This is a genomic window from Paraburkholderia ribeironis (assembly GCF_900019265.1).
Lineage (GTDB): Bacteria > Pseudomonadota > Gammaproteobacteria > Burkholderiales > Burkholderiaceae > Paraburkholderia > Paraburkholderia ribeironis.
The window spans coordinates 1-57,671 of the sequence record NZ_CYGX02000044.1 but is presented as its reverse complement, the minus strand read 5'-3'; the positions used below and the strand labels follow the sequence as shown (position 1 = coordinate 57,671).

Genomic DNA, 57,671 nt, shown 5'->3' with positions numbered 1-57,671 from the left:
ACTCGGGAAACATTCTGGATCTCAAAGTGTGCGTGAGGCCTACGACGCTTTGGGCGTGAGAGTGTCGCAGCGGCTCGTCCCGCTGCTGCTTGCACGCATCCGCTCTTTCGCCACGCGGTACAAGCAGGCACCTAATGCAAGCGATTTGCGCCGCTTCCTGAACGAAGCCCGCGTCACGCGAGTGAAGGTGTCGTGAGTGTGGTTATCGCGGCCAAACTTGTCCAATAGGAGCAACGGCATGCAAGGAGTCATCGAACAAGTGCGTCACCTGTCGTCGGCCGAGGATTTTCTGCGATTCTTTGACATCTCCTTCGACGAGAGGGTGGTGAACGTGAGCCGCCTGCACATTCTGAAGCGCTTCTTCCAGTACACCAGGCAGCAGGAAGAACTGCCGCGTGACAACGTGACGGCCATGCTCGCCATCTATCGAGGCTTACTGCAGAAGGCCTACAACGACTTCGTTGTGTCCACGCCCGCGGAGCAAAAGGTATTCAAAGTTTTTCAGGAAGCGGACGGACGGCGGCTAGTCTCTCTTGACAACCTGCGCGCGTCGCTGCCGGCACGCGGCGGCGCCTGACCTGGAGTACCTCAATGCATATTGTCGTCTGCATCAAGCAAGTCCCGGATTCCGCGCAGATCCGGGTTCACCCTGTCACCAACACCATCATGCGCCAAGGTGTCCCGGCGATCGTGAACCCGTACGACCTGTTCTCGCTCGAGGAAGCGTTGCGGCTAAAGGACCGCTTCGGCGGCACGGTCACGATACTCTCCATGGGACCGCCTCAGGCCGAGGACGCGCTGCGCAAATGCATCAGCTACGGCGCTGACGACGCCGTGCTCGTCACCGATCGCGCCTTCGCTGGCGCCGACACGCTCGCGACATCGTATGCGCTCGCGACCGCGATCCGACAGATCGAGAAGGAACAGGCGGTGGACATGATCTTCACCGGCAAGCAGACGATCGACGGCGACACGGCCCAAGTCGGCCCCGGCATCGCGACGCGCATGGCCGTCCAGTTACTCACTTACGTATCGAGGATCGTCGAAATCGACCTCGCCGCGCGCACGATCGTCGTCGAGCGCCGCGCCGAAGGCGGCGTGCAAGTGCTCAAGACTGGACTGCCATGCCTCGTGACGATGCTCGAGAACACGAACCAACTGCGCTTCGCAACAATGCCCGCAATGATCCACGCGGCCGGCTTCCCAGTGCGCAAATGGAACCGCGAGCAGGCCGGCATTGAGGACGTGAGCAAGATCGGGCTGAAAGGCTCACATACCGTGGTCAGCAAAGTGTTCGGCCCGACGCCGCGTGATGAAAATGCCGAGATGCTCGAACTCGATGGGTCTAGCCTGCGCGACGCGGCGCTGAAACTGGTGCATAAGATATTCACTCGCCATCCGACACTGGAGGCGGACCTCATGATGAAGAGGGCCTCATGAACTCGCTCGCTGCCTCAGACAAAAAGCCGGTCGCGCCGGCGAAACCGGCCGGCGGCCGTAGCCTTGCACTGCCCGAACACCTGAAAGCCTACCAGGGTCTCTGGGTCTTTCTTGAGCACGAACGCGGCCACGTGCATAGCGTGTCGTGGGAGCTGCTCGGTGAGGCTCGCAAGCTCGCCGACAAACTCGGCAGTCACGTCGCTGTGGTGGCGCTCGGCGGTACGGACGAGCCGCTTGAGCAATTTGCCACTGAGGCGTTCAGTTTGGGCGCGGACAAGGCGTATGTGATTCACGACCCAGTGTTGCTCGGCTATCGCAACGAGCCGTTCACGAAGGGGCTGACCGATCTGGTCAACAAGTATCGCCCTGAGATTCTGCTGCTCGGTGCGACCTCGATGGGTCGGGATCTCGCCGGCTCCGTGGCGACAACGCTCTTGACCGGCCTCACTGCAGACTGCACTGAATTGAGCATCGATCCGACCTCGCGCGCGCTGGCGGCCACGCGGCCGACTTTCGGCGGCTCGCTGCTCTGTACGATCATGACGCTCGCATATCGCCCGCAGATGGCGACGGTGCGCCCACGGGTCATGGCGATGCCGCAGGCCCAGAAAGGCCGCAGCGGCGAGATCGTGCAGGAGGCGCTCGGGTTCATCGAGGCCGACATTGTGACAAAGTTGCTCGACTTCATCGCCGATGCGAAAAGCAGTCAGATCAACCTTCCCTACGCGGACGTGATTGTGAGCGGCGGCAAGGGACTAAAGAACCCGGAAAACTTTCAGCTCGTGTTCGATCTGGCGCGGGTACTCCGTGGCGAAGTTGGCGCAACTCGCCCGTGCGTACAGGCGGGGTGGGTCGAGGCCGACCGGCAGGTCGGACAGACTGGCAAAACCGTGCGGCCCAAACTCTATATCGCAGCCGGCATCTCCGGCGCGATCCAGCATCGCGTCGGCATGGAAAGCTCGGACGTAATTGTCGCAATCAATACCGACCCGAACGCACCGATTTTCGACTACGCGCACTACGGCATCGTCGGGGACGCGCTGCAACTGCTGCCGGCGCTGACGCACGCCTTCAAAGACCACGCGGCACCGCGGCAAATCGGACACGTAAGGAGAGTCAGATGAGAGAACCACCGCAATTCGATGCGATCGTCGTGGGCGCCGGACCGTCCGGCAACGCCGCAGCCTACGTTATGGCCAAGGGCGGACTAAAGGTGCTTCAGATCGAGCGCGGCGAATATCCCGGAAGCAAGAACGTTCAAGGCGCGATCCTTTACGCCAACGCGCTGGAACAGATCATCCCAGACTTTCGTGATCACGCGCCACTCGAGCGCCACATCATCGAGCAGCGCATGTGGATGCTCGACGATACTTCGTTCGTGGGCACACACGTGCGCAGCGACGACTACAACAAGCCGCCGTATAACCGCTACACGATCATCCGCGCGCAGTTCGACAAGTGGTTCTCATCGAAGGTACGCGAAGCCGGTGCATTGCTGATCTGCGAGACCACGGTGAATCATCTGATTATGGACGGTGACCAGGTCGTCGGCGTGCAATGCGACCGCGAACACGGTGAGGTCTATGCAAACATCGTGATTCTCGCGGACGGCGTCAACTCAACGTTGGCACGCAAGGCGCGCTTTCATGGCGAAATTAAGGCGGGCAACGTCGCGCTAGCTGTGAAGGAGATTCTCTTCATGCCCGAGGAGACAATTCGCCAGCGCTTTAACGTTGCCGATGACGAAGGCGTCGTGATAGAAATGGTCGGCCGCATCACCGAAGGCATGGCAGGTACGGGGTTCCTCTACACGAACAAGGAGTCGCTGACCATTGGCGTCGGCTGCATGTTGAGCGACTTCAAAAAGAACTCGAACCGCATGAGCCCGTACGTGCTACTCGAAAAAATGAAACATCATCCGTCGATCGCGCCACTCATCGCGGGCGGCGAGATGAAGGAGTACTGCGCGCACCTGATCCCCGAAGGGGGCTTCAATGCGATTCCTAAAGTGTACGGCAATGGCTGGATGATCGTCGGTGACTCAGGCGGCTTCGTCAACGCCGCGCATCGCGAAGGTTCCAACCTCGCCATGACGACTGGACGCCTCGCCGCCGAGACCGCGATAGCCGCAAAAGCTGCCGGCTGCCACGGCTACCGCGCTAGCGCGCTGTCGGCGTACAAGACCGCGCTCGACAAGAGCTTCGTGATGAAGGATTTGCACAAGTACCGCGACATGCCAAAAGTCCTGCACCGCAATCCGCAGTTCTTTACAACATACCCTGATCTCGTAGCTAAAGCGGCTCGCACAATAATTACTGTTGATGGCGTCGACAAGAAGACCAAGAAACACGAGATCATGGCCAGTTTCCGCGAAAGTCGCTCGCTGACAGGGTTGGTCGGCGACGCATACAAATTCTGGAGGGCCTTCCGATGAAAACGGTCACTGTCAATATCGAGGAGAAGCTGTTTCAAAACCGCTACCGCGTGGACGTCGGGCGGCCGCACGTCCACATAAAAAACGTTGACGTCTGCACCAACGACTGTACAGACAAGAGTTGCACGTTCGTGTGTCCCGCCTCGTGTTATCGCAGCGAGAGCAACGGCTCGGTCACGCTGATTACCGACGGCTGCCTGGAATGCGGCAGTTGCCGCATTCTGTGCACGGACCACCACAACCTCGAATGGGAGTATCCGCGCGGCGGCCATGGCATCCAGTTCAAGTTCGGGTAGACAAACATATCCATTATCACATCGGCTTCCGGCCGCGGCAAAAGCGGTCGGGAGCCTCATCCATATCAGAGCAACTTAATGAACCTCCTTACCGGTATCGAATCGACCGACCTCTTCGGCGGCGACGTCCCACCCGCCGTGCTACAGCTGATCGACCGAACCCGCGGCCGCGGCAAAGACGAGGTGGCCGCCGTATTGTGGACCACGGTTCTGTCGTATCCGCGCTGCCTGCCACCCTACTATCTGCTGTATAAGTTCCATGCGAACCGGGGTGAACTTGGCGAGGCGCAGGGGGTCGCCACCAAGGCTTTGGCGGTCGCCGCCCGGCAAGCGTCGCTCGACAGCGACTGGTGTGCGGTACAGCCGGGCGACGCCGACTTCACCATTCCTGGGCCGGGCCGCTTCTGGCTCTTCACGCTAAAGGCGCTCGCGTTCATCAGCGTGCGGCGTGGTGAACGCGCCGTTGCACTGAAGCTGATCGCCAAGCTGCGCAGGCTGGATCCGATCGATTGCGTAGGCCTGGACGTCGTAGAAGCCTTGCTCGCTCAGTCCGGGTCCCGATAATCGCCAGGGCAGATCAACAATCTGGCAGATTGCCAACCAACGTGTCCCCAGCGCGGCTATGGCAGAACTCCATGCAAGTTCTTGGCGATCATTTCAGTATCGCTTGAACGTAAGCGTGGCTTCATGACCGTCTTGTATTAGCATGGCGGCTTTCGAATCTGAAACAGCGAGGTGCGAGTGGACCCACGTTTAGTCATGAACCGAGTAGTCGCCATCGTGGTGCCGAAGGCTCCGTTCGTTGACTGGATCAACGGCGTTGATTCCGCGCCGGGCATGGCATTGACGCTGGAGCAAGTCGGCGAGGACACCAACGCTTTTCTGGTTCCCGCATCGGATGCTTATCCGGAGGTCACGGCCGGACACTGGCTTCAGAAGCACTGGCAGACCATCTTCGAGCGCATGCTGGCGGACTGGTGTGTCGACGAGCATCTCTGGCCGCGAAGCCGGACGCCAAAGATGTTCAAGGCCTGGTGCGAGATCCGCATGCACTCGATTGTCCTGGATTGCGCAGACGAACCAATCGACTACGTGGCTTGACTCAGCGCCCCGGCAGCTCGCCGGGGTAACAGTCCGTTGATCCGGTTGATCGGATGATCGGCGATGCGTGCAAGCACATGGCGCAGATACGCCTCCGGCGTCGATGCCATCAAGCTTTGCAGTTCATGCCGAATCCCGCGCTATGTCGAAGCAAATCGTATCATTCACTCTTGGTCATGCGATGCGGTTTGCGCATTCGGCATAGTCTGACGCTCTCTTCAATCATTTCGACGGGAAGGAGTAGACTTCGTGTGGCTTGCGAATTCAGTCACCGGCTCGCACGCAAACGGTGCGCGCGGGCCTGCAGGTTAGCTATCTGGACAGCCAGATCTTCATTCCGGCCCGAAGCAATCCGCGAAATCGGCACAATCTGCGCAGTTTGAAGCCTTGCAGATAATCAACGCCTCGCGCTCGCACAGTTGCTTGTAGAGGAATTTTTTCCACTTCATGCCGTGGACGTTTTTTTCAGCGAGCCGTGGAAACCAGTAGCCCAGCAGCGCCGACAATTCGCTCCGAGAAGGAAGCCGCAAGTCCTGCCACAGGTGTTTTTTCCCCACACAGGCGCAGGCCAGCGCATGGGAAATGCAATGGACCTCGCTGGTTGTGCCTGCGCACGGTTCAGCATGCGCCTTGAACAAGGCTACGATTTCTTCGACGTCGTCGTAACGCGATCCTCGTCGCCACGCCACAGTCGATGCGCCCAGTTGCAAGGATAGTGCACTGTCGACGCCGGGAAACCAGCGCGCAAGCAGCCACCGGGTCTCGTCCGCGTCCAGTCCGCGGATGGGCAATGTGTGCACGCCGGCTTCGTCGAACGCCGCTGAGAGAACGCCAGCGAGCGCAAGGACCGTGGAGTCGTTAGCGTCTATCGCGTGGCGCATCAACGTCGCGTGGAAATCCGTGGCCATCTTCTCTCGCTCAGACCTGAACTGCCGCGTGTCTGTAACACTTTTTCGGGCAGATCTGCGCGCATGCAGTGCAGCCGATGCACAACTCCCGGTGCGCGATAGTCATGACTTTCTTTTCGTACTCTTCGTCATCGTCATCGAGCGGAATAAGGTCGCCACCCTCGCTCACACCAACGAGCTGGAGGACACCACGAGAACACACCCGAAAGCACCGTCCGCAGCCGATGCATTTCTGCTCATCGAGTGTGGAGACAAAGGTCGGTGTCCACATCTCGCCGCCAGGTAGCTTCACGCTGAAGGTATCGCTCATATCAGGCTCCCGGGCGGTTCACCAAGAAGCCGCCGCTGCAGCCTTGCGCGCGTCCATTAGCGCGGCGTGCGCGTCGTGACAGCGCTGGGCAACGATCAGTATGCGTTCCCAATTGGTCGGCAGCTCTTCCGACAGGTCGTGCAAATCCATCTTGGTCTGTATGGCCCGCGTATTGAGTTTTTTCAGGCGCGCCTTCAGTTCTTGCGAGTCATTCATCATGTCCTCCCTGTCAAACGCTGCACCGCGGGCGTCGCTGTCCGCAAGCGCGGCGATCTTGTCGACAACGGCTTTAGCCATGAGATGCCTCGTCATCCTCTGCAAAATCGTATGATCTGGCAGCATTTTTGGTGAGCGCCTTGCGCAACCACGGCGGTGGGGTGCCTCTCAAGACCTCCCTCAGCTTGATCAGGATGTCTTCGATCGGCTCTGGCTGTGACACCTTGACTGGATGGACCTTGAGCGCCACCACGCGCGCCGCGCCCGAACCACCGATAGCGGCAACGTACAGGATCGCGCAGCCGTGGATCGCTTCGAGCTTCGGCGCGAGCTTGTCCTCGTCGCCGTCGTCCTCCAGCTTGCCATCAAAATCAAAGGCCTCGACGAACGTGTGGCCCTCTGCTGTCACGTCGAAGATGACAATGCTTTTCGCCCAGCCGAAGTGCGCGTCGACATGCACCTTATCCTGCGTGGCAAATGCGATTTTCATGCGATGATTTCCTCATGACGTTCATGTGGTGGCCGCGACGCCCGGATTTTTCACTTCACGCGCGGGATTGCCGCAGCAAGATCGACCGACGCTTGCGGAAGCGCCCAGTCGCCCGGATGGTGGTGCGTAATCTGCTCGATCATCAGATTTGCGACCTCGAGGATGAGATTCATCGTGCCTCGATAGCCGATCTGGCAACGATGTGCGTTGCCGAGGCGGTCGAACACGGGAAAGCCTACGCGCATGAGTGGCTTGCCGAGGCGCGCGGCCATCTGCCGGCCGTGCGAATGCGTGACGAGCAGATCGCAACCGCTCGCACCTCGAGCCATGTCTTCCAGATCACCGAGCATCACCTCGCTCGCCGGCAGTAGCGCATGCGACGCCGATGTGGTCGTGCTGACGCAGACCGACAGTTCGGCGCCCATTTCTTGCAGCAGCGAACCGATTGCAAGCAGCAAGTCCGGTTCCGCGCCGAGGGCCACCTTGATGCCGCCGGTGTAAAAGTGGCCGTCCAGCATCGCATCGAGCAGTTGGCTGCGCTGCCGGCGGTACTTCGCCGGAACCGTCCGGCCCGACAGTTGCGCGAGGCGCTGCAAGAGCCGGTCGTTGGGCTCCAGTCCTGTAAGCCGCTCAAAAATTTCGAACGGCGTGCCAGCTAGCGTCTCCAGCGCCTGCGCAGCCTCGCGCGTTTGCTCGCCCACGCCGATTGTGAAGGCCGAAGCACCCGCCGCACGGATCTGATCAAGCGTAGTTCCGCCCAGCGTGGTCCCGCGCCAGTCAGGAGCAACGTGGCCATCGAGCGAACCCGAGACGTCCGGCAGTACGATCGGGTCTAGCCCAAATGCACCGACGATTTCGCGCAGCTCGTCGATATCACCTGGCGATAGATGACTGCCGGGAAGCAGGTTGACCTGTCGGTGAACGGTCGGCAGCGGCTTAACGAGTGTCTTCACGATCGCCGTAATAGCATGCTTGTAGCCGTCCTCGAAGGCGCCAATATAGTCTGGCGTCGATACGTAGACGAGTTCGGTGTCGTTCAACTCGGGCTTGCGTTTGCGCACCATCGCGAGATGACCCACGATGTCTTCCCCGCTCGTCTCAGTCAGCCCCGTCGAGCAGAGCACGATGATTTTCGGCGCCGCACGCTTGCGAATGTTCAGCAGTGCCGTCTCGACGTTCTCATATCCGCCCAGAATGGTGGTGACCTCATTCATCGCCGTAGTCTGCAGCGGGACTGCCTCTTTGAAATGGCGCACCAGCAGCACGAGGCCGAACGACGTGCAGCCCTGCGAGCCGTGCATCACCGGCATGCATGCGTCGAGCCCCATGGCCGCATAGCTCGCGCCGAGCGGTTGGCTCATTTTGAGCGGGTTGACCGTGCAGGCTTTCTCTGATTCGACGACTATTGCCATGATGTCGGCTCTCCGCTGTACTTAGGCCGCGACGCCCGGGCGAAGGCCGATCGCGCAATCCTGCTCGCTTGCGCGCGGCGGCACCCGCGTCATGTGCTCCGGGAACTGCGCCCGCCCGGCACCGAGCCCCTCGCCGTCGTCATCCCACGGCGCCGGAATACGCACCTGCTGCCAGACCGGGTTATGGATCGCGCGGTCGATCTCGTGCACCAACTCGACAATGCCCTCATACCCCGCGTATGGATGATGGCGTTCCTGGTTGACGTCGAGCCATGGCATGCGCGCCTTAAGCGCGACAAACTGCGAGCGCCCACCTGACAGCATGATGTCGGCCTTTGCGTCGCAGAGCATCTTGTACATTTCGCGTGCCGTCATATTGTCGACCATGCGCGCGTCGTCGCCCATGATCTCCTTGATCCTCTCCTTGTCCCCCTCCGTGCTCTTCTTCACACTCGTGCCGACGATCTCGAGCCCCACCTCCTGCAACGCCGCCACAACCGACCAGGACTTCACGCCGCCTGTGATCAGCAGCACCCGCTTGCCATCGAGGCGCTCCCTGTACGGCGCAATGCGCGCCCATGCGCGCGCCTCTTCTGCCTCAATCAAGCGCTCAGTACGCGCGAGGAGGTCCTCGGGTGCACCCTGCTGCACCAGCAGCCTCGCGACGCGGCGCAGCGCGTCGCTCATGTCGCCGATTCCGTAGAACGAACCCTCAAAGTACGGAACCCCGTAGCGCTGCTGCATCTTTGTCGCGATGTTGATCATCGACTTCGAGCACACCACCATGTTGACCTTCGCGCGGTGCGCACTCGCGATCTCACTGTAGCGGCCGTCGCCGGAGATGCAAGACAGGATACGGATACCGAGCGCGTCGAAGAGCGGTTTCGTCTGCCACAACTCACCCGAGAGGTTGTATTCGCCGATGATGTTGATGTCGAAAGGCGTCGTGTGCGTCGGCTCGCGAGTGCCGATCACGTAATCGAGAATCGCCTCGCCCCCGAGTTTGTTGCCGAAGTTCTTCGATCCCGCGAAACCGGGGGCGTTCACGGGTATGACGGGCTTGCCGAACTTTTCAGACGCGTGCTTGCACACTGCCTCTATGTCGTCGCCGATCAGTGCGGTCACGCACGTCTGATAGACGAACACGGCGGGTGGATCGAATTTTTCGATGATCTCGCGCACACTCCTGAAGAGCCTCCTCTCGCCGCCATAGATCACATCCAGCTCAGTGATATCGGTCGTGAAACCCGTACGGTAGAGCGTCGGTCCCGACGAAGCCGCATGGCGGTTATCCCAGGAGTTACCTTCGCACGCAATCGGCCCGTGCACGAGATGCGCAACGTCAACCACTGGCTGGAGTGCAATCCGCGCCCCGTCGAATGCACAGCCGCCCGCCGCAGCCCCTGGCGAGAGTTGCTTCGCGCAGCCTTGCTTGCGCTCGCTCTCGCTCTTTGCCCGGTTCTTCGCACAACCGGGCTCGTCGAAAACATCTGCAGTCCTAGCCTTGAACCACATCGTAGAGTCCTGAGAATAGGAGGTCCATGACTACTGGCAAGTTGCGTACCACCGCCGCAGCCCGCATGAGTCGCCATCGCGGCACCACGCTGCTGTAGAAATTGTCGTCATTGTGACCTGCTTTGACAGAGTTGAATGGATTGCGACACAGCTCCATGATGCGACAGACGAAAGCCTGGCCAACGTCCTCATTCCATTTGGTTTTTGTGACGGTGTGGGACGAGCACACCCTGTGGGACCAGCACACCCGGCATGGGCTGCGACTTCGCATACCGCCAGTCGCAATATGGGAAGCATGCAGGCGTGGTCACAGGCCTCGCCAGGTGTCAGAAGCGACGTAGCTTGATCCCGTGCTTGCGCAGCGCATAACCAATCTGCCGCGGCGTGATGTGAAGGAGCCGTGCAGCCTTCGCCTGCACCCAGCCACAGCGCTCCATTGCCCAGACGAGCCGCTCGCGTTCGCCCTCCGGTCTGTCGCCACCCTCCGGCACATCGACCCTGCCACCGTTGCGCTCAACTGCGTCGACGCACCCAAAAGAGTTTGACGCTTCGCTGGTCGTGACGTTCGACGGGCGAGCGGGACGTACTGCGTCTACTCGCTCTATGTGATGCAGTACCTTCGTGAGACACCGGTCGGTCTCACAGAGAAATGAAAAGCGATCTATCGTGTCGTAACGCGTCATCGTGGCAGTCCGCTCAACACAGTTCTCCAGCTCACGCACGTTACCGGGCCAGTAACAGCTCGAAAGAACGCACAACGCTTCGTCGCTGAAGCGCACCGAGCGACCGTTGTCACGGTTAAAGCGATCAAGGAAGTACTGCGCCATCGCCGGAATGTCCTCTCTCCTCTCACGCAGCGGCGGCAAATGAATGCTCACGACGTTAATGCGGTAATACAGATCCGCGCGGAATTCGCCATCCTTCACCATTCGCTCCAGATTGCGGTTCGTCGCAACGATCAGCCTCACGTCGACTCGCACGGGCGTCGCGCCGCCTACCCGTTCGAACTCTCGCTCCTGCAGAACGCGCAGGAGTTTTGCTTGGAAAGACGGCGAGATATCGCCGATCTCGTCGAGGAAAAGTGTCCCGCCGTGCGCCAGTTCGAAGCGCCCCTTGCGTTGACATTGCGCACCCGTGAACGCGCCCTTCTCGTGGCCGAACAACTCACTTTCCAGCAGTGTTTCCGTGAGCGCCGCACAGTTCACCGAGACGAATGGCTGGTCCTTGCGCGGGGATAGACTACAGATCGCACGCGCGATCACCTCCTTGCCGGTGCCGGTCTCGCCGCGCAAGAGCACCGTCGTTCTCGCAGGCGCGACCTGATGAATCTGCGAGAACACATTCTGCATAGTTGCAGACCCGCCGATCGCGTTATCGAGCTGATGCAAAGGAGGAATCGCCTTTGCCCGGCGCCTGAACTCCTCCTGCGCGCCGTTGCGCATTGGGCTCGCCTCACGATCAAGCAAGAGTGCCTGCCCCATCGGCGCCGCAACGACTTTCATAAGTTGGAGGTCGCTCGCGAAAACGCGCTTCCCGTCCGGATTCTCGCAAAATGCAACAAGCACGCCGAGCGGCCGCCCTTCGTGCCGGATCGGTGTCCCAAGTAAAGCGACATGCTCACCGTCGGATCCACCGACGGCCCCCATGCGGTCCACGAAAAGCGGTTCATCATCCAACTTGGGCACGATCACGGCGGAGTCGCTCGTGTGTATGCGTCCTACGATCCCTTCACCGGCCAAAAAGCGCGCACGTTCGCGCCAGCCGTCTGACAATCCAGTGCTACATAGACCGCCGAGATGTCCGTCCGGCTCCGCGACGGCGATGAACGCGGAGCGCCAGCCGAGCGCATATGACAGATAGCGCAGGGATGTATCCAACGTCTGCTCAGCGTCCCGGGACGAGACCAGCGTCTTTACTACTTCGTATACCACATCGAAATCGCGAGGGCTCTCATTGACATGAAAATGCGGCATTAGATTTAAGCTCCGGCGATAGCTCGCCAACGCCGTCGGACACACGGCTCGACACAATGGCGACGCCACATTCGCGCTGGCCACGGCGAATTCGGACGCCATAAGTGCACGCGCGTCGACAAAACGGACAAATCGCAGCTGCGATGTAGGATAGGCGCGACAAAGACAACAACGTCCCTCTGCGCGCGCCTAGGATACTAACCGAAAAAAAACGTAGGCTTTGCGACAAATTCACGTCAGCGCCAGTGTCTATGACCAGTGCTACTCACTGACTCATACGAAGGTTCGAAGTAAACTGCAGCAGATTTTGCTCTATAGGACCGCCAAGTTGGAGTGACCCCATGATCTTCGAAGTGCGGCCCCGGTTGCATTGACGACATCGCTCATTTATCGGGCAACGAGCCATTTTCAAACGCTATGTGTAGTAGGCAGTCGGCGGAGAGCGCCCAATCCAGCCAATTGACCAGTGATTTCTGCTTTGGTGCAAGATTAATCTGCGGCGCCCGCAGTCGTGAAAGCAATGTCATTAAATTTTTGTCCGGTTTTTCAATGACATTGGTCGAAGTTCACCCGCCCGCTTCTTGATCTCGCAACAATCTCCAACTGGCTGCCTGCGCCAGGATCGAGGCTGTTCAGCGCAACCACGCTGCGGCATATGCCGCGGGCTTTGACGCGTCGAAAGATCGCACCTTCGACGCAGCCACGGCACGACGTAGATCAGTTGGGAAAACGTAGCGGCATGGCGGCGTGCTCTCTGCCGAGTGCGCCGTCTTCTGACGAACAGAGTTGCAGCGAGCGAAAGAGGAAGCGCTGCAGTGCGGTTGCTGCGGACGTGCGGTCGTTCGAACTCGCGTGACTAAATAGACCAAATTCAGCCACCGGCGGCATCGGCAGCCCGACAGCAATCGGATCGATCGCGCGCATCGTATCGCGGCGCACGTGCCAGTCGAGCAGTAAAGCGATACCGAGCCCGGCCTCAACGGCCGACTGGATCGCGGACAGACTCGTGCTTGTACAGGCGACGCGCCACGCGATGCCAGCATCAAGCAACGTCGCAAAGAAGTTTTCCTGCCATCGACATGCTCCACCGAATGCGACGATCGGCAGGGGGCCATCACGTAGGTCGGCATTGCGGGCACGTGCGGCGGCCCAGCGAAGCGGATGCCGCCAGGTAACGAGCGGCTCCGCGTGGATCAGCGCAGGATCGCCGATCGCGAAATCAAGTGTGTTGCTTGCGAGGCGCTGCGATAACACCGGGCTCGCATCAACGACAATCTCCAGCGCGACATCGGGAAACGAAGCTGAGAATTGCCGCAGTGCATGGCGGAGGTGACTCATTGCGATGTCTTCCAGAATGCCGATCCTCACCGTGCCTGAGACGTCGCCAACAGTCAGTGCGGAACGGGCCGCGAGGCCAATTTCGAGCAGCTTGTGCGCATACGGCAGTAGCACGCTGCCCGCCGAGGTCGGCTTCACGCCGCGCGGTGAACGTTCGAGCAGGCGTTGGCCGACTTCGTCTTCGAGACGTCGAAGGGCCATGCTCACGGCAGCCTGGGTGCGATGGAGTGCCATAGCAGCATTGCTCACGCTGCCGGCTTCTACCACCGTCACGAACGTACGCAGCAGCGTGCTGTCGAGATCGCGAATCATCAATTTCCCTCATGCAGACATAAAGATTATCAGCTTATACCACGCATACAGCTGCGGTTAGTATCCTTCCGTCACTCACACACGGAGCATAGAAAGGAGAATTTTACAAAAATCAAGCCGGATACGCGTTGCTGAAAGCCTTTGCACGGCACTATCGCGCCGCTGTCCGCCGTCGCATCCATATGCACAGTCCAATGAGGCGCTGTGCGGCTACCCCCGGCGATGGCGTACAGACGATTAGCACAACGTGGCTACCGCTTCGCTTGCCGCGTTAGCGCTCGAGGCCATCGTGCGGCCGCCTGTTTGGAAGGTGGAAGGAGTACCTATATGGCGGCGGTACACAAGATGCGACCAGCTCGCTTCAGTCGACAAAATCCATTCGAGGCGAGAGCGTTCCAATAAGGTTTGACACGAATCCGCTCGCAAAGGCCAGCCTGATCTGAAACGGTATGAGAGTGCCCGACAGTATCACCCTCTCACCGCACAACGACTGCAGCGCGGCTTCAAGGCCCAAGCATGGAAGTCTCGCAAGCTCCGAGGTACGCCATCGCTTATTGTAAAAGCAGTCGTGTTCCTGGTTCGTCCGGCTCACGCATAAACAGCAACCAGTTGCGCCCGGTTTTTGTTTTTTCATTCTATCTGGAGGTTACATGAATACGAGCAACGATCGGATCCGTCTTGAGCAAGTTGCTCAAGAGGCAGTTGAGCAGATGTTCGCTACTTCACCAGAGACAGCCGCGTTCCATCGTGGCGATTGGATCGACAGTGAATACTATCGCCGCCACCTCGTCGAAACCGTGTTCCGAAACCGGCTTAACAACGAAGTGGACGCGTTCGCACTGTACAAAATCGGCTTCAATGACAACACGCTCGCGCAGATTCTCGCGCAATACCTCGCAGACGGATATGGGCATGAGAAGCTATTTTTGCGTGACATCGCGAAATTTGGCCTATCTGCAGCCGACGTCGACTGCATCGCACCGCTCCATAGCACCGACAAGCTCATCGGCTATCTCTACTTGAGCATTGGCCGTGACGGTCCGCTACCGACGATGGTTTGGAACTGGTTTGTCGAATGGTATTCGGATCGCTACAACAAGGTCATTACCGAAGCGGCAGCGCGCGCGTTCGGGCACGATTTCGTGAAAGGTTCGCTCGGCCACATTCAGCACGACGAATCGCACGACCACGACGACCAGATGTGGGTGGCCCTGCAGCGGGCAATCGACGGCTGGGGCGGAATCGAAAAGGCGGAAACCTATTTGCGCCACTTCGTCGAACTGATTCACGAATACTTCGACGAGTTACTTGTGGCGACCGTGCCGCAACCCGAAACTGTTGCTGTATAAGGAGCATTTCCATGACCGCCGTCATCGCGATCGAACCGGCGTCGTCCGGCACGGCGCTTGGCGCCGCAGCTGCGCGCCTTGGTGTCGCCGCACACGTGTTTTCCGCCGAGCGCGTCGCGCCGCGCGAACTGCGGACGGCCGCCGAGTCGTTCACGGCCGCGGACACTGCTTCGCCAAGCGCCGTCGCAGCCGCCGCGTGCGCAATTAGCGCCGACGCAATCGCCGAGCCGCATTTCGTCGAGATGGGGCACATTGTTGAAGCGTCACTGGCATCAGAGCATCGAACAGCGCTGGTCGCATACGTCGAAAAGGTCGCCGCACGAATCAGCCTCAACCTCGGCGTTGTCCATCCAGAGACGCGCCTGACGCGCGACGGCGCCGTGCTCATCCAGATCGCCGCACAGCTCGGAGGTTATCGCATCTACCGGCTGGTTGACCTCAGCAAGTCAATCTCCTTGCCAGAAGTGATGATACGCAGCCAATCTCGGCGGTACCAACCCAGCGCCCCGGTACGATGCGAGGCATGCGACGTGCGTGAGCGGCGTGCGGTTCTTCGCGCCCGTAGCTGGGCTCTTTGCCCGCACCGCCGCGGTCGAACGCATGCGCGCAATGCCCGGCTTCCAGGAGGTCGAGGTCCATTCGCACATCGGCGCTACCAAGCCACAACCGACGGCCTTTAGGGGCCGTATCGAACATGTGCTGTTTACTGCCGCTGATCGCCCGACGCTCGATTTGCGCCTCGCCGAAGCGCTGAGAGTGCTGAAATTCGATCACACCCACAACAACGATATCTAAACAAATTGCCCCCACATGACAGTCAACCACCCTTCCCAGGGTAGCCGCATAGTCGTGCTCAACCGTTGGTCCGACGGCCTCGCCACCTATCATCGCTACATTGACCATGCGGTGCACAACGTCGCATACGTCTGCACACCGAACGGTGCGGCCGCGCTGCGCGCCTCGCGCATCGCGCACGTCGAACAGCTATCCGATATCCTCGATGAAGATGCGCTGCATGAAGCCGTGCTCGCCTGTCACGAGGCGCTCGGCGGCATCGACAGGCTAATCGCGTTGTCCGAATTCGACCTTATCACGGCCGCACGGCTCCGCAATTCGTTCAATATTCCCGGCGAGCTTCCCGATACAGTCGTGCGCTTTCGCGACAAGGCCGTCATGAAGTATGCCGTCGCCGCAGCCGGCCTGCGTGTGCCGCGCTTCGCAGCGCTGGAAGATCTGGCCTTTCCGAAACCGGGGGCGATCGATGTGATGCGTTTTCCGATCATCGTAAAGCCACGCAACGGTGCGGCAAGCATAGGCGTACGGCGCGTCGACACGCGTGCGCAGTTCGATGTGTTGTGGCCGACACTACCGCTGGTCGAGTATGAATGCGAGGAGTACATCGACGGGCCGGTCTATCATGTTGACGGCTTCATGCTGAACGGCGCGTTTTTGATTGCGCGCGCGTCTCGCTACGTCAACACTTGCCTCCAGTTCGAGCAAGGCAAACCGCTCGGTTCGGTGATGCTCGACCTTGGGCCGTTGAATGATGCGCTGCTCGCGTTTGCAGAGGCAAGCCTGCGTGCGCTCGCGTTGAGCAACGGGCCATTCCATCTCGAGATAATTGGAGGCGGCGACGGCCTGTATTTCCTCGAGGTCGGTACCCGCGTCGGCAGAGGAGAAATCCCCTTCCTCTTTCACGATCTGTACGGTGTTGACCTGTTCGACCTGTGGGTCGCACAGCAGTCAGGTGACGAGGCGCGTTTCGCCGCGCAGGCGCAAGCCGCAATTGCCGCGTCGGCGTCGCCCGCGCGCGGTGGATTCCTGATGTTGCCGGAGCCAGTCGGCAAGGTATTCGTCGATGCACAATTGCCACAAGGAATCCCGGCGCTTTACGGCGCCGTCTTCCCAACGCGACATCATTTCTTCGACGGCGCCGGCGGCTACGAAACTACTATCCTCGCGCGCTTCCGCTATCGTGGTGCATCAGAGGACGAAATCGCCACAGCAATCCACGCGACGCTGCGTGATTTTCGCTACACGCTCGCGGAGATCGTGACGCCCGCCCTCCCCGGCTAGCCGCAGCAGCGACTTATGGAAAGGCAGTTCGGGCCGACCTGCATTCACCGTCACCCCACCAATACTAGACAAAGCTTTGCGCCTCCTCCAGTAAGAGCTCCCGCATCCAGATACTTGCAGGGTCACCGTTATGCAGCGCAGGCCATTGGATTGTTTCAGTGAACGAGGAAAGCGGCAGCGGCACCTCGACGATCCGCAGGGGAGCCACTTCCGCGAAATACTTGGCCAACCTCAGAGGGATCGTAGCGATACGGTTGGTGCGCGACAGGACCGGTGGAATCAGATCGAAGGTCGGCACGACAACCTCTTCACGCCTCTTGAGACCAAGATCGAGTAAGAAGAACTCTTCGATCGAGGGCCTGCGCGCACGGCCGAACCTCACTGTCACGTGCCCCATAGACATGTACTTCTCCAGCACAAGCCGGCGCGATAACTGTTTGTTCGTCGGACAGCCCACACACACGAGCTTCTCGTCAAAAAGCGGCGCTTTGGGATGCGTATCCGCCAGTAACAGCCCTGGCAGAATCAGAAAATCGACGTCGCCACGCCGAAGCAGCTCACCTGGATCGTCATCAGGGAAAATCAATTCGAAACTGACCGAAGGAGCCTCGCGCGCCACGCGTTTGATGACATTCCGGAAATAGACGAGCGTCATGAAGTCGGAAAGACAGACCCTGAAGCGTCGATTAGATCTGACCGGTTGGAACACGTCCCGCGAAATGATCGACAACTGGATGTGCGATAGTGCTTCCCGAACCGGTCCGGCAAGCTCCATCGCGCGAGCTGTCGGGACGAACTCACGGCCCCTCATCACGAACAGGTCGTCGCGGAAATAATCCCGTAACCGGCCAACAGCTGCACTCATGGCAGGTTGGCTCAGATTGATGTTTTGCGCCGCGGCCGTCAGATTGTGCTGCGTCATCAGCGCATCCAGCGCAACCAGAAGATTGAGATCGAGACCTTTGAAGCGCATGTTCAAGCATCCGTTTTATGTATGAGACATATCGAAACAATCGATTGTACAAATTAATTGCAGCACTGCAAAGTTACAGAAACTGAGATTCAATACGTAAAAATTGCGAATGATGATTCTCTGTCGTACTACTGAATGACTCCGCCCGTCGACTCCCACATATTGACCGACCCCGGAATTTCGTGAGTGCGAGCAGGAGATTTTTGGCGGACTGCGATGGAGTAGTCGGTGACTCATTGGATCATGGATGACATACCAGAACAAGACGGCACAATTGTGAAGCGCCTCGATTGTTTATCGGAAGTGCACGGAGAATGTGACCATGACAGTCAACGCCGTAGGGTTTACCTTACCTTCGATGACGGGCCCAATTCAGTGTGGACACCGAAAGTACTCGACGTGTTGGCGCAACATCAGGTGCCGGCCACGTTCTGCGTCCTTGGCATGTACGCGGCGGATCATCCGAAGCTGATAGAACGGATGATCGTTGAAGGGCATGAGGTAGCCAATCACACGATGACGCATCGAGATCTGTCGAAATGCGATCCGGATCAGGTGCGATGTGAAATATTGGATGTGAACGCGACTATCAAGAGGACCTGCCCTGCGGCAGCGATGCGGTATGTGCGTGCGCCGTACGGAATATGGACGAAAGAAGTAATCGCCGAATCGGCGAAGGCAGGGCTGACGGCGCTTCACTGGTCGGTAGATCCGCGAGATTGGTCCCGTCCGGGTGTCGACGCGATTGTCGATGCTGTGCTGGCGGCCGTCTGCCCAGGCTCGATTGTGCTGCTGCATGACGGAAGCCCTCCAGGAGAGTCGGCCCCGCACGCTCACGCCGCATCGCGCGAGCAGACCGTCACGGCACTTTCGCGCCTGATTCCAGCATTGAAGGAACGCAAGTTCGTGATCAGTTCGCTTCCTCAATGTTGGCCGACAAAATGAATTAATGAGCACGGCTACCACAAGCTGCTCAGCTCAAAAATCGTTTAGGAAATTTATCTTATTACAAAACGCTTCTCCAATCAAAAATGGGAGATGGCGTAAGGATTCGACACGGAATAATCAATGTGAACATGTCAGGAAATGCTGACGCACGAAACAGGTATTACTGATCAAGTTTTCCATATCCGCCGACGGACGTGTTATTGCCGACCTCCCTACCATAGCCATGCACTGGAGGAAAATTTTCAGCGGGACGGAATCGGCCGAATTACGCGAGCTCGAAGAATGCAGCAAGATGTCACAGACACGGATCGGCTTCCAGAGACACCGGTGCCGCGGGTTCAAACTTCCTTTATACGTTGATATGCGACGCGAAACTGCCACATTGACATTGGTTCCGCTCGTCAATGCTACTGATCACGGATTCGCGAGCGAACCTTCTTGCTGCTATCCCGCCTGTTCCATCACCAGATCACGGCAGGCCTGTAATCAGATCATTTCTTAACGTAACACACTGACCTCGATGAACATACCTGCCACAATCAATACGACCTCCGTTTTATTGTACGCACTGCTTTCGACCGTTTATAAAAGCGCGCAGGTTTTGCACACTCTACCGGCCAGCGGGCCGCCTGCCAGTAACGCAACCGACTCCAACTTTCTGCCGGACGTCGACGTCATCGTGCCGTGCTTCAACGAAGAGCCCGACGCGCTCAGGGCGTGCCTCGCTTCCATCGCGACTCAGCAATACGCCGGAGCATTGAAAGTCCACGTGGTCGATGACGGGTCCGCCAACCGCGATGCGTTGACCGTCGTATACCGCGACTATGAGCACGATCCGAGGTTCAACTTTGTCCTCCTTCCTCACAACGTGGGCAAGCGCAAGGCACAGATCGCCGCGATACGTTCTTCGTCCGCCGAACTAATACTCAACGTCGATTCAGACACGGCCCTTGCGCCGGACGTCGTAAAGCAGCTCGTACTGACAATGAGCGATGCGGCGGTCGGAGCCGCCATGGGTCAATTGACGGCCAGTAATCGCAGCGATACCTGGTTGACCCAGCTGATCGATATGGAATACTGGCTCGCGTGTAACGAAGAGCGTGCCGCTCAGGCCCGTTTCGGCGCCGTTATGTGCTGCTGCGGTCCGTGCGCGATATACCGGCGCTCCGCGCTTCTTTTGCTGCTGGACCAGTACGAGACACAAATGTTCCGCGGGAAGCGGAGCGATTTCGGCGAAGATCGCCATCTGACAATTCTCATGCTCGCGGCGGGCTACCGAACGGAGTACGTTCCAGGTGCCATCGCGGCCACCGTGGTTCCAGACAGGCTGCGGCCGTACCTTCGCCAACAACTGCGCTGGGCGCGCAGCACTTATCGCGATACGCTGCTTGCCCTACGCCTGTTACCCCGCCTCGATCGCTACCTTACGCTGGATGTCATTGCGCAAAACATAGGCTCGCTATTGCTTGCCGTGTCAATGCTTGCCGGGTTCCTGCAGGTCGCGCTGACAGCCACGGCGCCTTGGCAGGCATGCTTCGTGATTGCATCAATGACTATAGTCCGCTGCTCCGTGGCGGCAATTCGGGCTCGCGAGCTTCGATTTCTCGGGTTTTCCGCGCACACACTCATCAACCTTTTGTTCTTGCTTCCCGTGAAGGCGTACGCGTTGTGTACGCTGGGCAACAGTGACTGGTTGTCCCGCGGCTCTGCCGCCGACGATCGTGGCGAACACATGGGTTCGCCGCACCACGACACCAAAACAGGCGCCACTGCATCGGCGGCCACAGTGACTCAGTGTGACAGACAGAGTCGGCAGTGAAATGTCATTCAGGAAATCTGACGATGTTCTTCGTAGCGAATGATGCTTAGGTTCTCGTGCTCATCACGAGATCTTCCTTGAAAGAAAACACATCTCGATCTTTGGCTCAATGTCCACAGCAACAATCACGTTCACCGGTGTCAGAAAGTCATATGGCGGCAAGCTCGTCGTCAACGGACTGTCGTTCCGCGTCCAGCCCGGTGAGTGCTTCGGTCTGCTAGGGCCTAACGGTGCGGGCAAGAGCACGACCGCGCGCATGGTCCTCGGTATGGCGCAGCCTGACGCAGGCGCGATCACCGTCCTGGGAGAGCCAGTGCCCTTACGCGCGCGCCTGGCACGCGCGCGTATTGGCGTAGTTCCGCAATTCGACAACCTTGAACCCGGGTTCACAGTGCGCGAGAACCTCCAGGTATTCGGACGCTACTTTGGCATGAGTGCAAGCGAAATCGAAGCGGTGATTCCGTCGCTGCTCGAATTCTCGCATCTGGAGAACAAGGCTCACGCACGCGTCACGGAATTATCGGGTGGCATGAAACGTCGGCTAACCATCGCGCGCGCGCTGATCAACGACCCGCAACTGCTGGTAATGGACGAGCCTTCGACTGGCCTCGATCCGCATGCGCGTCACCTGATCTGGGAACGTTTGCGCTCTCTGCTCGCGCGGGGCAAAACAATTCTTTTAACCACTCATTTCATGGAAGAGGCTGAGCGGTTGTGCGACCGACTTTGCGTGATTGACGAAGGACGCAGCATTGCCCAAGGCGCCCCTCACGCGCTAATAGAAGAGCAGATTGGAAGCCATGTACTGGAGATATACGGCGGCAATTCACACGAACTGCGCGTGTTGCTCGGACCCTACGCGCAGCGCACCGAGGTCAGCGGCGAATCGTTGTTTTGCTACACAGCCGATCCAGAACAGGTGCGCGTGCAATTGCAGGGACGCGTGGGTCTGCGCATTCTGCAACGCCCCGCAAACTTGGAAGACGTGTTTCTGCGGCTAACTGGACGCGAAATGAAGGACTAAATGATGCGTGAAGTACTCGCGATAGCTCTGCCCGCCAACGCCTGGAACTGGCGTACAGTGTGGCGCCGCAACTATCTGGCATGGAGGAAATCTGCACTTGTTTCGCTTCTCGGGAACCTTGCAGATCCGATGATGTATCTGTTCGGCTTGGGTTTTGGCGTGGGAATAATGATAGGCCACGTCGACGGCGTTCCGTATGTCGCGTTCCTGGCGGCTGGAATGGTCGCGACGAGCGCAATGACTTCGGCAACCTTCGAAACGATTTATGCGACTTTCGCTCGCATGCACATTCAGCGCATGTGGGAAGCCGTGCTGTGCACCCAACTCACCATTGGCGATGTCGTTCTCGGTGAATTGGCATGGGCAGCCACAAAAGCCCTTCTGGCTGGCACGGCGGTGATGGTGGTCGCCGCGACGCTCGGCTATGCAAGGTTTTCGAGTATCTTTCATGTCATGCCCGTCATTATCCTCACTGGCCTCGCCTTCGCAAGTCTGGCGATGGTACTCATCGCCATCGCGCCGAGTTACGACTACTTTATTTTCTACCAAACGCTTGTTCTGACACCCATGCTGTTCCTGAGTGGCGTCATCTTCCCGGTCGGCCAACTCCCCGGCGCTTTTCGACAGGTTGCCCGATTCCTGCCACTCGCACACTCCGTTGAACTGATCCGCCCAGCGATGCTTGCACGCCCAGCCACCGGCATCGGTATGCATGTGGCCGCGCTTTGCGTCTACGCAGTACTGCCGTTTTTTCTGTCGGCGGCACTGTTTCGCCGCCGCCTCATGTCTTGACGCTGGTGGCAACCAACCCGAGTAGGAGGTTTGCAATGAACTACGCACTGGCTAGCGCCCGAACCATCGCTTTCAACCCTGTGAAATGCACGCCATGAACCACTCCACAGTGACAACTGAGCCATTTGTAATCGTCGGGATGCCCAGAACTGGCACCCACTATCTGGAAGAATTGCTGAATGCGCATCCGAACGTGTCTAGCAATGGGGAGTTGCTCAATCCATACGACACGATTTGGCTCGACCGCAACCGTCTCTTACGTAGCGATCGCCAACTTCTCGAGCTCGCCTATCTGCACTATCCCGCCGCAACGGGAAAGAAACACGTGACGCATGTCGGTTGCAAGATTAACCAGCCTCAGTTTCAGGAACGCCCAGGGTTCTTTGAAGAGTTGGCACGCTGGCCACGCCTCAAGGTGATGCTCGTGATCCGAACAAATACATTGGAATCGCTGCGATCGCTCGTGCAGGCAAGGCAAAGTGGTCATTGGCTAAGGTACGGCGCGGACAACGACTCAGGTCCGCCTCCGCAGGTCACCTTGACAATCGAAGACTGCGAGGCCTACTTCAAAGCTGCCAGCGATTTCCACCGCCAGGTCGCGGACTCGTTCTCGCCGGCGAACGTGCTGCCCGTCGAATATGAAAGTCTGCTGGGCGCCCCCGCTGTATGCCTGCAGGCGGTTTGGGCGTTTCTTGGGACTTCAGTGCATCCGTGTCCTCACCGCACAGTTCTTCAGCGTCAGGAGGTGCGACCTCTGGAGCAAACGGTATTCAACTTTGATGAGTTGAAACGACACTTCAGAGGCGGGCCATATGAGAGCTTCTTCGAAGCTGGGAAAGACTGATCTTCCCCGGCAAACAGCGCGATCGTGTGAGTCATCTTGCGATAGCCCCTTTGGTACAGAGACAATTCCGTATCGATTCTGCTATCCCACGGTCGGTTTGAGTAGTCCTTGCGTGCCTACGTAGTGACAGAACCCGATGCGTGCCGTTCGCTATGTCAATCCGAGCACGCAGCTGGTGGCGCTGGACGCACGCATCTAAATAGGGTGACTTCGCATGTCCTCAAAAGTGCAGTGGAGACTGTGCTGGGAAAATGAGCTACAACTCTCCGATCACGTCGAATTGGCGCAGTTCTTCCGGACCACGTATGGGCCAACCGGAGCCTTCAACGCAAAGCCGTTCGAGGGTGGCCGAAGTTGGGCCGGGGCGCGACCAGAACTCCGTGCCATTGCCTACGATTCGCAAGGTGTGGCGGCTCACATGGGCTCACTGCGTCGATTCATCAAGGTAGGCGCGGTCGATGTGCTGATAGCAGAACTGGGACTGTATGGAGTGCGCCCGGATCTCGAAGGACTCGGAATCAGCCATTCCATCCGTGCGATGTATCCAGTACTGCAAGAGCTTCGCGTTCCATTCGCATTCGGCACAGTGCGGCACTCGTTGAAAAACCACTTCGCCAGATTATGCCGGCATGGAATGGGAACGATCTTGTCGGGGGTGCACATACGATCAACGCTGCCCAACGTTCACCTTGATTTACCTCCTACACGCACTGAAGACGTGCTGGCGGTGATTTTGCCAATCGGTAGCTCGATGAGCGAGTGGCCGGACGGCACCGCGATCGAGCGCAACGGTCCCGAGCTATGAAGCGCATCGCCTTTCTCTGCAAAGCGATGGAGCCGGAGTGGCCTGTCGTACAACCACACTTATAGCGGACCACTATTAAGGTAGGCGAAATTGACACATGTAACGAATTTCGACTTGCTGCGTCGGGAATTGGACGCAGACGACCCTTGGCGACTTGACAGTAATCCGTTCGAACTCGAGCGCCACAAGCACATGCTTCGATTGTCACTCGCCCAGGGATCGGTCACAAATGCGCTCGAGGTCGGATGCGCGGGCGGAGCGTTCACGGAGAAATTGGCGCCCCACTGCCAACGGCTCACCGTCATCGATGTGATGCCGCAAGCGATTAAGAGAACACGCGAACGACTGATGGAACCACCGAACACGACTTGGATCGTTTCAGACGTCCAGCATTTTTCGACTCAGGAGAAGTTCGATCTGATCGTCGTCGCAGAGGTTTTTTATTATCTCGGTCACATTGCAGAAGTGCGGGACGCTATCCGCAACCTGGCAAGAATTCTTGCGCCTGCTGGCCAGTTGGTATTCGGGTCGGCGCGTGACGCCAATTGCCGGCGATGGGGACACATAGGCGGTGCGGAAACGGTGCTGGAAATTCTGAAAGAAGATCTGATCGAAGTTGAGCGGATGGAGTGCATCGGTCAGTCGTCCAATGAAGATTGTCTGCTCGCGCGTTTCCGAAACCCGGTGAACTTTTCACATCAACCAGATTGCCACCCGTTAGAGTGGGAGATATTATGCGCATCTGCGGCCTCAAGCTGACACACGACGGAGCAATCGCCGTTGTGGAAGATGGAAAGCTCCTTTTTTGCATCGAACAGGAGAAGCGAGACAACAACCCGCGATATCGGGAAATCGAGAACCTGGACGCGGTTGCGACGGCATTGGCTGAGCACGGGCTGCGGGTCGAAGATATCGACCAGTTTGTAATCGACGGCTGGGACGGCGAAGTTGAGTCGCAGTTTCGGGTGCTCAGCGGCTCCACGCCGGTCATCCTGAAAGGTGCTCCCTATACCGAACGCAGATTCGACGATCTTCTGGCTTCGGTCGACGACACCGGGCTGCTGATCGGCGGCGAGTCGTATCCATATAAGAGCTACCCTCATGTGTCAGGCCATGTCGCCTCCGCGTACTGCACCAGCCCGTTCGCGCAAAGCGGGCAGCCCGCGTTCTGCGTGGTGTGGGATGGCGGCATGGTGCCAAGGCTGTACCACGTACAACGCCAAGGAGCGCGGCTAGTTGAGTGCCTGTTTCCGATCATAGGCCAAATGTACGCGGCGGCCGGACATCATTTCGGGCCCTACAAGAAGGCGGGCGGCGCAGACTGGGATCTTGGCGTCGCGGGCAAACTGATGGCATACATCGCGCTCGGGTCCGTCGATGAAAACATCGTCGTAGTATTTCGCAGGCTTTACCAGGAACGCTTTGCCGGTGACACGGAACTTGCGCGAAATTACCGCGAAAATATCCACATCGCCGAAACATCGCTTGCAGCTGTACGCGACTTCTTCGAAGCAAGCGTGCCCCAACTGGAGACCAAGCCTCACGAAGACGTACTCGCATCCTTTCATGCCTTCCTCGAGCGTCTTCTCGTTCACAAAATGGAAATAGCCCTCCAGCGCCATTCGATTCCGGGGCCGCGAAACTTGTGCATCTCTGGCGGATGCGGACTCAACATCAAATGGAACAGCGCATTACGTGCGAGCGGTTTGTTCGACGCGATCTGGATCCCGCCCTTTCCGAACGACAGTGGATCGGCGATTGGCGCCGCTTGCTGCGCGATGGCAGCGAACAACGGCTTTGTGCCATTGGAATGGTCGGTCTATAGCGGACCAGCAGTGAAAACTCGCTATGTGCCGCCCGGATGGACAGTGTCTTCTTGTTCCATCGCGGAACTCGCCCGCATACTCGCTGAAAATAAACCGGTCGTTTTCCTTGCCGGCAGGGCCGAGCTGGGTCCTCGAGCATTGGGTGCCAGAAGCATTCTGGCCGCTGCGACTTCGCCCGGAATGAAGGATCTTCTCAACGATGTCAAGCATCGAGAGCATTTCCGTCCGGTGGCGCCAATATGTCTTGAAGACCGCGCCCTTGCCATATTTTGTCCCGGTACTCCGGATCCCTACATGCTGTTCGATCATCAGACGCGCGAGGAGTGGCGGGACAGGATCCCAGCTGCCGTGCATCTCGACGGGTCGGCTCGACTGCAGACCGTTGCAAGGAATTCCGAACATCCGGTGGCGCAACTCCTGATCGAATACGAAAAGCTCACGAGCCTTCCTTTGCTCTGCAACACGAGCGCCAATCATCACGGGCGGGGCTTCTTTCCGGACGCTGCATCAGCCTGCGAGTGGGGACGCGTCGAACATGTATGGTGCGACGGTCTTCTATTCAACAAGGCATGCGACACTGAGCTGCCATCGTCAATCGACGAACCAGCATCCTTGCGGCCAATATGAATGGGAGACAGTTGCACCGTTCGGAATGGCTCGAGTGGCCGCGCTACGGACCTTGACTGATGGGCGACCTACCCCGTCGGCGGCAGCATCCATGAATGTCCAAACTTCCTGACTTGGCACACGGAACTACCGTCGCAATGCCGCAATGCGCGAGCGCGCACGCCCCCGACTTCCAGCAACGATTCCAACTCACTTACGTAGGCGAGTATGACGAACGAGGCTTCGACTTCAGATCTTTATGCGCACGGCTTCCGCGTTCAGCCGGAGTCGAGAGGACGGTTGCTCCGACAAACGCCAGCCATTCTCTGGTTCACCGGTCTGTCCGCGGCTGGAAAATCGGCGATCGCCGACAAGGTCGAGGCGCGTCTTCACGCGTGCGGCCGTCTCACCTACATTCTCGATGGCGATTCAGTCAGGCTCGGTCTATGCAAGGACCTTAGCTTTACCGATGCGGATCGACATGAAAATGTACGGCGCGTTGCTGAGGTTGCCAAACTGATGGCCGACGCCGGCATCGTGGTGCTGGTGTGTCTCATCTCACCCTTCCGCTGCGACCGGGAACTCGCCAGGTCCACCGCAGGTAAGCACAATTTCGCCGAAATTCATGTTCATGCGACTCTGGCCGTGGCCGAAGCACGCGATCCCAAAGGACTCTATCGGCTCGCGAGACGTGGCGCAATCCAGCATTTCACCGGCATCGACTCGCCGTATGAACAGCCGACGGCTCCGGACGTCTTCATCGACACTTGTTCGACGTCCATCGATGAAGGCACCGACATTGTGTTGAACTGGCTTGACGGTCATTGACCATGCGCGCGTCGGACAAGTGCGAGCGTCACATATGGAATGCGATAAATCATTGGTAATGGCGGACAATCGGCTCGACAAACGCCTCCTCCTACGAATGCGAGCGAAGTGTCGCTATACATCGTTTATACATTGCATGCCCTCCTCGCAGCAAAATCAGAGCAGCACGGGGGGCGAGTTCTGCATCCACTATTTGATAGCGCTCGGCGCACGCGAACTAAGGTAGATAGATGATCGATGACGTCAACTGCAGTTCTGGTCGCGGCCGTTTGCATCCGCAGTTGTGTGGCGCATTTTGCCGTCGCGCAGCACATCACCTTGTCGCGCGTGCTGCACCGATCACAGTCCTGCTTTCACTGCTTGGTTCGTTGTCGGGCTGCACGGTCGGCCCCGAATATCGCACTCCCGCCCCGCCCGCGACGGACACCTATGCGCCCACGCCCCTACCTGAGCGCACGGCATCGTCGCCGGGTGCCGCGGGACTCGGGCAGCAGTTCGCGACGGGCGGCGACCTGCCTGCTCAATGGTGGACGCTCTTTCGTTGCGAGCCGCTCGATGCGCTGATACGCGAGGCGCTTGCGAACAGCCCGAATATCGCGGCGGCGAGCGCGGCGCTGCGCCAGGCAGGCGAGAATCTGCGTGCGCAAGCAGGCAGCCAGCTCTATCCCGCTATCGATGCCAAACTCAATGCCACGCGTGAAAAATTGAATGGCGCGACGTTCGGCCAGCCTGGCCTGAACAGAATACTGAGTCTGTACAACGCATCAGTCATCGTCTCATATAAGCTGGACCTGTTCGGTGGCGCACGGCACGAACTCGAATCGCTGGGCGCGCAGGTCGACTATCAGGGCTTCCAGTTGCAGGGCGCATACCTCGCGCTGTCGGCAAACATCGTCACTGCTGCCGTCAAGGAGGCGTCGCTGCGCGAGCAAATCGACGCGACCGAGCGCATCGTCGCGGATGAAGAAACGCAGCTTGGCATGTTGCGTAAGCAGTTCGAGTTCGGCGGCGTGGGTCGCGTTGCCGTGCTCTCGCAGGAAACGTTGCTCGCGCAAACACGCGCAACCCTGCCGCCGCTGCGGCAGTCGCTCGATCAGACGCGGCATCAGCTTGCCGTGCTCGCGGGCAAGCCGCCGAGCGATATTGGCGTCCCCGAGTTCAGGCTGTCGATGTTCACGCTGCCGCGGACCCTGCCCGTTAGCCTGCCTTCGTCGCTCGTCCGGCAGCGTCCCGACATTCTGGCCGCCGATGCCGTGCTGCATCAGGCGAGCGCCCAAGTCGGCGTCGCAACGGCAAACATGTATCCGCAGATCACGCTGTCCGCAAGCTACGGCCCGCAATCTTTGACGCCGGCGGGCATGCTGAAGTACGCCGACATGATCTGGAACATCGGTTCGGGGCTCACGCAGCCGATCTTCCATGGCGGCCAGCTGACCGCGCAAAAGCGCGCGGCGGAAGCCGCCTTCGATCAGGCAAAGGCGCAATACCGCCAAACCGTGCTACTCGCATTCGAGGACGTCGCCGATACGCTCCGCGCGCTCGATCACGATGCGACCGGCCTCGCCGCGCAAACCGAAGCATGGCGCGCGGCCAGCAGTTCACTCGATCTGACGCGCGGCCAATTTCGTGTCGGCGGCGTCAGCTATCTGTCGCTGCTCGATGCGCAACGTCAATATCAACAGACCGTCGTGAATCTCACGCAGGCACAAGCCGCGCGCTATGCGGACACGGCCGCATTGTTCCAGGCGCTGGGGGGCGGCTGGTGGAACGACACGACGACTAGCCAGACCAGCCAGGCGGCCCCCGCCATCCGCCCGCAGTGAACTCTCTTTGCAGTAGCCGCGCGTCGCATGTGTTGCAATGCAGCGCCGCCGGACGAGTTTGTGCTTCATCAGTTTGCCGTGCAAGGACACGACGATGACGACGAAAAGACCGATAGCAAAACGGATGATCATCATGCTGATCTGCGTGGGCGTTCTGCTCGGCGCGCTGATCGGTTTCAACCTGTTCAAGGCGCACATGATCAAGAAGTTCATGGCGCACAATGCCGTGCCGCCCGCGACCGTCACGTCCGCTGTCGCGAGCTATCAGACCTGGCAACCACAGCTTACCGCCGTGGGCAGCCTGCGTGCCGTGCGCGGCGTCGACGTGACCACGGAAGTGGCTGGGCTCGTGCGCGACATCACATTCAGCTCCGGCCAGGAAGTGAAGGCCGGCCAGGTGCTCGTGCGCCTGAACGACGGCTCGGACCGGGCGCAACTCGCATCGCTGCAAGCCGCCGCCGAACTCTCGCAAACCGTCTACAAGCGCGACAAGGCACAGTATGAGATTCAGGCGATCGCCAAGGCGCAGCTCGATGCCGATGCCGCCGACCTGAGAAGCAAGCGCGCACAGGTCGACCAGCAGGCCGCGCTCGTCGACAAGAAAACGATTCGTGCGCCTTTCGCGGGACGCGTCGGAATCACGACCGTCAATCCCGGCCAGCACATCAATCCCGGCGATGCCATCGTCACATTGCAAGCCATCGATCCCATCTACGTCGACTTCTATCTGCCACAGCAGCAGCTCGGGCAATTGCAGGTCGGACAGGTCGTCGTCGTTGATACGAGTGCATTCGCGAGCCACACGTTCGACGGCGAGATCCGCGCGATCAATCCGCGCGTGGACAGCACAACGCGCAACGTGCAGATCGAAGCGGCCCTCGACAACCGCGAGCGCAAGCTGTTGCCTGGCATGTATGCGAACGTGAAGGTCGATGTGGGCAGCGAGCAGCGCTACCTGACGCTGCCGCAAACGGCGATCGCCTACAACCCGTACGGGGCGACAGTGTTCGTCATCAAACCAGGCGAGCGCAAGGATGCGCGCGGCAAAACAATGGCCGTTGCGCAACAGATCTTCGTGACGCCGGGACCCACCCGCGGCGATCAGGTCGCGATTCTGAACGGCCTCGGCGAAGGCACGCAGGTCGTGACGAGCGGCCAGCTCAAGCTAAAGAACGGCACACCACTCATGATCGACAATCGCGTTCTGCCCGCGGACAATCCGAATCCGACGCCTCAGGAACAATAAGGGGCTTCACGATGAAATTCACCGATATCTTTATCAAACGGCCGGTGCTCGCGTCGGTGGTCAGCCTGCTCATCCTCGTACTGGGCTTGCGTTCGCTGTCGACGCTCAAGGTCAGCGAATATCCGCAAACCGAAACCGGCATCGTCACCATCACCACCTCGTACTATGGCGCGAGCGCCGACACGATGGCCGGCTTCATCACGCAGCCGCTCGAAGCGGCGATCGCGCAGGTACAGGGCATCGACTATATGTCGTCAAAGAGCACCACGGGTGTCTCCACGATCACCGCGACGCTACGCCTGAACTACGATCCAAACCGCGCGCTGACAGAGATCAACACGCAGCTCGCGTCCGTGCGCAATCAGTTGCCGCCTCAGGCGCAGCAGCCAGTGCTGACCATGCAGGTGGGTCAGACCACCGACGCGATGTATATGGGCTTCTACAGCGACGTGCTGCCGGGCAATAACGTCACCGACTACCTGCTGCGCGTCGTGAAGCCGAAGCTCGATTCGATTCAGGGCGTGCAGACAGCCGAAGTTCTGGGTGGCCGTCAGTTCGCGTTGCGCGCGTGGCTTGATTCGAGCAGGCTCGCAGCGCACAACGTCACGGCTTCCGACGTCTACACGGCACTCGGCAACAACAACTATCTCGCGACGCTCGGCACGACCAAAGGCCAGATGACCAGCGTCGGTCTGAACGCCGGCACCGATCTGCATTCCGTCGAAGACTTCAGGAGGCTGGTCGTCAAGCAGAAGAACGGCGCGATCGTGCGCCTCGAGGATGTCGCGAACGTCGTGCTCGGCGCGGACAGTTACGATTCCAACGTCGCTTTCAGCGGCAAGCGCTCGGTGTTCATCGGAATCAAGGTCGCGCCCGACGCGAACGTGCTCGACGTGGCGAAGCGCGTCAAAGCCGTCTTCCCTGATCTGCAGAAACAGTTCCCGACGGGCATGTCGGGCGACATCGTCTACGATGCGACGGACTTCATCAACACCGCGATCGACGAAGTGGTGAAGACGCTCGTCGAGGCGTTGCTGATTGTGACGGTCGTGATCTTCCTCTTCTTCGGCAGTTTCCGCGCGGTGATCGTGCCCGTGATCGCGATGCCGCTGTCGCTGATCGGCACGTTCTTCATGATGCAGTTGCTCGGCTACTCGATCAATCTGCTGACGCTACTCGCGCTCGTGCTCGCGATCGGGCTCGTGGTCGACGACGCGATCATCGTCGTCGAGAACGTCGACCGGCACATGAAGGACGAGGGCAAACGACCCTTCGAAGCCGCGCTGATCGCCGCGCGTGAGCTCGGCGGGCCGATTCTCGCAATGACTGTCGTGCTGATTGCCGTGTATCTGCCCATCGGCTTTCAGGGCGGCCTGACGGGCGCGCTCTTCACCGAGTTCGCGTTCACACTGGCGAGCGCCGTGGCTGTGTCGGGCGTGATTGCGCTAAGCCTGTCGCCGATGATGTGCTCGCGAATTTTCCGCACGGAGCAGGAATCGGGTCGCTTCACGCGTTTCGTCCACCGGCAGTTCGAGCGTGTGCATCGGAGCTATGCGCGGCTTCTGCATTCAATGCTCGACACATGGTCCGTGTTCATCGTAATGGGCGCGATGCTGCTGTGTGGAACCGTGTATCTGTTCGTGACGTCGCAATCGGAGCTCGCGCCGCAGGAGGATCAGGGCATCGTCCTGTCGCTGATCCAGGGACCACCGAACGCGACGATCCAGCAGATGCAGACATACGCCGACCAAGTGTTCCAGATATCGAAGCGATTGCCCGAGTATGCGCAGATGTTTCAGTTGACGGGCGCGCCGACGCTGAATCAGGGCTTCGGCGGCGTGCTCTTCAAGACATGGGACAAGCGAAAGAAAGGCGCCACCGAGTTGCAACAGGAGCTTCAGCAGAAATGGAATGGCATTGCGGGCGCGCGTGTCGCCGCATTCCAGTTTCCGCCCCTGCCGGGTGCGCAGGGCTTCCCCGTGCAGTTCGTGATCAGCACGACGGAGCCGTTCGAGAATCTCAATGAGGTGATACAAGCGGTGCTGCAAAAGGCACGCGAAAGTGGCATGTTCCTCTTTGTCGATAGTGACCTGAAGATCGACAAGCCCGAGACCGTCGTGTTGGTGGACCGCGACAAGGTCGCCTCGCTCGGCCTTACCCAAAGCGATGTCGGACACGCGCTCGGCGCCGCGCTCGGCGGCAACTACGCGAACTACTTTTCGATCGCGGGCCGCTCGTACAAGGTGATTCCGCAAGTGCAGCAAGTGGACCGGCTGAACCCATCACAGGTATTAGATTATTACCTGCGCACGCCGGACGGCAGCGTGATTCCGGCGTCGACGGTCGCGCACCTGAAGCAGACAGTCGTTCCCGAATCGATCAATCACTTTCAGCAATTGAACTCGGCGACGATCTCCGGTGTGATCGCGCCCCGCATCTCGCAGGGCGAAGTGCTCGACTTCCTGCGCAAGGCCACCACCGACGCCGCTCCCACGGGCTACAACACGGATTATTCAGGGCTTTCGCGCCAGTTCGTGCAGGAGTCCGGCGGCTTCCTGATCACGCTGATGTTCGCAGCGATCATCGTGTACCTCGCGCTGGCAGCGCAGTTCGAGAGCTTCCGCGATCCTGTCGTCATTCTGGTGTCGGTGCCGATGGCGCTGTTCGGCGCGCTCATCTTCATCAACATCGGTCTTTCGACGCTCAACATCTATACGCAGGTTGGGCTCGTCACGCTGATGGGGCTCGTCAGCAAGCACGGCATTCTCATCGTGCAGTTCGCCAATGAGTTACAGCGTGCGGGCCGCAGCAAGCGCGAGGCCCTTGAAGAAGCGGCAGGAGCGCGCTTGCGCCCGATCCTGATGACGACGGCCGCCATGGTGCTCGGTGTGCTGCCGCTCGTGATCGCATCCGGCGCGGGCGCAGCAGGCCGCAATGCGATGGGGCTCGTGGTCTTCACGGGGCTGTCGATCGGCACGCTGTTCACGCTGTTCGTTGTACCGGCGATGTATATGTTGCTGGGTGCAGATCATCACCAGAGCTCAACAGGTAAGGTCTGACTTCCTTGCTTGTGTACGGCATCAATGTTTTGGCTCATCGCTTGTGCACTGTCGTGAGCGACGCGATAGCAGCGGCTTTGTCGTCGGTTGACGGCACGCGCCCTCGCAAATTCACCGAGTTGCGCCCTTGCCGCCTGCCAAGCTATCTTTCGACTAAAGGCTGCAGACCTCGTGGACTATGACGGTGTGGATTGCGGGCGCTCACGCCTTTGCAGGTCACAGTCATCACACCGACAAAGGGACGATATTCGAAGCGTACCCCCGCTCAACCTGTGCGTCGACAGCCCATCAAGGTCGTCTTTGAGTACATTCTATCGGTATCCTAATACTCACTTTGGTGCGAGACATCTTGCGCACGTCCAATAGGACATCTCACAAATCCAAGCGATTCCTTTTATTAGGGAGTCGAATGGCTGACCCAGTTATACCTCAAATTTGCTTGCAACAAATATCAATTTTATTTGTTTGATGTGGCCGCACCCGATTTGGTATCGTCGCACTCATGGATATTCACGATGAATAGCATTTGCTGCCTACCAGCAACATAGCTATCGGTAATGGAATAAATACCCTCGATCTTTTCCCATCGAGGCCACTGCGCTACTCCCAGCCATCATCGTTCCTCAGGTGGATGCATTGCCATAAAGGAGAAAATCCATGAAGAATCGCGTCGCATCTTCACAAAGTCCATCACCGACTATTGACCTATTGTATGACTACGCCCCGTTCCTCGACCTATGCGAATCTAAAGGGGGAATCGGCTCGCTTTCGTCACTCGTCCCAACTCCACGCGTTGCCATCGTGGGGGCTGGCATCAGCGGTCTTGTGGCCGCCACTGAACTGATGCGAGCAGGTGTAGATGTTACGGTCTTTGAAGCCCGCGATCGCATTGGAGGCAGAATATGGTCACAGACATTTCATCCACGATATCCGAATCTCATTGCTGAAATGGGCGCAATGCGGGTCCCTCCAAGTGCGACCGGCCTTTTCCATTATTTGAACAAACACGGCATTTCCACGACAGCGTCCTTCCCTGATCCTGGAGTGGTTAATACCGAATTGCATTATCGCGGTACTCGCCATATCTGGCCGGCGGGGGACCCCCCACCGCCATTATTCAGAGTCGTTCATGACGGCTGGAGGGCCTTTTTGCAGAAAGGATGCGTAATCAACGATACATCTCTTGTCGCGCCGGCAGAAATCACTGCCATGTTGAAGTCGGATCGCTTCCAGGAAGCGCGTGCAGCATGGCAGACGTGGCTCGACGTGTTTCGTGACAGTTCTTTCTATGCCGCCATTGTGGCCATTTTCACTGGCCCTCGCCCCCCCGGAGGTGTCCCTTGGGAAAGGCCTTATGACTTTGAGCTGTTTGGCTCTTTGGGGATAGGCTCCGGAGGTTTCCTACCTGTTTTTCAGGCCGGATTCACCGAAATATTGCGCTTGGTCATTAACGGCTACCTAGACGATCAACGCCTGATTTCCTGCGGAATCTCTGCTCTGGTAGAGCGCCTGGCGGGAGAGAATATCGCAGGAAGTACCGTTGCTGAACGGATTCGCTTCAATGGCGTCGGTCGCATCTACAAAAAAGATGGAAAGATAAAGCTGGTGACTGACGAGGACGAGACAATGATTTTCGATCGGGTGATCGTCACCAGCAACAACAGGGCAATGCAGATGGTTCACTGCCTGACCGACGACGAAACGTTTCTCAGCCGCGACGTCTCACGAGCCGTCAGGGAAACGCATCTTACGGGATCCTCAAAGCTGTTCATGCTCACCCGCGACAAGTTCTGGATTACCAAGGGCCTGCCAGTCACCATCCAGTCCGATAGTTTTGCGCGAGGCGTATATTGTCTTGATTACGAACCCGATAAGCCAGATGGTCAGGGTGTGGTTCTGCTTAGTTACACTTGGGAGGATGACGCTCACAAGCTACTAAGCGTTCCCGACAAAAGGCAGCGGTGTGAGTGTTTTGTTGACGACCTTGCTACATTCCATCCGGAACTTGCGCGCCACCTGATTCCTGCCGATGATGACTATGAACACGGCGTCCTCCACCATGACTGGCTGACCGATCCGCATTCTTCTGGTGCCTTTAAGCTCAACTATCCCGGCGAGGATGTTTACTCGCAGCGCCTCTTCTTTCAGTTCAAGACCGCGAATGATCCCGCAAGGGATACGGGCCTTTATCTGGCTGGATGTGGTTGTTCTTTCACGGGGGGGTGGATTGAGGGAGCCGTGCAGACGGCTGTCAACAGCGCGTGCGCCGTTATACGCAGCATAGGAGGAACTCTCCTACCAGGCAATCCTCTTGACGAAATACGCAGTGCTTATCGTTACTGATATCGCCCGCGCTGACCTATTATCCACGGAACCTTTATGCATTCGGAAAACACTCTGGAATCGCTTTGCGGTGGCATACGTACCGGCGCAATTTCAGCGGCTGAAATCCGGGATCGCGCACTGAGCGCTGATGCGCACCTGACAAATCTCAACTGTTTCATCCGTACTCGCGACCTGGACGCGCACTTCGCTAAAGCGAATGATGCGCTGAAAGATGCACCGCTCTATGGCATTCCCTTTTCTTTAAAAGACAATATCTGTGTTAATGGACTCCCTGTCACTGGTGGAACACCGGGGATGGAAGGTTGTATAGCCACGCGCGACGCCCTTATCGTCAGAAAGCTGAAATCGCTCGGCGCTGTCGTTGCCGGCAAGAACAACATGCACGAACTCAGCTTTGGTATCACATCGGTCAATCCACGATGGGGAACCGTGGGAAATCCGACGGCTCCAGGATATTTGGCTGGTGGCAGCAGTGGAGGCTGTGCCGCAGCTGTAGCAGCTGGAATCGTTCCGATGGCGATCGGAACGGACACGGGCGGCTCGGTAAGGATACCGGCTGCCTTCTGTGGTATCACCGGCTTCAGGCCCACAAGTGGCCACTGGTCTTCAGCCGGAATCATTCCCGTCTCCCGCACGAAGGATTCGCCGGGTCTTCTGACGCGGACGGCGAAAGATGCATTGTTTCTATATGATCTGCTGTCCCCCAATAGCCAACTTCCGGTAAAACAGAAAAGTACTCGCTGGCGAATAGGCCTTCCGGCCTCCATGTGGAATGACCTGGACGATGATGTCCAAAAGTATTGCTGGCATGCCGTCAGGCGCCTCACCCGCGCTGGTTTCCAGTGTGTTGAACTGGATGACGCGGTTGTTGCTGACTTGAATAGAAGCGGCACCTTTACCATTCCGCTTTATGAATTCTTCATGGACTTTCCTCGCACATTGCTTTCATTTGGATGGGGAAACAGGATAAATGCCGTATTCGATAACATTCGCGACAACGTTGTCCGCAATATCATTCACGCCAATCTTGGCGGACAGTTGATCTCTGCCGCGGACTATTCCTCTGCAATCCAGAATATAGGTGTCTTACGTCTACAGATGAACGCGCTGTTCAACACTCAACAAATCGATCTTCTCGCGTACCCAACGGTTCCGCGTAGCGTCCCTCACCTGAGCGATGCCGAGCGTCCGGGACTGTTCGCGGAGGTGATACGTAACACGGACCTGGCCAGCAATGCCGCGATGCCGTCCATTACCCTCCCTGTTGCCCCCGATGACGCATTACCGGTGGGATTGAGCCTTGACGCCGCGCGTGGTCAGGACCGCCGTCTCCTGGCTCTAGCAACGTCTATAGAAGATATTCTGACTTCGTAAAAGCGTGACTACCATTCAACACCTCAGAGGGGTGGGACACCGGTAGCAGCAAACACGTTCACACGCACTGCTCGGAGGCAGACAGTTAATGCAAATTTCCTTGCAAAGAATAAACATGCTCTTTGACGCGGATAGTTTTCTTGACCACTACCCTGTCGCGAAGAGTCATTTCATCTGCGGCGAAGGATCTGTAAATTCAGTAAAGACGTTTCTGGTCATGAATCGGGGACAAGACTGTGAATTTAAGGGAAGTGGACAGTGGCTCACTGCCGCGCAGATCATAAGCACGGTAACTCAGGCTCGAGATAAACGTGCCCCGTTGATCTACATTCAGGACCATCCGGGAGAAACAGGCAGTTTCAACACCACGAAAGTGCTTTCACCAGACATGTCCAGATTACTTTTATCTCCAATGGGAATGGGCAGAGTCAGTGCATGCCTCGCCGAGTTAGCAGAAAAGAACCTGCTAATTTCCGCCATACTTGGGCCGACGTCAGGTCCACTAGCCTTACCACTAATGCTTGCAGACCTTGTGCTGATGACTGAGAAAGGGGCTCTATGCATGGGCCGTCCGGATATGGTGAAGGCAATGCTGGCTCAGGAATCCGATCTCTATTCGCTAGGTGGATCAGACGTTCACAGCGAGGGCTCGGGCTCGGTTCAACTAGTATTCAAAGATGAAGAAGGCCTATTCGAGTGCATAAGAAAATTGCTTCACGGAACTGTCAAAGGCAAGGCGCCCTACGGTCTTAAATATGAAGAACCCGAAGCCGCTGATTTCGAAAAATTAGTTCCGTCCAATCATCGCACGCCCTATGATATGCATCATTTGCTGCATTCTTTTATCGACAAGGGCAGCTTCACGGAAATTAGCGCCAAATACGCACAGGAAGTGTTGACGGGCTACGCGAGCATAAATGGAAATACCACCGCGATTATCGCCAACAACCCCCGATACAATGGAGGCGCCATTCACCGGAAATCCGCATCCAAAATGGTGAAAATGATCGACATTGCTGCAAAAATGAGAATTCCAATCATATTCATCGCCGACATTCCGGGATTTATGATCGGCAGAGAAGCTGAAAATAGTGGCATATTTTCGGCGGCGGCGGAATTATTTAGAGCACATGTTCGATGCAAGGTGCCAAAGTTGCTACTCGTTGCCAGAAAGGCGTATACGGGAGGCGTGTATGCCATGTGCGGCCCTGGATTTAACCCTGTAGCAGTGCTGGCGTATCCGCAGGCTCATATTGGCGTTTTCAGCCCAGACACGATGAAGAAAGTCATGCCTGAACTTGATGAGACGACGAGAGCCACAATGACCAAGCTGACCGACGAAATTGAAAATCCTGAGCTGTTGAAAGTTAATGGACTGATTACTGATGTCATAAAGATAGAAAATACCCGGGAACAAATTACCAGGTATTTGTTTCCCGTAGCGGACGGCTCTTGAATGGAGTTCCTATTTGCAGAACAACGTGCGCCTCACCTACCGATGATTCGCAAAAGACAGGACTGGTTTGCCGTTTGAAGCCACAGCATTGACGTTGTATGTCCCGTCGCCGCGGTCGCGGCTTCTATAGCTGTCATTCTGGTCGCGACCATCCAGGGTCACGTCACCTTCACAAACGAGTCGATATACGCACCTAATCGCTCAGCGCCTCAAGCGCCCGCCCGTACGGCGGCGGCAAATTGGAATTGTGCGCCAACCTCGGCAGAGCAATATGCAGACGAAAGATGCATTCGAACGCCGTGCCCTGTTGCTGCACCTCGCAGATGGATTAAAGGCGGTGGACTGGTTCATTGAACATGGGAGAGCCGCAAGACGGTGCGCGAACTGGCTGCAAAGAATGAATCGCTCGCATGCTTCTCATCTATCCCATGTGGTCCTACCAAGTCCCGCGTCCAAGTAGGGAGTTCGGTGCACCCGGTGGTGGCAGGCGGACTTCGAGCCATCGCGCTGACCCATAAAGGCCTACGACGCCTTTCTCCCACAACGCCCGCCAGCATCGACCGGCGATAGTCCGTCGCGGCCCGGCGGCACGCGTACTGGCCACGATCATCTTCATTGATGAGTTCTTGAGTGGCCCAGCAAATATTCAGTGAAACAGCTCTTCGTCCGCTTCGGTCGGGCGGAACGTGCAGGGGACGAGGCGCCCGGACATCGTCGTCCGTTTCGCAGTCAGGCGCGCACGGTTCAATACAGTCATCGCGCAATGCTGGCGGTGTCTCGCGTGGGATAGCCGGAAACTGACGCCGTACTTTTTTGTTAAGGATTCCATTACAGCTACCAATGCACAAAACAGTTCGCCATGGCGGCGACGTGTCTGGTCGTGGCTACCGTACGCGTTGCTGACTACGCAATGCCGCCTCGTATTGTGCATGTCGGGCGTGCCCGCGGGCCGCCTCTGCTTGATAAAATGACGTACACAAAGCCTGACGGTAAACTACGGCAGATGAACGCTCCACATGGCTCCGACGCAGGTAGCAGTGCCCAGGTCCTGTGGGAGGATGGCGAGCGCACCCTCTGCAGGGTCCGGTCCGGGGTCGGCAGCGACAGCGTGCTAATTGCGCGTACCGCCGACGAGCATCCTCCGTCCGCCGTCCTCGATCGCCTCGCTCACGAATTCGCGCTGAAGGACCATCTCGACAGTGCATGGGCAGTGCGCCCCATGGAGCTGGTGCGCGAAGATGGGCGGAGCTCGCTGGTGCTCGAGGATCCGGGTGGCGAGCCGCTCGAGCGACTGGTCGGCGCGCCTGTCGAAGTGGAACGTGTCTTGAACGTAGCCGTGGGCATCGCTGTGGCGCTGGGCAGGCTCCATCAGCGCGGCCTGGTCCATAAGGACCTCAAGCCCGCTCATATTCTGGTGAACTGCGCGGACGGCCACGTGCGACTCACTGGCTTTGGCATCGCTTCGCGAGTGCCACGCGAGCGGCAATTGCCAGAGCCGCCGGAAACGATCGCCGGTACCCTTCCCTACATGGCACCCGAGCAGACCGGGCGGATGAATCGCTCGATCGATTCGCGCAGCGACCTCTACGCATTCGGGGTCACTCTCTATCAGATGCTCACGGGGACCCTGCCATTCACGGCGGGCGACCCGATGGAATGGGTGCATTGCCATATCGCCAGAAAGCCAGTACCGCCCGGCGCGCGGGTAGACACGGTTCCGCCTGCAGTATCGGAAGTCGTCATGAAGCTCCTTGCCAAGACACCCGAGGAGCGCTATCAGACGGCGGCGGGCATCGAGCGGGATCTGAAGCGCTGCCTCACGGAATGGCAGCGCCAGCGCGACATCGATGCCTTCCCGCTGGGGCAAAATGATACGCCCGACCGGCTGCTGGTCCCTGAAAAGCTATATGGGCGGGAGCGCGAGGTTGAGGCTCTGGTCGCGGCATTCGACCGCGTCGTCACGAGCGGCACGCCTGAACTGGTGCTGGTGTCAGGCTATTCCGGCATCGGCAAATCTGCGGTCGTCAATGAGCTGCACAAGGTGCTGGTGCCACCGCGGGGGCTCTTCGCGTCCGGAAAGTTCGACCAGTACAAGCGCGACATACCCTATTCGACACTGGTACAGGCTTTCCAAAGTCTGGTGCGGCAGCTTCTCGGCAAGCGCGACGCGGAGCTGGCGCTCTGGCGCGACGCATTGATCCGGACACTGGGAGCGAATGCGCGGCTCGTGACCGATCTGATCCCCGAGCTGAAGCTCATCATCGGTGATCCGCCACCCCTCTCGGAACTCGAGCCGTATCAGGCGCAACGCCGTTTTCAACACGTTTTCCGGCACTTCATCGGGGTCTTTGCCCGACGGGAACATCCACTGGCACTGTTTCTTGACGATTTGCAATGGCTCGACGCCGCGACGCTCGCCCTGCTGGAGGATCTCCTCACCCGTTCGGACCTGCAATACCTAATGCTAATCGGCGCCTATCGCGACAACGAAGTCGATACCGGGCATCCGCTGATGCGCAAGATTCAGATCATCAGGGCCACCGGCGCGAGGCTGAGCGAAATTGCACTCGCACCTCTAGCCCGTGAACACGTCGAACAACTGACTGCCGAAGCACTTCGCTGCGAGCGAGAGCGCGCCGCACCACTTGCGCAGCTCGTGCATGAGAAGACGGCCGGCAATCCGTTCTTCGTCATCCAATTCGTGTACGCACTCGCCGATGCCGGTTTACTCACCTTCGATCACGGCACGACCTGCTGGTGTTGGGATCTGTCCCAGATTCGCAACAAAGGTCACACCGACAACGTCGTAGACCTGATGGTCGCAAAGCTGGTGCGTCTGCCCACGGCAACGCAGCGTGCGTTGCAACAGCTCGCTTGCCTTGGCAACACTGCCTCGGTCGCGATGTTGCCTCAGGTCTTGGGAATTCCGAGTCAGGAGGTCCGGTCGCTGCTGCAGCCAGCAGTCGATCAGGAGTTGGTTGAGCGCCGGGAAGACGCGTACCGGTTCGTGCACGACCGGGTTCAGGAAGCCGCCTATTCAATGATTCCGGAGCATTCGCGCGCCGACGCACATCTGCGTATCGGGCGGCTGCTCGCGGCGCACATGCCCTCTGACAAACGTAAAGGGGCGATCTTCGAGATCGTCAGTCAGTTCAACCGTGGGGCAAAGCTAGTGACTGCCCAGCGGGAACGCGAGCAGCTGGCCAGGCTCAACCTGATCGCCGGCCAGCGGGCTAAAGCGTCGACAGCCTATGCATCGGCCCTCACCTATCTGACCGCCGGCGTGGAACGCCTGCAGGACGATTGCTGGGAGCGCAGACATGAATTGAGGTTTGCTCTGGAGTTGAACCGGGCCGAATGCGAATTCCTCACTGGCCGGTTATCTGTCGCGGAAGAGCGACTGGCCAGGCTGTCGACCCGCGCGACGACCATAGTCGAACGGGCGCATGTCACGTGTCTGCAAATGGATGTCTACCTGACGCTCGATCGCAGTGATCGAGCAGTCGACGTCTGTCTCGACCATCTCCGGCACGTCGGTATCGATTGGTTAGCGCATCCGGATGAGGGCGACGTGCAACAGGAGTATGAAAACATTCGGTCAGGGCTTGCGGGCCGGACTATCGAGGCGCTCATCGACTTGCCCCTGATGAAGGACCCGGCCTCCCTCGCGACCGCGGATGTACTGAGCAAGCTGCTGAGGCCAGCGTGGTTTACCGATGCAAATCTGGCCTCGCTGACGATATGCAAAGCGGTTAGTCTCAGTCTCGAGTGTGGCAACTGCGACGCTTCCTGTTTTGCCTATGTCATGCTTCCCCGGATCGCGGGATCACGCTTTGATGACTATCAGGCCGGATTTCAATTCGGCCGGCTTGGCTACGAACTGGTCGAACGACGCGGGCTCAAACGCTTCGAAGCGGTGACGTATCTGTGCTTCGCGCTATACGTCGTGCGCTGGACGAAACATGTGCATCTGAGCAGCAAGATGCTGCGCCACGCGTTCGAAGCGGCGAACCGGACCGGGGACGTCCCGTCTGGCGCCTACACGCGCTGCCATATTGTGTCGGACCTGCTTTTCTCCGGTGAGCCATTGATTGAGGTCGAACGCGAAGCCGAAGAGGGCTTGGCGTTTTCCCGTAAGGCGCGTTTCGGCCTTGTCGTCGATAACATCACCACACAACTGGCGCTGATCCGAACGCTCCGCGGCTCGACCCTGAAATTCGGCTGTTTCGATTACGGCGAGTTCGACGAGCTTCGTGCGGAGCAGCATTTGTCCAGCAATCCCGCTCTCGCGACGGCCGCGTGCTGGTACTGGATCCGGAAGCTACAGGCACGCTATCTGTCGGGCAACTATGTGGCCGCCATGGACGCGGCGTCGATGGCCCAACAGCTGCTCTGGAGCTCATCATCGCATCTGGAAGAAAGCGAATATCACTTCTACGTTGCGCTCGCCCGGGCCGCGGATTGCGACCGCGCACCAGCGCAGGAGCGAGAACAACACCACGACGCCATAGCAGCTCATCACCGGCAGCTGGAAATTTGGGCGCAAAACTGTCCAGAAAACTTCGCCAACCGCGCGGCACTGGTCGGTGCCGAGATGGCCCGCCTGAAAGGGCGAGATGTTGAAGCGATGAGCCTCTACGAAGATGCCATCCGATCGGCACGCGCAAACGCCTTCGTACACAACGAAGCGCTTGCCAATGAACTCGCCTCCCGCTTCTACGCGGCGCGCGGTTTTGACAAGATTGCCCGTGTGTATTTGCAGGATGCCCGACGAGGCTACCGGCGTTGGGGCGCAGAAGGCAAGGTGCGCGAACTCGACGACCTGTACCCGTATCTCCGGGAGAAAGAGCGAGCGCCCAGGCCTGGCAGCACGATCGGGGCACCCGTCGAACAGCTCGACCTTGCCACTGTCATCAAGGTCTCGCAGGCCATCTCCGGAGAAATCGTCCTCGACAAGCTGATCGATATGGTCATGCGCACGGCAATCGAACAGGCGGGTGCCGAGCGGGGGTTGCTGATTCTCCCGGGTGCGAGCGGACAACGGATAGCAGCGGAGGCCAGGACGGATGGCGACGCGCTTTGCGTGCAACTGTGCGATGCGCCCGTTAGTACGACAACGATGCCCGAATCGGTCCTCTACCGTGTGCTGCGCACGAGGGAGAGTGTCATTCTCGACGATGCCGCTGTCGATCCCGCGTTCGCGATCGACGCTTACATCCGTGAGCACCGCACTCGTTCAATTCTCTGCTTGCCCTTGACGGATCAGGCCAAGCTCATCGGCGCCCTGTACCTCGAAAACAATCTGATCACCCACGCCTTCGCGCCAGACCGGATTGCTGTGCTCCGGCTCCTCGCCTCCCAGGCCGCGACCTCGCTCGAGAATACCCGCCTGTACCGCGACCTCGAGGAACGTGAAGCGAGGATCCGACGGCTCGTCGACGCTAATATCATCGGGATAATCGTCTGGACCGCCAAGGGTGACATTCTCGAAGCCAATGACGCTTTCCTGCGCATAGTGGGATACGGGCGCGAGGATCTGGTGTCAGGCCGCGTACGCTGGAAGGATCTGACGCCGGTGGAGTGGCAGGAAAGCACCGAACAGGCCCTCGTGCAAATCGGTCAGAACGGACGCTGTCCACCCGTCGAGAAGGAGTACATCAGGAAGGACGGCAGCCGTGTGCCCGTCATGGTTGGCAGGGTCGCTTTCGACGCCAGAGGCAAGGAAGGCGTCGCGTTCGTGATCGATCTGACCGAGCGCAAGGCAGCGGAGCACCGCTTGCAGGAGTCCTACGAGATGTTGCGAGAACTCACCTCCCGTCGGGAAACGGCCCGTGAGGAAGAGCGCAAGCACATTGCGCGGGAAATGCACGACGAACTCGGACAACATCTCACCGCGCTTCGCCTGAAGGCGTCGGCATTACGTATGCAGCTCGGCGAGGACCGTCCGGAACTCGTCGAACAGACGCAGGTACTCATCGCCCTGGTGGACGAAACCATGCAGGTGGTGAGAGGCGTCATCGCGTCGCTGCGCCCGGCCGCATTGGACGCCGGCATTGCGGCGGCACTTGAATGGCTCGCAGCCGGGTTCAACCGCAACAACCGCACCGTGTGTCGGTTGCGCGTGGGGGACGAAAACATCGTGGTCAGCGAGGACCGCGCTGTCGTGCTGTTCCGTCTCGTCCAGGAGGCGCTGACCAATGTCGCCCGTCACGCTGCGGCCAGGCAGGTCACCATCACTCTGGAACGAACGCCCGGCGGCTGCCTGCTGGAAGTGTGCGACGACGGTCGAGGATTTGATGTTCTGGCGACCAGAAGAAAATCGTTCGGACTCGCGGGGATGGAAGAGCGAGTTCAGATGCTGGGCGGTCGGATCGACGTTATCAGTTCGCTGGGGGCCGGTACCACGATCAAGGTGAACCTTCCCGATCATCCATCTATGCCGACATAGCCGTGTCGGGATTGCGCGCCGCACATGGCGGACCGCCTCGCCACGACCGATCGCGTGTTGCGGTTCGCCACGAAATGTCGGCACGGTGACGTAGTCGATGAGGAAGATGGAGCCAGTGGGGCTCAGAACTTTACACACCGCCGGCATACAGCATGCGCTTGCCATGTAGAATCGGGCAACGGAGCCTGCATGCCAATCTCAATTCAAAGCAGATCGAAAGCGAGCGGTCGCAGACAACGCAATGAGCTATCGCGAACGAGCGCAAAACCTACCGTGCAGCGAAAAAGCGCCTCATTTTGCGAGCCCTTTTGATCTCTCCGCACTGCAGACACGTCAATACCGCCGTGATCGAAGCATGGCGCAGATGAAGCTAGTACGCAACGCTTTTCACGTCCACGCGATGGTCTGAAGCAAGGCCGTGATCCACTTGGTGCCCATGCAACAGGTCCAGAACTCGCCCGTACCGAGAGCGATCACTTTTGATCCTTAAGCGCGTGCGGGCGGCGTCGGACGACGCACTCGATTGCGGCCGTCAGGCAGTTGGCTGCGGCTTGCACGATATGATATGGTGAGCTCGATTGGCAACGAACGTCTCTTTGATCTGTATCGCGTGAGCGGTCTCACGCTCGACTGACTCGATGGACGCGCACGCGCTCAGACCAACGCCGTGCTACCTCCTATGGAAGAACATGTGACTCACTTGAGTGGCGAGTACGCACGATGAAATGGCGTCGGTGATACGGGTAGTTGAGCAAATAGAAGTGCAAAGCCGCGTGTGCTTCACGCGCTGCTGGACGAGCGCGGCAGTTGGCGACGACATTGCGACATAATGCAACCTCAAGTACTCGCGGAACCGCCGTCGCAAGTCAGATGCGCGCGGCGCCACCCTGGAGAAACCGTTCGGCGGCATCGAAAGCCCTCCGGACCGCTTCAACGGGATCGAGACTCCGTCGATGCCCGATCTGCACCAGTTCACCGGTGCGCAGAACCAGGTCGAGATGTGCGTGAAAAAAACAGCGCTCCGCCGAGGCATCGGTCAGAGCGACTTGCGCGCCGACTATGTCGCTCCGCGCGCGCTCGCGAATTGCCTCGAGCGCAAGATGGCATCCCGCGATGGAGCGGCCGAACCGCTCGAGCCGCACCAGTTGCGCGGCTGCTTCTGACTCGAATTGCGTGGTCCGGGCGACTCCGCAGTACACGATCTGCATATCGATTCCCATGCTGCCTCCCCGCGAGGTATCCCTACCCGTCGGTTGCTGGACGGCGACGGACGCCTACATCAGCGATGTCGATGGACGATTATCGGCGCGCATGCGTACCTGACGATTGACCTGCGTCAACGGCTTGGCAATGCTGCGCAAAGAAAGCCGCAACGTTTGCGGGACACAATACGCTGGAGGATCCGCACGTGCTATTTTTCGAAGCCCGCCCGAAAATTGCCGTTACAACCTTCCCCATGCGCGACGCGAATATAGAGGCGCCTGTCCCGGTACCCGCACATAGTTCGGCCTGGGCTCTCTTTTGCATCTTTCTACGGCTCGGTCTGACTTCGTTCGGCGGCCCGGCAGCGCACCTTGGAAATTTTCGCAACGAATTCGTCGCGCGCCGTCGCTGGCTCGACGAACACACATTCGGCGAAGTAGTTGCGCTGTGCCAGTTTCTGCCGGGTCCCGCTAGCAGCCAGGCCGGCGTCGCGATCGGGCGTCTGCGTGGCGGCATTGCCGGAGCAATCGCTGCCTGGCTCGGCTTCACGATGCCGTCGGTGCTATTGCTAGTGGCTCTTGCGTACGGCTTCACGCGTGTGTCGGATGCGACCTCGCTGCATCTGTTGAGAGGGCCAAAGATTGCGGCGGTCGCGGTGATCGTGCAAGCGGTCTGGTCGATGGGACGCATGCTGTGTCCCGATCGCGCACGCGCCACGATTGCAGCAACGTCCGCGATATCAGTCATCGTGCTCGGTGCGGCCTACGGGCAGGTCGTGTCGATCGTCGCTGCGGGGCTGGCCGGCGCCGCGTTTCCCAAGTCGTCGACGCAGCTTCCGGGTGCACCGCTCGGCATGCCGGGGACGAAAGCCGGCGCGATAGCCTGTCTCGCCGCCTTCGCACTGCTGCTGTTCGGATTGCCTGCGGCAGCGGCCTATCTGCGCAGTTATCCGCTCGATTTGTTCGCGGCCTTCTACCGGGCCGGCTCTCTCGTGTTCGGCGGCGGGCACGCGGTATTGCCCGTACTCGAAGCGATCGTCGTGCCGCGCGGCTGGGTTGCCCGGAATATCTTCATGGCAGGCTACGGCGCGGCCCAAGCCGTCCCAGGTCCACTGTTTTCGTTCGCCGCGTTTCTCGGTGCCGCCAGCACCGGTCATCCGGCGGGCGTGGCCGGCGCGCTGATCGCTATGGTGGCGATTTTTTTGCCTTCATTCCTGCTGGTCGGTGCCGCGCTGCCGCTGTGGGGCGAGTTCCGTGCGTTCGCGCCTATGCGCCGCGTGATGGCCGGCATCAACGCCGCCGTTGTCGGCATCCTGCTGGCGGCGCTGTACGACCCCGTTTGGACTAGCGCGGTGCATAGCGGACGCGATTTCGCGCTGGTGATCACGGCGCTGGTGCTGCTCGGGTGGTGGCGCGTGCCTTCGTGGGCGGTCGTGGTGATCACGGCCGCGCTCGCGGCGTGGGTCGTGTAAGGCTGGGGATCCGACGCCGCGGCATGCGGTCGGTGCGCCGCGCGCCTGTCGTCAGCATAGGAGCGGCCCACAACACCTCAAAGGCAAGCCCTGTGCTCCGGTCGATCGGCGCTAACGGCTGCCCGGTGTCCGGCCGTACACCGAATTCGTCGCCTCGCACAGCAGCGCCTGCCACCAATGCGTCATCCCCCAGCTGACTCCTGGCATGTACCGCTCGTGGTATGTGCCGCCGCTGCTGCCGCGCACGCAGGCCCAGTCGTTCCTCCGAAGCTCATTGCTCAGATGCCGTCGACGGTTGGGAACGTCACACCACATCGGCGGCGCCCGTCACCGACGCGTTGCCCACCGCGCGCGAGTCGCCGATGCGCGGGGATTGCGAATCATCGAGGGGCGATTCCGTGCCGTTAGCTCCGCTCGAATCCTCTCGCCAATTCCCAATCCGTTATGCGGCGATCATATTCCAGTTGTTCCCACCGGGCCGCATGCACGTAATGATTGATGACTTCCTCTCCCAAAACCTCGCGCAGCCACGCGGACTTTGACGCAATGTCGACCGCTTCTCGTAGCGTTTTTGGAATTTCAGGTAGGTCGCCATCGCGGTACGCGTCGCCGATAAATGGGCTCGGCAGTTCGAGCTGTTGGTCAATGCCCGCGAGTCCGGCCGCAATCAGCCCCGCGAAGGCGAGGTACGGATTGAGATCCGCCCCTCCAATCCGACATTCGACTCGAGCGGCACGGGAGCCTTCGCCGCAAATCCGGAAGCCCGCAGTGCGATTATCAGGACTCCAGACAGATTTCGTTGGCGCGAAGGTACCTTTCTGGAATCGCTTATATGAGTTAATGTATGGCGCCAGAAAAAGCGTGATGTCTCTCGAATACTTCAAAAGACCTGCAAGGTAGTGGCGCATAAGTTCCGACATGCCATCAGGCGATTTCTGGTCAAAAAAAAGTGGGGTCCCGCCCAGCGACCACAGGGAGGAATGGATATGACTAGAGGAGCCAGCCAACTCGTAACTCCACTTGGCCATATACGTAATCGCTTTGTTCTGCTGCGCAGCAATTTCCTTGCTACCGTGCTTAATGATCGTATGCTGGTCGGCCATCACTAGCGGATCGGCATAGCGCACGTTAATTTCCCCTTGACCTGCGCCCCATTCCCCCTTTGAGCATTCGATCACGATTCCTGCATCATGCAGTCCGTTCCTTATCGGACGCATGACGGATTCGTGCCGCGACGTCGACAGAATATGATAGTCCTGGCTGTACGTTCCAGATGTCACGAGGTCGTGGTATTTCTTGACCGATATGTCCTCGTAGGACTCATCGAACAGATAGAACTCAAGCTCCGATGCGAAACAGGCGGCCATTCCCCTCTCGGTCAGCCGACGAAGCTGCTTCTGCAGAATCTGCCTCGGCGAATGCGCAACCAGTTGCTCGCGCTGATCAAAAACGTCGCAAATTACCAAAGCGGTGGCTTCGAGCCAAGGAAGCCTTCGCAACGTCAAAAGGTCGGGCTTGAGCAGGAAATCGCCATACCCGCCTGCCCAGCTGGCGCCGGTATAGCCGGCCACGGGCTCCATCTCCATATCGTTGGCCAGCAAGTAATTGCAGGCATGTGTTTCCAGATAGCCGTGCTTAACGAAGAAGTCACCGTGAAACCGCTTCCCGACAAGACGACCTTGCATGTCAACCATGCAAACGAGAACAGTGTCAATGGCACCGGAAGCAACCGCTTGTTTCAACTCATCGAATTCAAGACTCATATTTCATGCCTGTGGATTGATCAGCCAACCTTCCACGCAAGCCATCAAGATAGAAGGTTCTATGCAGGAATGTCGTCAGGAAGACTGCGCGCGTTAACAGGCTTGCGGCAACGTTCTATAAATCTGGTTGATCCAGTTTCCGAATAGGATATGTGCGTGACTGCGCCAGGAATTTCGGGGCTGCAGATTTTCGCAATCCCTTGGGAAGTAGTTCCTTGGAATGTTTATGCGTCGACCAATTGTTCGATCTCTAAAATACTCATCCGCCAACGTCTGTGAGTCGTACTCTATATGATTGAAGATGTGTAGAGAATGATGCTTCGGATCGTCAAGAAGGCACAGCCCCGTCTCCGGCGATTCAATGAGTACGCAGATGCCGCTGCCCGGCGGGATATCCGCACTTCTCATTTCTGTCCAGCGAGAAACCGGAATGAAAAAATCGTCGGAGAAGCCCTGCAAATAGGGCGACCTCGACTCCAGGCTATGATGCCTGAAGATGCCAAAAGCCTTCTCACTCAGCGCGTACTTCGGAAGACCGTGGAAATGATGCAGCGCCGCTTGTGCGGCCCAGCAAATGTTGAAGCAACTGTGAGCATTGGTTTGTGTCCAGTTTAAGATTTGAGTCAACTCACTCCAATAGGCGACTTGCTCGAACGGAATCGACTCAACCGGCGCGCCGGTAATAATAAAACCGTCAAATACTTGCTCCCTTATCTCGACCCAGTCTCGGTAAAAGGACTTCAGATGACTTACCGGTGTATTTTTCGGTGAATGATTGGCGATTTTTATAAGCGTTAGGTCGACCAATAAGGGCGTTGCGCCGAGTAGGCGTGCAATCTGGGTTTCCGTCTCGATTTTGTTGGGCATGAGGTTTAGCAAACCTATGCGCAAAGGCCGGTCGCTCGGACGATACGTAGTGTCGCCCTCCATCACCGTGATGCCTTCTGTCTGTAGCGCAGTTACAGCCGGTAAACCTTTAGGGACTTTGATCGGCATGGATTTACAACCTCCGTTTCAAAAAAGCGCACGACTCCCGGCAAGATGGCGCGGCACGCCGTCGAGGCATTGCCTGATGCGCCACCTGCAATTCCAGATCTTTCAGTAATTGGAAAAGATCAAGCCGACTGCGATGCATGCGTAAAGTGCGCCTGTTATCTTCTCCAACACGGATTTGTTGTTGAGAGCCACGCTTGCTCGATGTGCAAGAAACATATATCCGCCGTAGACCGCGACAGAGATAGCGGTTGCTGCAACGCCCATCGGGACTGCCTGACCAATGTACGAACCATACGGGCTGATGAAACTGGGATATGTGAGCAGTGTAGCTACCCACCCCTTCGGGTTTGCGAGGGAGACGAAGAGCGAATCAGCAAACATCTGTTTCGAGCTCCAATTCGCCGTCTCTTCGCCGCGCGACGCCGATTTTCCACGAAACGCAATAATGGCAAGATATACAAGATATATCGCTCCCATCCATCGTAAATAGACCAATATCCATTGGTTATTGCGGATAAAAAATCCCACGCCCGATAATACAACCGCGGCATGAACGGCCGCACCAATACCGAATCCGACGGCGCCGGGAATTGCTATTTTGAGTCCATGCTTTAGTGTTTGAGCAACGGCAAACACGACGTTCGGTCCGGGCACAGCCACCGCAGCGGTGAAAGCAACAAGAAACAAAACGAACAAATGAAAATCCATTGACTCCGCCAATTCTGTTTGAAATTACCGCCGAAATGGGAGGAACGTCGACCTGGAAAATCCGGCTGCTGGATCGCTACCTCGCCGATCGCTGCGTCCTATAGGCGTCACAGGCGCTTCCGAATGCTCTGAAAATCCTCTGGCTCGTTTTATCGCTGGAAGCGTGCCATTCAGGATGCCACTGCAGCGCGAGTTGAAATGTTGGTGAATTTCTGTACGAAAGCGCTTCTACAACACCATCATCTGCAACTGCTTCGACCCGGATGCCTGCTCCCACCTCGGCGACGCCTTGCTTATGCAACGAATTGACACGTAGCTCCTCGCTCTCGATGACCGACGACAGTAACCCACCAGGAGCGACCTTCACCGAATGAACAGGAAGGTACTGTTCGTCGCGAGGCAGGTTTGTGTTTTCGCGATGCGTGATTCCCTTATGCGACAACGACAAATCTTCGTGCAGCGTGCCGTTTCGATGAACGTTCATCTCCTGCAAGCCGCGGCAGATGCCCAATACGGGCATCTGAAGTTCTCCGGCGACCGTCAGTGCGACCCACGACAGCCGGTCTCGCGGACGATCGGTCTTGCAGGGAACAATGTCGTCTTCGGCGCGCGCCCAAACGCGCTCGTTTTTGCGCAAGATATCGGGATCGAGATCGGATTCGTCGCCCGTCAATACAAGGCCGTCAAGACGGCGCATCACTTCACGAAATGTCCGAGCAGTCGAGTCGCAAGGCAGATCTCCGTCTAACGTCGGTAAGATGACGCACTCGACCGAAGCATACTTCGTCAGCGCCTCGATATAACGCCGCCGCAACCAGTCGCGGTGAACGCCATCGTGAAGATGGCGATTTGCGGTGATCCCCACAACGGCGCAAGCCACATGACCACGGTTGTCCATCATTGCGTTCGCCCCTCGCCGGACAACCGCTCAAGCTGAGCCTCGTACAGCCCCCGGTTCCGCTCAAGCAGTTGGCTGATGACACTGGGCTGTCCTTTGGGACCGCGAGCGAAGAGTCCTCCCCATGACTCGGCTACCTCGGCATAGTGCGGATCGCGCACCCTGATGTTTTGTGCCCGCTTCAGGTGCCAGAAAGGGACGCCAGGCGAGAGGTGGTGTTCCAGATGATATTCGTCAAGGTTGGCGCCGAACAGCAGGCGCTCGATCAGATTGCCTTTTCGATTGCGCGTCAGATAGACATCTTTAGTCTCCGTTTCGCACATTGGAGAATGCTCAGCGAGTTCAATGAACCAACCCAAGGCCTGGAAGGTGGTCAGATAAGGAACCAGCCAGAACAACGCAAGAAGATCAAGCGATTTTGCCTGCATGAAGCCGAGGATAACGACCAGCCAGAATACCGCGAATCCATAGATGTCGATGGTGGCTCCACGCTTGTCGATGTCCTGTTGCCCTTCGCGTGAAATGAGAAACCGGTTGTTCCATAGATATTTGAGGTAGCGTAACGTCGCACCACCCAGCATCGCTTTCCACACGATGGCGAATGCGTATTCACGCGGAGGGCGGACGTCATACACGCCCGACGATATAAAGAACTTCAGGTCGGGATCTTTTTCCGGGTCGCCGAGATGTGGATGATGCAGATGAACATGAGAGTAGCGATATGCCCAATGACGCTGAAAGAGAGGATATGCGGCGAAAACAATACCGAGCACGTAGTTCCAGCCCGTGTTCTTTGCGAGCGTACGATGTGCGGCATCATGGGCGATCGTGGTCAACCCGCGTTGCTGCGCGCCGATTATGAGCACTGCGATGGGGTACAGCCACCATGTTATTCGTACCGTTGCATAGGCACACGCCAGAATGACCAGATAGTCCTTCAGAATGTAAAGCGCGCCGGTGATGTTATCGGGCCGCAATTCAGACAACTCCCGGGTAATGTCGCGCGAAAAGCGGGATGTCACGAAGCGTTTGCCCCGCAGTTGCCATGCTTCATAAATTTCCATGATCGAATTTCCTCCGTGAAATATCGACGTCAGACGGCGTCCAGTCCTCGTTGAATATCCGCGACGATATCGTCTATGTTCTCGATGCCAACACACAGGCGGATAGACCCGTCGAAAATGCCGGCCGCCTCGCGCTTTTCTTTGGGAACCGTCGTGTGAGTTGTCGAGACTGGATGCGTGACCAATGTTCGCGCATCACCCACGTTCGACACGTGGTACATGAGCTTGATGTTGGTGATGAATCTGCGGCCTGCCGCTTCATCGGCCAGTTCAAACATGATCATCGCGCCATAACCGACGCGCGCGTCGATCAACTCGTCGACAAGTTCGCGTTCGTATCCAGAGGACAGCGAGGGATATGACACACGCGCGACCTTCGGATGCTTCTTCAGGAACTCTGCAACCGTCACGGCATTTTCACAATGCCGCTGCATGCGAAGATGAAGTGTCTCGAGGCCTTGAATCAACTGAAAGCTGGAGAACGGACTGATCGCGGCGCCGGTGTCACGAAGCCACGTCATCCGCGACTTCAGCAAATAGGGACTTGCGCCAAGATCGTCGAGTTTCAGAACAGCCTCTTTCCAGAGGACGTCACCGTGCGCCTCATCCGCCTCGTTGAACAACGGGAACCGTGCTGCGTCATCGAATGCGAAGTTTCCGTTATCGACAATCAATCCGCCAAGTGTCGTTCCGTGGCCGCATAGATACTTCGTCGCTGAATACGTGGAGATGCTCGCGCCCAAAGAGGTAGGACGGCAAATCAAAGGGGTCGTGGTATTGTCGACAATGACGGGAACCCCGTGCCGCCTGCCAATTTCAGCGAGCGCCGGGACTGGCAAAGGGACAAGGCACGGGTTGGAAAACGTCTCCCCGAATATTGCAATGGTCCTGTCATCGATCAACGATTCGAAGGATGATATATCCTTGGGATCAGCGGATCGCGCCTCGATACCCAAACGTTTGAATGTATTGAATAGCAGATTCCAAGTATTGCCATACAGGTACTTCGATGTAACCACGTTATCGCCTGGCGTTCCGCTGCACAGGTTAGCGATGGCAAGAAAGGTTGCGGCCTGCCCCGAAGCTACAGCGAGAGAGTCGCTTGCACCGTCTACCGCTGCGAATCGCTTCTCGAGGATGCGCGTCGTCGGGTTGATGATCCTGCTATACGTGAACCCGTCTTCATTGACGTTGTAGATACCAGCGATTTTTTCCAGGTCACCGTCAAGCTCATAGGCGGTGGATTGGTAAATCGGCACAGACACCGCTTTGGTGACTGGGTCATGACGATAGCCGGCATAAAGAAGTGCCGTTTCTCTGCACATTTGGGCGTTGGAATTGTTTCTTGACATATCACATGGCCTTTTCCACAAATCGGTCTTTGGGCGGAGGGGACGGTCTCTGGACGCTCCGATTGGCATTGAAAAAATCTTCAAATGCAATTTCCAACAAGCGGATCCACATCGGATCGATGCTTCCCATGCAACCGATCCTGAAGCTGCGCGTCGGAAGATGCAGCTTGGTATAGATGTAGAGGTTGTAGTCCACGAGATGGGCGTACAGCGCGTCGAGGTCTTTTTGCGTATGAATCACATCGCCTGCTGTAAGGGCAAGGCATACCGGCGACCGCACATGCGGTTTTAGCAGAGGAGAGGCATATGGGTCCGTTGCGCGGATGATTGCGTCGCGCACAGAGCTATACCGTTCGCCGCGTCGAACCACGCCTTCGATGGCCAGTCGTTCGAGCGCTTTTGCACACGCTTGAACGATATGCGTGGGTGGAGTGGAGCGCCATTCGCCGTTTTTTTCAAAACTGCGCCACTGGTCTCGAACATCCAGCACAAAAGAGTTCGTACAATCGGCGTTACTATTGAGCATCTCCAGCGAAGCAATCACAAACGACACACCCGGCGGACCCTCGATGCACTTGTTACTCGAAGTCACGAGAACGTCAAACGCGACTTGCCTGGCGCTAATTTCCATCCCGCCGAAAGAACTCATCGCATCGATAATTGTTCTTACGCCATTCTGCCTTGCCAGTTCTACAATCGACCCGATCGGATTGACCACGCCAGTGGTCGTTTCGCAATGAACAAAGCAGACGTGTGTGATCTCTGGATCACTTTCCAGGCACGTAGCGATTTCTGCTATTGGAAGTGACCGATCACTTGGCGCAGTAATACTGACGGCATGGATGCCTCGGAGCTGCAACATTCTGAGCATCCGCTCGCCATAGATTCCATTGATGCATACGAGAGGCCGGTCGGAGGTGGCGACAAAAGAAGCCAACGCAGCCTCTATGCCATAGGACCCTCCGCCCTGCATTGGAATCGCCGAGTAAGCCCCCTGACCGCCGACCAGATCAATGATTAGATCTCGTACCCGCGCCGTTATTTTCTTGAAACTCGGGTCGCGCGAGCCTATGTCATATTGCATCTCCGCCTTCACCTCGTCATTCAACGCCAATGGCCCGGGCGTCATTAAAAAAGTATGCTGCCTGGTCATATGTCATACTCCATAATCGAAAACGGTTATGTAAAGGCGTGAAAACGCGCCGCTCAGGCCTCGCCAGAGCATTGCTCGCGACACATTTTTCAAAGCAGGTTATTACCGATGCGGTCGAGTCCGTTGCCTTGGACATCGATGTCAACTGACTGGCAAGAAGCTCGTGCGCAGACCAACTCTAAGTGGCGCGCGTTCCTGTCTGGTTCACGGGGATCATGCCACAGTGAGGCACCGTACCAGTATGAGTTCTTCTTATGCTCACCTAACAACCTCTAATACCGCGGCTAGGCGTAGAACTCATTCCGACCACAGCAAACGAGGTTTGCGCCGTGACACGAGACAACACGTCAAATGCACTCCCGTCCTCCGCTTGATCGAGGTCAACGACACCCAAGTGGCCGGCGGTAAACTGAACTTGTTCCATGGCACAGGAACGCGTACCACCAATGCCTGCCCCCGTAGCTGGCCGCTCGCGTGTACCTGTACCGCGTCATTCATATGTGCCGCCTCTGCGGCGCATGCGGACCCGGCGCCAGCAGCACTGGTGGATCAGCGTCACTGCACGTTTTGTCGTGCACGCGACGCGCAGTTCGAGCACACGCTGCTCTTAGCGGCAAGACGCATTGGGAAGAGACGACGATATCGCTACGGTTCGATCAACCGGCCCGACTTCGAGCGACGAAGCGCATGCGCTGGGCAATGAGTACTCAGTCAGTGATCCCGTAGCGAGGGCTGCGATTTCCTCGGTTCGTCTCAGATTGGCGAAATGTATCTTCGGAGAATCTTTATGCGTCTTACTGTCCAGCTCGACACGTTCAATCGGGCCCATCCGATGGCATTTGCAATCCTTTGGCTCGACAAGGAAAAGCGGCAATGGTCGCGCGAGGGTCATTTCGGACTTGAACTGCCTGAATGGGGCTCGCTGCACGTGGATTGCGGCAATACGCACGTGTGCGAGCCCAACGACAGGACACCTGTATATGTTCTCGAACGATTGAATCTGGACTGTTGCTACGGACTCTTCGAAGGCGTAGCCGGACGCGCGGAGTGGTGCGCGGAAGGCGGCCACGCTCTTATGACCGGCCATTGGCATGTACAGTGTATCGACAACGAACGAGTGCAGCCGGAACACGGACTGTTCGCTACCGGCGAAGACTCCTAACGCAAAGCGGTGGCTGAGACAGAGCGTTTTGGGCTTCCCTATCGAGACATCTTACCCCACCGCCGTGACAACGCCTTACGCGTCGCGGCCGCAGCGATCGAGACGAGGGAACTCATCGCGGCTTCAAATTGCGCGCGGGGGTAGCGGCGCATCGCTTGTCCAGCGAGCGGTCGATTCCACGACAACGAAACGATTACAGTTGCACGGGTTACCACCTTGACGGAAGCAGTATCAGGCGCCTCCAACGAACAGGCGGCCCGCGCCGAGCAGGTCAATTAACAACGGTCTTCGGCATCGAGGGGGTGATACAGAAAAACGCGGCTGTTGTCGAACGCGCGTCGGCCACGCCCGCGCCGCGATTTCGTCAAACCGCCGACGTGAATCAGCCGGTTTGCCTGTTCAAGGTGAGGGCGCTAGGGAAGCGCTGATTAATGGACCAACTGACCGAGTTGCAGCCGAGAGGGCGTCGAATTTTCCGGATGACGAAGCGACTCGAAGCTGAACTCGGTGAATT

Annotated in this window: 47 protein-coding genes and 1 pseudogene (1 of these 48 running past the window's edge); 30 read left to right on the top strand and 18 right to left on the bottom strand. The window is 58.2% G+C overall.

Annotation, left to right across the window (positions count from 1 at the left end; translation table 11 throughout):
• The 8 genes from nifV to BN2475_RS19705 form a co-directional block, all read left to right on the top strand.
• On the top strand, nt 1-196 hold the end of the coding sequence (gene nifV / locus BN2475_RS19740) for a homocitrate synthase (RefSeq protein ID WP_094781190.1). It extends 941 nt beyond the left edge of the window; the window shows 196 of its 1,137 coding nt (coding positions 942-1,137); its start codon lies beyond the left edge, outside the window; the stop codon is at nt 194-196.
• Between the two features lie 42 nt (nt 197-238).
• Complete coding sequence (nifW, locus tag BN2475_RS19735; RefSeq protein ID WP_094781189.1) at nt 239-577, top strand: nitrogenase stabilizing/protective protein NifW; 339 nt, start codon at nt 239-241, stop codon at nt 575-577.
• 14 nt (nt 578-591) lie between these two features.
• Nucleotides 592-1,440: an electron transfer flavoprotein subunit beta/FixA family protein gene (locus tag BN2475_RS19730; protein ID WP_094781188.1), complete on the top strand. Its 849-nt coding sequence runs from the start codon at nt 592-594 to the stop codon at nt 1,438-1,440.
• A complete protein-coding gene (locus BN2475_RS19725; RefSeq protein WP_094781187.1) occupies nt 1,437-2,564 on the top strand; it encodes an electron transfer flavoprotein subunit alpha/FixB family protein in 1,128 nt (375 codons plus the stop codon). The genes BN2475_RS19730 and BN2475_RS19725 overlap by 4 nt, the downstream gene beginning before the upstream one ends.
• Complete coding sequence (locus BN2475_RS19720; protein WP_094781186.1) at nt 2,561-3,874, top strand: FAD-dependent oxidoreductase; 1,314 nt, start codon at nt 2,561-2,563, stop codon at nt 3,872-3,874. Before BN2475_RS19725 ends, BN2475_RS19720 begins: the two co-directional genes overlap by 4 nt.
• Complete coding sequence (locus tag BN2475_RS19715; RefSeq protein ID WP_094781185.1) at nt 3,871-4,170, top strand: ferredoxin family protein; 300 nt, start codon at nt 3,871-3,873, stop codon at nt 4,168-4,170. The genes BN2475_RS19720 and BN2475_RS19715 overlap by 4 nt, the downstream gene beginning before the upstream one ends.
• 78 nt (nt 4,171-4,248) lie before the next feature.
• Nucleotides 4,249-4,734: a hypothetical protein gene (locus tag BN2475_RS19710; RefSeq protein ID WP_094781184.1), complete on the top strand. Its 486-nt coding sequence runs from the start codon at nt 4,249-4,251 to the stop codon at nt 4,732-4,734.
• A gap of 177 nt (nt 4,735-4,911) precedes the next feature.
• On the top strand, nt 4,912-5,271 hold the full coding sequence (locus BN2475_RS19705) for a hypothetical protein (RefSeq protein ID WP_245841421.1): 360 nt from the start codon (nt 4,912-4,914) through the stop codon (nt 5,269-5,271).
• On the opposite strand, the pseudogene BN2475_RS33680 reads toward BN2475_RS19705, so the two are convergent.
• From BN2475_RS33680 to BN2475_RS19665, 9 genes and pseudogenes are all read right to left on the bottom strand, one after another.
• Nucleotides 5,259-5,394: pseudogene (locus BN2475_RS33680) on the bottom strand (transposase domain-containing protein); the annotation flags it as partial. The gene BN2475_RS19705 and the pseudogene BN2475_RS33680 sit on opposite strands and share 13 nt — an antisense overlap.
• A 209-nt stretch (nt 5,395-5,603) precedes the next feature.
• On the bottom strand, nt 5,604-6,179 hold the full coding sequence (locus BN2475_RS19700; RefSeq protein WP_094781182.1) for a nitrogen fixation protein NifQ: 576 nt from the start codon (nt 6,177-6,179) through the stop codon (nt 5,604-5,606).
• 10 nt (nt 6,180-6,189) lie between these two features.
• Complete coding sequence (gene fdxB / locus BN2475_RS19695) at nt 6,190-6,489, bottom strand: ferredoxin III, nif-specific (protein WP_094781181.1); 300 nt, start codon at nt 6,487-6,489, stop codon at nt 6,190-6,192.
• A gap of 18 nt (nt 6,490-6,507) precedes the next feature.
• Complete coding sequence (locus BN2475_RS19690) at nt 6,508-6,786, bottom strand: CCE_0567 family metalloprotein (RefSeq protein WP_245841419.1); 279 nt, start codon at nt 6,784-6,786, stop codon at nt 6,508-6,510.
• Entirely contained in the window at nt 6,779-7,195 is a 417-nt protein-coding gene (gene nifX, locus BN2475_RS19685; protein WP_094781180.1) for a nitrogen fixation protein NifX, read from the bottom strand. The genes BN2475_RS19690 and nifX overlap by 8 nt, the downstream gene beginning before the upstream one ends.
• Before the next feature lie 50 nt (nt 7,196-7,245).
• A complete protein-coding gene (nifN, locus tag BN2475_RS19680) occupies nt 7,246-8,607 on the bottom strand; it encodes a nitrogenase iron-molybdenum cofactor biosynthesis protein NifN (RefSeq protein WP_094781179.1) in 1,362 nt (453 codons plus the stop codon).
• Between the two features lie 21 nt (nt 8,608-8,628).
• A complete protein-coding gene (gene nifE / locus BN2475_RS19675) occupies nt 8,629-10,122 on the bottom strand; it encodes a nitrogenase iron-molybdenum cofactor biosynthesis protein NifE (RefSeq protein ID WP_094781178.1) in 1,494 nt (497 codons plus the stop codon).
• Nucleotides 10,123-10,448: 326 nt separating this feature from the next.
• Entirely contained in the window at nt 10,449-12,095 is a 1,647-nt protein-coding gene (gene nifA / locus BN2475_RS19670; protein WP_094781177.1) for a nif-specific transcriptional activator NifA, read from the bottom strand.
• A 717-nt stretch (nt 12,096-12,812) separates the two neighbouring features.
• Complete coding sequence (locus BN2475_RS19665) at nt 12,813-13,745, bottom strand: LysR family transcriptional regulator (RefSeq protein ID WP_094781176.1); 933 nt, start codon at nt 13,743-13,745, stop codon at nt 12,813-12,815.
• Nucleotides 13,746-14,395: 650 nt separating this feature from the next.
• Here BN2475_RS19665 and BN2475_RS19660 point away from each other — a divergent pair.
• The 4 genes from BN2475_RS19660 to BN2475_RS19650 are packed head-to-tail and all read left to right on the top strand — an operon-like array spanning nt 14,396 to nt 17,170.
• A complete protein-coding gene (locus BN2475_RS19660) occupies nt 14,396-15,094 on the top strand; it encodes a hypothetical protein (protein ID WP_094781175.1) in 699 nt (232 codons plus the stop codon).
• An 11-nt stretch (nt 15,095-15,105) separates the two neighbouring features.
• Entirely contained in the window at nt 15,106-15,774 is a 669-nt protein-coding gene (locus BN2475_RS19655; protein ID WP_245841425.1) for an ATP-grasp domain-containing protein, read from the top strand.
• A complete protein-coding gene (locus tag BN2475_RS35640) occupies nt 15,695-15,889 on the top strand; it encodes a hypothetical protein (protein ID WP_342744639.1) in 195 nt (64 codons plus the stop codon). The genes BN2475_RS19655 and BN2475_RS35640 overlap by 80 nt, the downstream gene beginning before the upstream one ends.
• A gap of 15 nt (nt 15,890-15,904) precedes the next feature.
• The gene (locus tag BN2475_RS19650; protein ID WP_094781174.1) at nt 15,905-17,170 is read left to right on the top strand and encodes an ATP-grasp domain-containing protein; all 1,266 of its coding nucleotides are present in this window, start codon (nt 15,905-15,907) and stop codon (nt 17,168-17,170) included.
• A gap of 64 nt (nt 17,171-17,234) precedes the next feature.
• Here BN2475_RS19650 and BN2475_RS19645 read toward each other — a convergent pair whose 3' ends face one another.
• On the bottom strand, nt 17,235-18,143 hold the full coding sequence (locus tag BN2475_RS19645; RefSeq protein ID WP_094781173.1) for a LysR family transcriptional regulator: 909 nt from the start codon (nt 18,141-18,143) through the stop codon (nt 17,235-17,237).
• Nucleotides 18,144-18,371: 228 nt separating this feature from the next.
• On the opposite strand from BN2475_RS19645, the gene nodB reads away from it, so the two are divergent.
• The 16 genes from nodB to BN2475_RS19565 all read left to right on the top strand — a co-directional run bounded on the left by nodB (nt 18,372) and on the right by BN2475_RS19565 (nt 45,387).
• Nucleotides 18,372-19,088: a chitooligosaccharide deacetylase NodB gene (gene nodB / locus BN2475_RS19640; RefSeq protein ID WP_218023705.1), complete on the top strand. Its 717-nt coding sequence runs from the start codon at nt 18,372-18,374 to the stop codon at nt 19,086-19,088.
• A 523-nt stretch (nt 19,089-19,611) separates the two neighbouring features.
• Nucleotides 19,612-20,910, top strand: a complete 1,299-nt coding sequence (gene nodC, locus BN2475_RS19635; RefSeq protein WP_094781171.1) for a chitooligosaccharide synthase NodC — start codon at nt 19,612-19,614, stop codon at nt 20,908-20,910.
• Nucleotides 20,911-21,007: 97 nt separating this feature from the next.
• On the top strand, nt 21,008-21,934 hold the full coding sequence (nodI, locus tag BN2475_RS19630) for a nodulation factor ABC transporter ATP-binding protein NodI (protein WP_281254243.1): 927 nt from the start codon (nt 21,008-21,010) through the stop codon (nt 21,932-21,934).
• On the top strand, nt 21,935-22,726 hold the full coding sequence (locus BN2475_RS19625; RefSeq protein ID WP_281254240.1) for an ABC transporter permease: 792 nt from the start codon (nt 21,935-21,937) through the stop codon (nt 22,724-22,726). It begins immediately after the preceding gene.
• A gap of 94 nt (nt 22,727-22,820) precedes the next feature.
• Entirely contained in the window at nt 22,821-23,570 is a 750-nt protein-coding gene (locus BN2475_RS19620; protein WP_094781208.1) for a sulfotransferase, read from the top strand.
• A 214-nt stretch (nt 23,571-23,784) separates the two neighbouring features.
• Nucleotides 23,785-24,375: a NodA family N-acyltransferase gene (locus BN2475_RS19615; RefSeq protein WP_094781169.1), complete on the top strand. Its 591-nt coding sequence runs from the start codon at nt 23,785-23,787 to the stop codon at nt 24,373-24,375.
• A 114-nt stretch (nt 24,376-24,489) separates the two neighbouring features.
• Nucleotides 24,490-25,134, top strand: coding sequence for a nodulation methyltransferase NodS (nodS, locus tag BN2475_RS19610; protein WP_281254239.1), 645 nt, complete (start codon nt 24,490-24,492; stop codon nt 25,132-25,134).
• On the top strand, nt 25,110-26,828 hold the full coding sequence (nodU, locus tag BN2475_RS19605; RefSeq protein ID WP_094781167.1) for a nodulation protein NodU: 1,719 nt from the start codon (nt 25,110-25,112) through the stop codon (nt 26,826-26,828). The genes nodS and nodU overlap by 25 nt, the downstream gene beginning before the upstream one ends.
• A gap of 207 nt (nt 26,829-27,035) precedes the next feature.
• Nucleotides 27,036-27,635: an adenylyl-sulfate kinase gene (gene cysC, locus BN2475_RS19600; RefSeq protein ID WP_094781166.1), complete on the top strand. Its 600-nt coding sequence runs from the start codon at nt 27,036-27,038 to the stop codon at nt 27,633-27,635.
• 230 nt (nt 27,636-27,865) lie between these two features.
• Nucleotides 27,866-29,458 (top strand): efflux transporter outer membrane subunit, encoded by a 1,593-nt coding sequence (locus tag BN2475_RS19595; RefSeq protein ID WP_094781165.1) that lies wholly within the window; start codon nt 27,866-27,868, stop codon nt 29,456-29,458.
• Nucleotides 29,459-29,552: 94 nt separating this feature from the next.
• Nucleotides 29,553-30,704 carry an efflux RND transporter periplasmic adaptor subunit gene (locus tag BN2475_RS19590; protein ID WP_094781207.1) on the top strand — a complete coding sequence of 384 codons (1,152 nt, stop codon included), beginning with the start codon at nt 29,553-29,555 and terminating at the stop codon, nt 30,702-30,704.
• Nucleotides 30,705-30,715: 11 nt separating this feature from the next.
• Nucleotides 30,716-33,763, top strand: coding sequence for an efflux RND transporter permease subunit (locus BN2475_RS19585; RefSeq protein ID WP_094781164.1), 3,048 nt, complete (start codon nt 30,716-30,718; stop codon nt 33,761-33,763).
• A 657-nt stretch (nt 33,764-34,420) separates the two neighbouring features.
• A complete protein-coding gene (locus tag BN2475_RS19580) occupies nt 34,421-36,106 on the top strand; it encodes an NAD(P)/FAD-dependent oxidoreductase (protein WP_094781163.1) in 1,686 nt (561 codons plus the stop codon).
• A 36-nt stretch (nt 36,107-36,142) separates the two neighbouring features.
• A complete protein-coding gene (locus tag BN2475_RS19575; RefSeq protein WP_094781162.1) occupies nt 36,143-37,483 on the top strand; it encodes an amidase family protein in 1,341 nt (446 codons plus the stop codon).
• 88 nt (nt 37,484-37,571) lie between these two features.
• Nucleotides 37,572-38,939, top strand: coding sequence for a carboxyl transferase domain-containing protein (locus tag BN2475_RS19570; RefSeq protein WP_094781161.1), 1,368 nt, complete (start codon nt 37,572-37,574; stop codon nt 38,937-38,939).
• 1,003 nt (nt 38,940-39,942) lie between these two features.
• Nucleotides 39,943-45,387, top strand: a complete 5,445-nt coding sequence (locus BN2475_RS19565) for an AAA family ATPase (protein ID WP_094781160.1) — start codon at nt 39,943-39,945, stop codon at nt 45,385-45,387.
• A gap of 866 nt (nt 45,388-46,253) precedes the next feature.
• On the opposite strand, the gene BN2475_RS19560 is transcribed toward BN2475_RS19565, so the two are convergent.
• Complete coding sequence (locus tag BN2475_RS19560) at nt 46,254-46,607, bottom strand: hypothetical protein (RefSeq protein ID WP_094781159.1); 354 nt, start codon at nt 46,605-46,607, stop codon at nt 46,254-46,256.
• 236 nt (nt 46,608-46,843) lie between these two features.
• On the opposite strand from BN2475_RS19560, the gene chrA reads away from it, so the two are divergent.
• Nucleotides 46,844-48,061: a chromate efflux transporter gene (chrA, locus tag BN2475_RS19555; RefSeq protein WP_094781158.1), complete on the top strand. Its 1,218-nt coding sequence runs from the start codon at nt 46,844-46,846 to the stop codon at nt 48,059-48,061.
• A 404-nt stretch (nt 48,062-48,465) separates the two neighbouring features.
• Here chrA and BN2475_RS19550 read toward each other — a convergent pair whose 3' ends face one another.
• The 7 genes from BN2475_RS19550 to BN2475_RS19520 form a co-directional block, all read right to left on the bottom strand.
• A complete protein-coding gene (locus BN2475_RS19550) occupies nt 48,466-49,824 on the bottom strand; it encodes a glutamine synthetase family protein (RefSeq protein WP_094781157.1) in 1,359 nt (452 codons plus the stop codon).
• 93 nt (nt 49,825-49,917) lie between these two features.
• Nucleotides 49,918-50,820 carry a homoserine O-succinyltransferase gene (locus BN2475_RS19545; RefSeq protein ID WP_094781156.1) on the bottom strand — a complete coding sequence of 301 codons (903 nt, stop codon included), beginning with the start codon at nt 50,818-50,820 and terminating at the stop codon, nt 49,918-49,920.
• Between the two features lie 102 nt (nt 50,821-50,922).
• Nucleotides 50,923-51,528, bottom strand: a complete 606-nt coding sequence (locus BN2475_RS19540) for a LysE family translocator (RefSeq protein WP_162844490.1) — start codon at nt 51,526-51,528, stop codon at nt 50,923-50,925.
• Between the two features lie 76 nt (nt 51,529-51,604).
• Entirely contained in the window at nt 51,605-52,429 is an 825-nt protein-coding gene (locus BN2475_RS19535) for a gamma-glutamyl-gamma-aminobutyrate hydrolase family protein (protein WP_094781154.1), read from the bottom strand.
• Nucleotides 52,426-53,490 (bottom strand): fatty acid desaturase family protein, encoded by a 1,065-nt coding sequence (locus tag BN2475_RS19530; RefSeq protein WP_094781153.1) that lies wholly within the window; start codon nt 53,488-53,490, stop codon nt 52,426-52,428. Before BN2475_RS19530 ends, BN2475_RS19535 begins: the two co-directional genes overlap by 4 nt.
• Nucleotides 53,491-53,519: 29 nt before the next feature.
• Nucleotides 53,520-54,842, bottom strand: coding sequence for an O-acetylhomoserine aminocarboxypropyltransferase/cysteine synthase family protein (locus BN2475_RS19525; RefSeq protein WP_094781152.1), 1,323 nt, complete (start codon nt 54,840-54,842; stop codon nt 53,520-53,522).
• A 1-nt stretch (nt 54,843) separates the two neighbouring features.
• Nucleotides 54,844-55,995 (bottom strand): 2-aminoethylphosphonate--pyruvate transaminase, encoded by a 1,152-nt coding sequence (locus tag BN2475_RS19520; RefSeq protein ID WP_094781151.1) that lies wholly within the window; start codon nt 55,993-55,995, stop codon nt 54,844-54,846.
• A 787-nt stretch (nt 55,996-56,782) separates the two neighbouring features.
• Here BN2475_RS19520 and BN2475_RS19510 point away from each other — a divergent pair.
• The gene (locus tag BN2475_RS19510) at nt 56,783-57,157 is read left to right on the top strand and encodes a DUF3564 family protein (RefSeq protein WP_094781150.1); all 375 of its coding nucleotides are present in this window, start codon (nt 56,783-56,785) and stop codon (nt 57,155-57,157) included.
• The last annotated feature ends 514 nt before the right edge of the window (nt 57,158-57,671 follow it).

What these genes read in the sequence shown, in the direction of transcription:
- BN2475_RS19540 (WP_162844490.1), bottom strand. Translation starts at nt 51,528, where the DNA reads ATGGATTTTCATTTGTTCGTTTTGTTTCTTGTTGCTTTCACCGCTGCG.
- nodU (WP_094781167.1), top strand. Translation starts at nt 25,110, where the DNA reads ATGCGCATCTGCGGCCTCAAGCTGACACACGACGGAGCAATCGCCGTT.
- BN2475_RS19520 (WP_094781151.1), bottom strand. Translation starts at nt 55,995, where the DNA reads ATGACCAGGCAGCATACTTTTTTAATGACGCCCGGGCCATTGGCGTTG.
- BN2475_RS19550 (WP_094781157.1), bottom strand. Translation starts at nt 49,824, where the DNA reads ATGAGTCTTGAATTCGATGAGTTGAAACAAGCGGTTGCTTCCGGTGCC.
- BN2475_RS19665 (WP_094781176.1), bottom strand. Translation starts at nt 13,745, where the DNA reads ATGATTCGCGATCTCGACAGCACGCTGCTGCGTACGTTCGTGACGGTG.
- BN2475_RS19530 (WP_094781153.1), bottom strand. Translation starts at nt 53,490, where the DNA reads ATGGAAATTTATGAAGCATGGCAACTGCGGGGCAAACGCTTCGTGACA.
- BN2475_RS19560 (WP_094781159.1), bottom strand. Translation starts at nt 46,607, where the DNA reads ATGGGAATCGATATGCAGATCGTGTACTGCGGAGTCGCCCGGACCACG.
- nifW (WP_094781189.1), top strand. Translation starts at nt 239, where the DNA reads ATGCAAGGAGTCATCGAACAAGTGCGTCACCTGTCGTCGGCCGAGGAT.
- BN2475_RS19570 (WP_094781161.1), top strand. Translation starts at nt 37,572, where the DNA reads ATGCAAATTTCCTTGCAAAGAATAAACATGCTCTTTGACGCGGATAGT.
- BN2475_RS19690 (WP_245841419.1), bottom strand. Translation starts at nt 6,786, where the DNA reads ATGGCTAAAGCCGTTGTCGACAAGATCGCCGCGCTTGCGGACAGCGAC.
- nifA (WP_094781177.1), bottom strand. Translation starts at nt 12,095, where the DNA reads ATGCCGCATTTTCATGTCAATGAGAGCCCTCGCGATTTCGATGTGGTA.
- BN2475_RS19625 (WP_281254240.1), top strand. Translation starts at nt 21,935, where the DNA reads ATGATGCGTGAAGTACTCGCGATAGCTCTGCCCGCCAACGCCTGGAAC.
- BN2475_RS19595 (WP_094781165.1), top strand. Translation starts at nt 27,866, where the DNA reads ATGATCGATGACGTCAACTGCAGTTCTGGTCGCGGCCGTTTGCATCCG.
- BN2475_RS19725 (WP_094781187.1), top strand. Translation starts at nt 1,437, where the DNA reads ATGAACTCGCTCGCTGCCTCAGACAAAAAGCCGGTCGCGCCGGCGAAA.
- BN2475_RS19525 (WP_094781152.1), bottom strand. Translation starts at nt 54,842, where the DNA reads ATGTCAAGAAACAATTCCAACGCCCAAATGTGCAGAGAAACGGCACTT.
- chrA (WP_094781158.1), top strand. Translation starts at nt 46,844, where the DNA reads ATGCGCGACGCGAATATAGAGGCGCCTGTCCCGGTACCCGCACATAGT.
- BN2475_RS19720 (WP_094781186.1), top strand. Translation starts at nt 2,561, where the DNA reads ATGAGAGAACCACCGCAATTCGATGCGATCGTCGTGGGCGCCGGACCG.
- BN2475_RS19510 (WP_094781150.1), top strand. Translation starts at nt 56,783, where the DNA reads ATGCGTCTTACTGTCCAGCTCGACACGTTCAATCGGGCCCATCCGATG.
- BN2475_RS19710 (WP_094781184.1), top strand. Translation starts at nt 4,249, where the DNA reads ATGAACCTCCTTACCGGTATCGAATCGACCGACCTCTTCGGCGGCGAC.
- BN2475_RS19545 (WP_094781156.1), bottom strand. Translation starts at nt 50,820, where the DNA reads ATGCCGATCAAAGTCCCTAAAGGTTTACCGGCTGTAACTGCGCTACAG.
- BN2475_RS19535 (WP_094781154.1), bottom strand. Translation starts at nt 52,429, where the DNA reads ATGATGGACAACCGTGGTCATGTGGCTTGCGCCGTTGTGGGGATCACC.
- BN2475_RS19650 (WP_094781174.1), top strand. Translation starts at nt 15,905, where the DNA reads ATGACAGTCAACCACCCTTCCCAGGGTAGCCGCATAGTCGTGCTCAAC.
- BN2475_RS19700 (WP_094781182.1), bottom strand. Translation starts at nt 6,179, where the DNA reads ATGGCCACGGATTTCCACGCGACGTTGATGCGCCACGCGATAGACGCT.
- BN2475_RS19620 (WP_094781208.1), top strand. Translation starts at nt 22,821, where the DNA reads ATGAACCACTCCACAGTGACAACTGAGCCATTTGTAATCGTCGGGATG.
- BN2475_RS19615 (WP_094781169.1), top strand. Translation starts at nt 23,785, where the DNA reads ATGTCCTCAAAAGTGCAGTGGAGACTGTGCTGGGAAAATGAGCTACAA.
- BN2475_RS19715 (WP_094781185.1), top strand. Translation starts at nt 3,871, where the DNA reads ATGAAAACGGTCACTGTCAATATCGAGGAGAAGCTGTTTCAAAACCGC.
- nifE (WP_094781178.1), bottom strand. Translation starts at nt 10,122, where the DNA reads ATGTGGTTCAAGGCTAGGACTGCAGATGTTTTCGACGAGCCCGGTTGT.
- nifN (WP_094781179.1), bottom strand. Translation starts at nt 8,607, where the DNA reads ATGGCAATAGTCGTCGAATCAGAGAAAGCCTGCACGGTCAACCCGCTC.
- BN2475_RS19590 (WP_094781207.1), top strand. Translation starts at nt 29,553, where the DNA reads ATGACGACGAAAAGACCGATAGCAAAACGGATGATCATCATGCTGATC.
- nifX (WP_094781180.1), bottom strand. Translation starts at nt 7,195, where the DNA reads ATGAAAATCGCATTTGCCACGCAGGATAAGGTGCATGTCGACGCGCAC.
- BN2475_RS19575 (WP_094781162.1), top strand. Translation starts at nt 36,143, where the DNA reads ATGCATTCGGAAAACACTCTGGAATCGCTTTGCGGTGGCATACGTACC.
- nodC (WP_094781171.1), top strand. Translation starts at nt 19,612, where the DNA reads ATGAACATACCTGCCACAATCAATACGACCTCCGTTTTATTGTACGCA.
- cysC (WP_094781166.1), top strand. Translation starts at nt 27,036, where the DNA reads ATGACGAACGAGGCTTCGACTTCAGATCTTTATGCGCACGGCTTCCGC.
- BN2475_RS19585 (WP_094781164.1), top strand. Translation starts at nt 30,716, where the DNA reads ATGAAATTCACCGATATCTTTATCAAACGGCCGGTGCTCGCGTCGGTG.
- BN2475_RS19730 (WP_094781188.1), top strand. Translation starts at nt 592, where the DNA reads ATGCATATTGTCGTCTGCATCAAGCAAGTCCCGGATTCCGCGCAGATC.
- BN2475_RS19580 (WP_094781163.1), top strand. Translation starts at nt 34,421, where the DNA reads ATGAAGAATCGCGTCGCATCTTCACAAAGTCCATCACCGACTATTGAC.
- BN2475_RS19655 (WP_245841425.1), top strand. Translation starts at nt 15,106, where the DNA reads ATGACCGCCGTCATCGCGATCGAACCGGCGTCGTCCGGCACGGCGCTT.
- BN2475_RS19565 (WP_094781160.1), top strand. Translation starts at nt 39,943, where the DNA reads ATGAACGCTCCACATGGCTCCGACGCAGGTAGCAGTGCCCAGGTCCTG.
- BN2475_RS35640 (WP_342744639.1), top strand. Translation starts at nt 15,695, where the DNA reads ATGCGCGCAATGCCCGGCTTCCAGGAGGTCGAGGTCCATTCGCACATC.
- BN2475_RS19645 (WP_094781173.1), bottom strand. Translation starts at nt 18,143, where the DNA reads ATGCGCTTCAAAGGTCTCGATCTCAATCTTCTGGTTGCGCTGGATGCG.
- fdxB (WP_094781181.1), bottom strand. Translation starts at nt 6,489, where the DNA reads ATGAGCGATACCTTCAGCGTGAAGCTACCTGGCGGCGAGATGTGGACA.
- BN2475_RS19660 (WP_094781175.1), top strand. Translation starts at nt 14,396, where the DNA reads ATGAATACGAGCAACGATCGGATCCGTCTTGAGCAAGTTGCTCAAGAG.